At 58.0% G+C, this 47,927-nt stretch carries 43 protein-coding genes, 11 tRNA genes and 1 rRNA gene; 38 read left to right on the top strand and 17 right to left on the bottom strand.

Features of this window, described 5'->3' with window-relative positions; genetic code table 11:
* The first annotated feature begins 4 nt into the window (after positions 1 to 4).
* The 15 genes from rrf (at position 5) to O9H32_RS31635 (ending at position 3,928) form a co-directional block, all read left to right on the top strand.
* Positions 5 to 121 (top strand): 5S ribosomal RNA (rrf, locus tag O9H32_RS31705).
* Positions 122 to 158: 37 nt separating this feature from the next.
* Positions 159 to 235: transfer RNA gene (locus tag O9H32_RS31700), tRNA-Ile, on the top strand.
* Positions 236 to 248: 13 nt separating this feature from the next.
* A tRNA-Glu gene (locus tag O9H32_RS31695) sits at positions 249 to 323 on the top strand.
* Positions 324 to 331: 8 nt separating this feature from the next.
* Positions 332 to 407 (top strand) — tRNA-Val (locus tag O9H32_RS31690).
* Positions 408 to 413: 6 nt separating this feature from the next.
* A tRNA-Met gene (locus O9H32_RS31685) sits at positions 414 to 490 on the top strand.
* A gap of 18 nt (positions 491 to 508) precedes the next feature.
* A tRNA-Trp gene (locus tag O9H32_RS31680) sits at positions 509 to 582 on the top strand.
* Between the two features lie 7 nt (positions 583 to 589).
* Positions 590 to 664: transfer RNA gene (locus tag O9H32_RS31675), tRNA-Gln, on the top strand.
* A 7-nt stretch (positions 665 to 671) separates the two neighbouring features.
* Positions 672 to 744 (top strand) — tRNA-Lys (locus O9H32_RS31670).
* Between the two features lie 30 nt (positions 745 to 774).
* Positions 775 to 858, top strand: a tRNA-Leu gene (locus O9H32_RS31665).
* 7 nt (positions 859 to 865) lie between these two features.
* Positions 866 to 940 (top strand) — tRNA-Gly (locus O9H32_RS31660).
* Positions 941 to 951: 11 nt separating this feature from the next.
* Positions 952 to 1,025 (top strand) — tRNA-Arg (locus O9H32_RS31655).
* A gap of 15 nt (positions 1,026 to 1,040) precedes the next feature.
* A tRNA-Pro gene (locus O9H32_RS31650) sits at positions 1,041 to 1,117 on the top strand.
* Positions 1,118 to 1,684: 567 nt separating this feature from the next.
* A complete protein-coding gene (locus O9H32_RS31645) occupies positions 1,685 to 1,879 on the top strand; it encodes a helix-turn-helix domain-containing protein (RefSeq protein WP_269870081.1) in 195 nt (64 codons plus the stop codon).
* A 24-nt stretch (positions 1,880 to 1,903) separates the two neighbouring features.
* Positions 1,904 to 3,712: a ribonuclease J1 gene (rnjA, locus tag O9H32_RS31640; RefSeq protein ID WP_269870082.1), complete on the top strand. Its 1,809-nt coding sequence runs from the start codon at positions 1,904 to 1,906 to the stop codon at positions 3,710 to 3,712.
* Positions 3,713 to 3,796: 84 nt separating this feature from the next.
* Complete coding sequence (locus tag O9H32_RS31635) at positions 3,797 to 3,928, top strand: hypothetical protein (protein ID WP_269870080.1); 132 nt, start codon at positions 3,797 to 3,799, stop codon at positions 3,926 to 3,928.
* Here the strand turns inward: O9H32_RS31635 and O9H32_RS31630 are convergent.
* Entirely contained in the window at positions 3,920 to 4,111 is a 192-nt protein-coding gene (locus O9H32_RS31630) for a hypothetical protein (protein ID WP_269870079.1), read from the bottom strand. The two genes, O9H32_RS31635 and O9H32_RS31630, sit on opposite strands and share 9 nt — an antisense overlap.
* A 175-nt stretch (positions 4,112 to 4,286) precedes the next feature.
* Between O9H32_RS31630 and O9H32_RS31625 the strand changes: the two genes are divergently transcribed.
* From O9H32_RS31625 to O9H32_RS31610, 4 genes are all read left to right on the top strand, one after another.
* Positions 4,287 to 5,102: a LytR/AlgR family response regulator transcription factor gene (locus O9H32_RS31625; protein WP_269870078.1), complete on the top strand. Its 816-nt coding sequence runs from the start codon at positions 4,287 to 4,289 to the stop codon at positions 5,100 to 5,102.
* A 15-nt stretch (positions 5,103 to 5,117) separates the two neighbouring features.
* A complete protein-coding gene (locus tag O9H32_RS31620; protein ID WP_269870077.1) occupies positions 5,118 to 5,990 on the top strand; it encodes a response regulator in 873 nt (290 codons plus the stop codon).
* On the top strand, positions 5,987 to 7,771 hold the full coding sequence (locus O9H32_RS31615; RefSeq protein ID WP_269870076.1) for an ATP-binding protein: 1,785 nt from the start codon (positions 5,987 to 5,989) through the stop codon (positions 7,769 to 7,771). Before O9H32_RS31620 ends, O9H32_RS31615 begins: the two co-directional genes overlap by 4 nt.
* Positions 7,772 to 7,922: 151 nt before the next feature.
* The gene (locus O9H32_RS31610) at positions 7,923 to 9,065 is read left to right on the top strand and encodes a DUF4303 domain-containing protein (protein WP_269870075.1); all 1,143 of its coding nucleotides are present in this window, start codon (positions 7,923 to 7,925) and stop codon (positions 9,063 to 9,065) included.
* A gap of 96 nt (positions 9,066 to 9,161) precedes the next feature.
* On the opposite strand, the gene O9H32_RS31605 is transcribed toward O9H32_RS31610, so the two are convergent.
* From O9H32_RS31605 to O9H32_RS31585, 5 genes are all read right to left on the bottom strand, one after another.
* Positions 9,162 to 10,262, bottom strand: coding sequence for a GGDEF domain-containing protein (locus tag O9H32_RS31605; RefSeq protein WP_269870074.1), 1,101 nt, complete (start codon positions 10,260 to 10,262; stop codon positions 9,162 to 9,164).
* A gap of 133 nt (positions 10,263 to 10,395) precedes the next feature.
* Complete coding sequence (locus tag O9H32_RS31600; protein ID WP_269870073.1) at positions 10,396 to 10,698, bottom strand: hypothetical protein; 303 nt, start codon at positions 10,696 to 10,698, stop codon at positions 10,396 to 10,398.
* 265 nt (positions 10,699 to 10,963) lie between these two features.
* Complete coding sequence (locus tag O9H32_RS31595; RefSeq protein ID WP_269870072.1) at positions 10,964 to 11,539, bottom strand: GNAT family N-acetyltransferase; 576 nt, start codon at positions 11,537 to 11,539, stop codon at positions 10,964 to 10,966.
* A gap of 93 nt (positions 11,540 to 11,632) precedes the next feature.
* Positions 11,633 to 12,598: a peptide-methionine (S)-S-oxide reductase MsrA gene (msrA, locus tag O9H32_RS31590; protein ID WP_269870071.1), complete on the bottom strand. Its 966-nt coding sequence runs from the start codon at positions 12,596 to 12,598 to the stop codon at positions 11,633 to 11,635.
* A gap of 128 nt (positions 12,599 to 12,726) precedes the next feature.
* Positions 12,727 to 13,059 carry a DUF1904 family protein gene (locus O9H32_RS31585; RefSeq protein ID WP_269870070.1) on the bottom strand — a complete coding sequence of 111 codons (333 nt, stop codon included), beginning with the start codon at positions 13,057 to 13,059 and terminating at the stop codon, positions 12,727 to 12,729.
* Positions 13,060 to 13,476: 417 nt separating this feature from the next.
* Here O9H32_RS31585 and O9H32_RS31580 point away from each other — a divergent pair, with 417 nt between their 5' ends.
* Positions 13,477 to 16,011, top strand: coding sequence for a bifunctional diguanylate cyclase/phosphodiesterase (locus O9H32_RS31580; RefSeq protein ID WP_269870069.1), 2,535 nt, complete (start codon positions 13,477 to 13,479; stop codon positions 16,009 to 16,011).
* 129 nt (positions 16,012 to 16,140) lie between these two features.
* Here O9H32_RS31580 and O9H32_RS31575 read toward each other — a convergent pair whose 3' ends face one another.
* Positions 16,141 to 16,692 carry a histidine phosphatase family protein gene (locus O9H32_RS31575; RefSeq protein WP_269870068.1) on the bottom strand — a complete coding sequence of 184 codons (552 nt, stop codon included), beginning with the start codon at positions 16,690 to 16,692 and terminating at the stop codon, positions 16,141 to 16,143.
* 87 nt (positions 16,693 to 16,779) lie between these two features.
* On the opposite strand from O9H32_RS31575, the gene O9H32_RS31570 reads away from it, so the two are divergent.
* On the top strand, positions 16,780 to 17,406 hold the full coding sequence (locus tag O9H32_RS31570) for an NUDIX hydrolase (protein WP_269870067.1): 627 nt from the start codon (positions 16,780 to 16,782) through the stop codon (positions 17,404 to 17,406).
* Positions 17,407 to 17,541: 135 nt separating this feature from the next.
* On the opposite strand, the gene O9H32_RS31565 is transcribed toward O9H32_RS31570, so the two are convergent.
* Together O9H32_RS31565 and O9H32_RS31560 are read right to left on the bottom strand one after the other, a co-directional pair.
* On the bottom strand, positions 17,542 to 18,048 hold the full coding sequence (locus O9H32_RS31565) for a hypothetical protein (RefSeq protein WP_269870066.1): 507 nt from the start codon (positions 18,046 to 18,048) through the stop codon (positions 17,542 to 17,544).
* A gap of 159 nt (positions 18,049 to 18,207) precedes the next feature.
* Entirely contained in the window at positions 18,208 to 19,779 is a 1,572-nt protein-coding gene (locus O9H32_RS31560) for an FAD-dependent oxidoreductase (protein ID WP_269870065.1), read from the bottom strand.
* 277 nt (positions 19,780 to 20,056) lie between these two features.
* Here O9H32_RS31560 and O9H32_RS31555 point away from each other — a divergent pair, with 277 nt between their 5' ends.
* Positions 20,057 to 20,257 (top strand): copper ion binding protein, encoded by a 201-nt coding sequence (locus O9H32_RS31555; RefSeq protein ID WP_269870064.1) that lies wholly within the window; start codon positions 20,057 to 20,059, stop codon positions 20,255 to 20,257.
* A gap of 115 nt (positions 20,258 to 20,372) precedes the next feature.
* Entirely contained in the window at positions 20,373 to 20,504 is a 132-nt protein-coding gene (locus O9H32_RS31550) for a hypothetical protein (protein WP_269870063.1), read from the top strand.
* Positions 20,505 to 20,553: 49 nt separating this feature from the next.
* On the opposite strand, the gene O9H32_RS31545 is transcribed toward O9H32_RS31550, so the two are convergent.
* The gene (locus tag O9H32_RS31545; protein WP_269870062.1) at positions 20,554 to 21,021 is read right to left on the bottom strand and encodes a MarR family winged helix-turn-helix transcriptional regulator; all 468 of its coding nucleotides are present in this window, start codon (positions 21,019 to 21,021) and stop codon (positions 20,554 to 20,556) included.
* A gap of 179 nt (positions 21,022 to 21,200) precedes the next feature.
* On the opposite strand from O9H32_RS31545, the gene O9H32_RS31540 reads away from it, so the two are divergent.
* Both O9H32_RS31540 and O9H32_RS31535 read left to right on the top strand, forming a co-directional pair.
* Entirely contained in the window at positions 21,201 to 22,577 is a 1,377-nt protein-coding gene (locus tag O9H32_RS31540) for an MFS transporter (RefSeq protein ID WP_269870061.1), read from the top strand.
* Positions 22,578 to 22,878: 301 nt separating this feature from the next.
* The gene (locus O9H32_RS31535; RefSeq protein ID WP_269870060.1) at positions 22,879 to 23,460 is read left to right on the top strand and encodes a type 1 glutamine amidotransferase family protein; all 582 of its coding nucleotides are present in this window, start codon (positions 22,879 to 22,881) and stop codon (positions 23,458 to 23,460) included.
* A 54-nt stretch (positions 23,461 to 23,514) separates the two neighbouring features.
* On the opposite strand, the gene O9H32_RS31530 is transcribed toward O9H32_RS31535, so the two are convergent.
* Both O9H32_RS31530 and O9H32_RS31525 read right to left on the bottom strand, forming a co-directional pair.
* A complete protein-coding gene (locus O9H32_RS31530) occupies positions 23,515 to 26,094 on the bottom strand; it encodes a rhamnogalacturonan lyase (protein ID WP_269870059.1) in 2,580 nt (859 codons plus the stop codon).
* 383 nt (positions 26,095 to 26,477) lie between these two features.
* Complete coding sequence (locus O9H32_RS31525; RefSeq protein WP_269870058.1) at positions 26,478 to 27,506, bottom strand: RluA family pseudouridine synthase; 1,029 nt, start codon at positions 27,504 to 27,506, stop codon at positions 26,478 to 26,480.
* A gap of 151 nt (positions 27,507 to 27,657) precedes the next feature.
* Here O9H32_RS31525 and O9H32_RS31520 point away from each other — a divergent pair, with 151 nt between their 5' ends.
* From O9H32_RS31520 to O9H32_RS31490, 7 genes are all read left to right on the top strand, one after another.
* Positions 27,658 to 28,086 (top strand): cell wall hydrolase, encoded by a 429-nt coding sequence (locus O9H32_RS31520; protein ID WP_269870057.1) that lies wholly within the window; start codon positions 27,658 to 27,660, stop codon positions 28,084 to 28,086.
* Positions 28,087 to 28,386: 300 nt separating this feature from the next.
* A complete protein-coding gene (locus O9H32_RS31515) occupies positions 28,387 to 28,617 on the top strand; it encodes a hypothetical protein (protein WP_269870056.1) in 231 nt (76 codons plus the stop codon).
* 227 nt (positions 28,618 to 28,844) lie between these two features.
* Positions 28,845 to 30,482, top strand: coding sequence for an esterase/lipase family protein (locus O9H32_RS31510; RefSeq protein WP_269870055.1), 1,638 nt, complete (start codon positions 28,845 to 28,847; stop codon positions 30,480 to 30,482).
* 548 nt (positions 30,483 to 31,030) lie between these two features.
* The gene (locus O9H32_RS31505) at positions 31,031 to 31,726 is read left to right on the top strand and encodes a GntR family transcriptional regulator (protein WP_269870054.1); all 696 of its coding nucleotides are present in this window, start codon (positions 31,031 to 31,033) and stop codon (positions 31,724 to 31,726) included.
* Positions 31,727 to 31,742: 16 nt separating this feature from the next.
* Positions 31,743 to 32,816, top strand: coding sequence for a mannonate dehydratase (gene uxuA, locus O9H32_RS31500; RefSeq protein WP_269870053.1), 1,074 nt, complete (start codon positions 31,743 to 31,745; stop codon positions 32,814 to 32,816).
* Position 32,817: 1 nt separating this feature from the next.
* Positions 32,818 to 33,666 carry an SDR family oxidoreductase gene (locus O9H32_RS31495; protein ID WP_269870052.1) on the top strand — a complete coding sequence of 283 codons (849 nt, stop codon included), beginning with the start codon at positions 32,818 to 32,820 and terminating at the stop codon, positions 33,664 to 33,666.
* Positions 33,667 to 33,670: 4 nt separating this feature from the next.
* Entirely contained in the window at positions 33,671 to 34,468 is a 798-nt protein-coding gene (locus O9H32_RS31490) for a Nif3-like dinuclear metal center hexameric protein (RefSeq protein WP_269870051.1), read from the top strand.
* Positions 34,469 to 34,769: 301 nt separating this feature from the next.
* On the opposite strand, the gene O9H32_RS31485 is transcribed toward O9H32_RS31490, so the two are convergent.
* Entirely contained in the window at positions 34,770 to 35,690 is a 921-nt protein-coding gene (locus O9H32_RS31485) for a helix-turn-helix domain-containing protein (RefSeq protein WP_269870050.1), read from the bottom strand.
* 218 nt (positions 35,691 to 35,908) lie between these two features.
* On the opposite strand from O9H32_RS31485, the gene O9H32_RS31480 reads away from it, so the two are divergent.
* From O9H32_RS31480 to O9H32_RS31470, 3 genes are all read left to right on the top strand, one after another.
* Entirely contained in the window at positions 35,909 to 38,068 is a 2,160-nt protein-coding gene (locus O9H32_RS31480; RefSeq protein WP_269870049.1) for a glycoside hydrolase family 52 protein, read from the top strand.
* Complete coding sequence (locus O9H32_RS31475; RefSeq protein WP_269870048.1) at positions 38,065 to 40,146, top strand: alpha-glucuronidase family glycosyl hydrolase; 2,082 nt, start codon at positions 38,065 to 38,067, stop codon at positions 40,144 to 40,146. The genes O9H32_RS31480 and O9H32_RS31475 overlap by 4 nt, the downstream gene beginning before the upstream one ends.
* 237 nt (positions 40,147 to 40,383) lie before the next feature.
* Positions 40,384 to 42,147, top strand: coding sequence for a B12-binding domain-containing radical SAM protein (locus O9H32_RS31470; RefSeq protein WP_269870047.1), 1,764 nt, complete (start codon positions 40,384 to 40,386; stop codon positions 42,145 to 42,147).
* A gap of 176 nt (positions 42,148 to 42,323) precedes the next feature.
* Here the strand turns inward: O9H32_RS31470 and O9H32_RS31465 are convergent, their stop codons facing one another.
* From O9H32_RS31465 to O9H32_RS31450, 4 genes are all read right to left on the bottom strand, one after another.
* Entirely contained in the window at positions 42,324 to 43,289 is a 966-nt protein-coding gene (locus O9H32_RS31465; protein ID WP_269870046.1) for a type I phosphomannose isomerase catalytic subunit, read from the bottom strand.
* A gap of 326 nt (positions 43,290 to 43,615) precedes the next feature.
* Positions 43,616 to 44,194 (bottom strand): class I SAM-dependent methyltransferase, encoded by a 579-nt coding sequence (locus tag O9H32_RS31460; RefSeq protein WP_269870045.1) that lies wholly within the window; start codon positions 44,192 to 44,194, stop codon positions 43,616 to 43,618.
* Positions 44,195 to 44,211: 17 nt separating this feature from the next.
* Entirely contained in the window at positions 44,212 to 44,874 is a 663-nt protein-coding gene (locus tag O9H32_RS31455) for a hypothetical protein (protein ID WP_269870044.1), read from the bottom strand.
* 81 nt (positions 44,875 to 44,955) lie between these two features.
* Entirely contained in the window at positions 44,956 to 45,912 is a 957-nt protein-coding gene (locus O9H32_RS31450) for a TIGR01212 family radical SAM protein (protein WP_269870043.1), read from the bottom strand.
* A 195-nt stretch (positions 45,913 to 46,107) separates the two neighbouring features.
* On the opposite strand from O9H32_RS31450, the gene O9H32_RS31445 reads away from it, so the two are divergent.
* From O9H32_RS31445 to trmB, 3 genes are all read left to right on the top strand, one after another.
* The gene (locus O9H32_RS31445; RefSeq protein ID WP_269870042.1) at positions 46,108 to 46,632 is read left to right on the top strand and encodes a WGxxGxxG family protein; all 525 of its coding nucleotides are present in this window, start codon (positions 46,108 to 46,110) and stop codon (positions 46,630 to 46,632) included.
* A 37-nt stretch (positions 46,633 to 46,669) separates the two neighbouring features.
* Complete coding sequence (locus O9H32_RS31440; protein WP_269870041.1) at positions 46,670 to 46,876, top strand: hypothetical protein; 207 nt, start codon at positions 46,670 to 46,672, stop codon at positions 46,874 to 46,876.
* Positions 46,877 to 46,999: 123 nt separating this feature from the next.
* The gene (gene trmB, locus O9H32_RS31435) at positions 47,000 to 47,758 is read left to right on the top strand and encodes a tRNA (guanosine(46)-N7)-methyltransferase TrmB (RefSeq protein WP_269870040.1); all 759 of its coding nucleotides are present in this window, start codon (positions 47,000 to 47,002) and stop codon (positions 47,756 to 47,758) included.
* Positions 47,759 to 47,927: the final 169 nt, after the last annotated feature.

Below are 47,927 nucleotides of genomic sequence, written 5' to 3'. Positions count from 1 at the left end.
ACCGTTTGGTGATGATGGCGGAAGGGAACCACGCGTACCCATCCCGAACACGAACGTTAAGCCTTCCAGCGTCGATGGTACTTGGACCGCAGGGTCCTGGGAGAGTAGAACGTCGCCAAGCGGTATCCCTTTGATGGGATTGTATCTATATTACGTAAGGGCCCTTAGCTCAGCTGGTTAGAGCGCACCCCTGATAAGGGTGAGGTCGGTGGTTCGAGTCCACTAGGGCCCACCAAACTTTTGTTTTCGGCCCGTTGGTCAAGGGGTTAAGACACCTCCCTTTCACGGAGGTAACAGGGGTTCGAATCCCCTACGGGTCACCATTTGTCTTGAACGCTTAGCTCAGCTGGGAGAGCATTACCTTGACAGGGTAAGGGTCGGCGGTTCGATCCCGTCAGCGTTCACCATACTACCGCGGGGTGGAGCAGCCCGGTAGCTCGTCGGGCTCATAACCCGAAGGCCGCAGGTTCAAATCCTGCCCCCGCAACCAATCTCTATATGGCATCTTAGGGGCATAGTTTAAAGGTAGAACAAAGGTCTCCAAAACCTTTGGTGTGGGTTCGATTCCTGCTGCCCCTGCCAATTTCGGTGGGGATTAGCCAAGCGGTAAGGCAACGGACTTTGACTCCGTCATGCCTAGGTTCGAATCCTAGATCCCCAGCCATTTGCATGAGCCATTAGCTCAGTTGGTAGAGCACCTGACTTTTAATCAGGGTGTCGTAGGTTCGAGTCCTACATGGCTCACTTTTTATGTTATACTTGATATACTCATATGCGTTCGTGGCGGAATTGGCAGACGCGCTAGATTCAGGTTCTAGTGGGGTAACAGCCGTGGAGGTTCGAGTCCTCTCGAGCGCATCATGTTGCGGAAGTGGCTCAGCGGTAGAGCATCGCCTTGCCAAGGCGAGGGTCGCGGGTTCGATTCCCGTCTTCTGCTCCATTCTTTATCTTGTTCCCTTAGCTCAGCTGGATAGAGCGTTTGACTACGAATCAAAAGGTCGGGAGTTCGAATCTCTCAGGGAACGTATTATTTTATCTATCGGGACGTAGCTCAGCTTGGTAGAGCACCTGGTTTGGGACCAGGGGGTCGCATGTTCAAATCGTGTCGTCCCGACCATTCTTGAATAGGATCGGTTAGATCCATGCTGCCTGACCAGGAATATACGAATATCAAAACGTGCTCTAGCGATAGAGCACGTTTTTTTGATTAGGCCCTGCCGGGTCTAGAGCGATTCGAATCAACCGTATTCTGGTGAAGGAGAAGTAGTGGGGACCAAGCTTTTATTTGTAAGCGCTTTTGGGATTTGCTTTTTCGAATCCAGCTTCAATTGTGTTCCAAGTAAGAATAGAATACCTCACAAAAAGAGCTTGGAAGAATGGGGTGCCTCGGAATGAGTGAGGAAAAAAGGGGAAGAATGATACTATACTGGCATAAGTTGCCTATAGGCACGGAAATGGGAAGTATCGATATGGGGAATCTGCAGATAGAAAGCGGCTGTCCCGAGCGAAATCGATTTTCCGGATCGTTTCCCTTTTAATTATAATATAACCGAGTATAACGTTTTTTAAATCGTATATTCCCATTTATTCAGGAGCCTGTTGGATTTACTTTGACGTTGTCCAATTAAACCCATATAATGAGATGGTGAATGGAAGAGGTACGTACGAAAGGGTGCTCCCCCCGATGGATCAGGAACACGAAATTATGACGGTTGCCCAGGTAGCCAAATACCTACAGATCAGTGAAATTACCACATATAAGCTGGTGAATGAAGGAGCCATCCCCGGATTCAAGATCGGTAGACACTGGAGAGTGAAGAAAGAGGACCTGCAGGAAGTCATTGAGAAATTGAAGCGAGGCGAACGGCTCTCATACTAAATAGAGCAGGTGAAAGGATTGCACATGGACGAGATCAGCGTAAAGACTCAAAATGCAGAAGAACGAGGAACACCGAAACATAACGTAAAGATCATCGCGCTTGGCGGGCTTGGCGAAATCGGGAAGAACATGTATGTCATCGAATACGGCGACGAAATTGTTGTCGTGGATGCAGGTGTAAAATTCCCGAGAAGCGATCTGCCCGGAGTCGATTATGTCATTCCGAATATCGAATATTTGGTACAGCACAAGGAAAAGATTAAAGGGATCTTTTTGACGCACGGCCATGAGGACCATATCGGTGGACTGCCGTTCGTACTTCGGGAGCTGCGCGTTCCAGTCTACGGGGCCCCGCTGACGATCGGATTGGTTAGAGCAAAGCTTGAGGAACATAAGCTGGACAAGCAGGTACAGCTTATCGTAGTAAAGGAAGAAACGGAGATTCAGCTCGAGAAGCTGAAGGTAAACTTCTTCCATACGAACCATAGTATACCCGATTCGCTTGGAGTAGCTGTGGATACGCCGGAGGGCATCATCGTCCATACCGGTGACTTCAAGTTCGATATGACACCGGTCGGGCACCGGGCTAACATCTTCAAAATGTCGGAGCTCGGCAGCCAAGGGGTACTAGCTCTGCTGGCTGATAGCACAAACAGCGAGAAGCCTGGCTATACGCCTTCCGAGAAATCTGTCGGTACAGCGGTATACGACACCTTCCGCACCTGCGAGGGACGCATTCTGTTCGCGACGTTCGCATCGAACGTTCACCGTCTGCAGCAGGTAGTGGAAGCGGCGGAGGCCACCGGCCGAAAGATTGCGATTCAGGGCCGGAGCATGGAACGCGTATTCCGTATTGCTCAAGAGCTGGGCTATATCCGGATTCCACAAGGGATGCAAATTGACATTCAACAGCTGGACAAGTTCGAAGACCGCCGTATTGTCATTATTTGTACGGGCAGCCAGGGCGAACCGAATGCAGCCTTATCCCGTATCGCCAGCGGAGCTCACTCCAAGGTACAGATTCACCCGGGAGACACTGTTATTTTCTCCTCTTCTCCTATTCCGGGGAATACGCAGAATATTAACAAGAATATTGATTTGTTGTTCCGTGCAGGAGCAAACGTCATTTATGGTTCCGTCATAGATATCCACGCTTCGGGACATGGCTGTCAAGAGGACCTGAAGCTGATGCTCAACTTGATCAAGCCGAAATTCCTTGTACCGATTCACGGAGAATACCGGATGCTGCTGAAGCATGCCCAGCTGGCCGAAGAAGTGGGTATTTCACAGGATCGATCGTTTGTACTCGACATCGGCGAAGTACTGCATTTGAACCGCAGACAGGCTCGGAAGGGACGCAAAGTGCCGTCCGGCGAAATGCTTGTCAGCGGTAACAAAGTGGGCCAAGTGAGAGGCGATATTCTGGCTGACCGCCGGCATATGTCGAACAACGGGGTTATTCTGGTCCTGATGGTCGTCAACGAAGACTGGACGGCGGTTCTCTCCGGACCGGAGCTCATCTCCCGCGGGTTCGTCTTCGTGAAGGAAGCCAGTGAGATTATCCAGAGAGCCACCGCCTTGACCCGCCGGGCCGTATCGCGTCTCATTAAACAGGGTGTGAACACGGAGGAAGGCTGGAAGTCGCGAATTACAGAGGTACTGTCTTCGCATCTGGAGAAGACTATGCAGCGGACGCCGCTGATCGTTCCGATCCTCACCCACCTGGAACGCCAGGACAAGGGACCGAGCCGGAAGCCGTCGAGGCCGAGAAGAAAGCGGGCAACGATTACGCCAGCTCCTCAAGAGCAGCCGACGGGGACGCCGCAGAAGTAGCCGAACGAGACCAAGATCACTTCTTGGTCTCTTTTTGCTATGCCAGAAGCGGGGGCCTCATCATCGGCGCTAGCTCTGTGCAGAATGGAACGTAAGCAAGGAAAGCTGGCTTACAGTCCAATCGGCTTTGAAACCAAGGCAGAGTTGCAGGAATACTGGGAAAATAAAAAAGAACCTCTTTCCCGCAGGATTGAGGTTGTTGATTCCTTAGGCTAATAAATCATTCTTAATGGTGAGCAGTTGAATCGCGACGCTCACTTCCAGTTCAGTTAATTTGCTGAATGCGGCAATTTGGGCTACGTCGCCCGTCGACAAGTGCGGATGGTTGACCAAGACATCGTAGACGATTCGTTCGGCAGCGGAGATATCTCCGTGCTGCATCCTGCTCACTTTTTTCATTGCCTTCACCTTCTTGTTGTAGAAAATACGCTTGCTTACTATTAGATTACCCCTCAAGAATCCAACTGAAACGTAAGTGCAACCAAATGATGGAAGAACAAAATCTCTTCCGCAAAACTGACATTTTTCTGGTATACTATTCACGGTTGATAGACGCAGAGAGGAACACAGGCAGATGGATCAATACAAATATCGCGTTGTGATCGCAGATATGGACCGGGCTAACCGGGAAGCGATCGAGAGGCACATCAAGTCAAGGCATCCGGATCTGTACGTGATCAGATCCGTCAGCTCGGGTAACCGGCTGGTTGAGATATGCGACCGTCATCAGCCGGAAATCGTGATCCTGAACGTGAAGCTGAAGGCCAAGGACGGCCTCTCCGCCGCCAAAGAAGTCATCTCCCGCGGGCATTCCCCCGAATGGATCGGTATGGCGGGTCAGGAGCATCTTCCCGTCCTGCTGGGTAACCACGAACTGAAATTCGCCGATTATCTTATGGTTCCTTGGAACAGCGAACGGTTATCAAAATCATTAGGGGAAGCGGTTGCACGCTGTGGTACGGCCGCTGGGAGGCCCTTTCTGTTGGAAGGGGGAGGCTTCGTCAATACGGTCAAGAGCTACTATAAGGCAAAGCCTATCGAAATCCCCGAGCGTGTACTCGTCTTCGCACAGAAGAAGGACAAGTACGTGACCCGCTTGTTCCTGTCGAACGGCAAAGTGCACCACATTAACTCCACATTGAAAGATATCCAGAGCCAGTGCACCCTCGGCGTATTCAAGGCGCACAAAAGTTTTCTCGTCAACATCAAGTATATTGAATATGTCGTAGCGAGTCCGCAGATCTCGGGTAATTATGATATTCACCTGGTCAAAAACCATTATGGGTTGTCCATCCCGCTGTCGAAGAAAATGTACCCGAACTTTGTGCGGGCCAAGGAATTCTCGAATACACTCATGAGCCGGATTCTGCTCGACGGCATTACGCACTAGAAGGAGCGAATAACCTTGCATATTAGCGAAGAAAGTACCGGGAAGAACGGAAGGCCGTCTATTCTGGTTGTGGACGACGAGCGGAGCAACCTGGAGATTCTTAGAGTCTTTCTCACCTCGCTTGGGTATCAGGTGATGCTCGCCGACTACCCTCTCGATGCGGTACGGATCGTTCATCACGACAAGCCGGACTTGATCCTGCTGGATGTGATGATGCCGGATATCGACGGATTCGCTCTATCGAGGGTGCTCCGTGAATTCGGGATTCCGATTCTGTTCATATCGGCCAAATCGCAGAAGGAAGATATCCTGAAAGGGTTGTCCTCCGGAGGCTCGGACTATATTACCAAGCCGTTCGATCTCGATATTCTCTCCCGCAAGATTGCCCTGCATTTGGGTTCGGCACAGCAGCTGCGGGAACTGCAGCGGGAGAATCACCAGCTAAAACAGAAGATGTACGTGGATCCCGCCACAGGCTTATTCAACCGGTTGTATCTGGAAGGCGTGCTGGATGCATTGAACGAAAAATACAACGCGGTGATTACCGTAAGGATCCGTGGTCTGGAAGACGGCATGCATTCTACGAAGGAGGACGGAGGAAGCCGAGTCCTGAAAGAGATTGCCGGGCTCTGTGCCGTTCTGGTCCAAAAGCATCAGGGCATTCTGTTCCGCCTTGGGGAGGATACCTGCTGCGGGGTGCTTCGTACGAGCCGTCAGGGCTGTCAAGGGCTGGCTTCGCGGGTTCAGGAAGAGATCGATCAGTACAACAAGGAACACCGTCTTCCGGACGGGAAGCCCGTGGAAGCCGACGTCGAGGCGGTCTTGGTCCCCTATGCTTCCATGAAAACCTTCCTCCTGAAAGGAGAAATGGGGGAAGGGGGCATATGAGAACGGGGCAGCTGCACAATGTCATCGAGATGACCAAGCTGATTCACTCCCGCTTTGATATCGCAGAAATCCTGCAGGTCCTCGTCAATACGCTGGCTGCGGAGATCACTCAGGCCGATCTGGTCAGTTTCTTTGTGAGGGAAGGTACGGGGTACCGGGGGCTCAAGTGCAATATCCTGCCCGATGTCGTCATCCAGCAGTACATCGATCCGCAGGAGGATCAATTCGTTCGACGAATTCTGGAGACCCGCTCGACGGATTATATCAAGAATGTGGCCCTGGATGACCGTATAGACAGTTTGAAAAAGAAGACGTTCCATATACAGTCCATTTTGGGTATCCCTCTGATACTCGATGACGAGGTCTGGGGCATGGCGTTTGCCCATGACTTTGGGCGGCCCATGAATATTACACGTGAACAGATCGAGCTGGCCGAGGCTTTCGTAAGCATGGCGGGCGTGGCGATCCGCAATCATTATATGTTCGAGCAGAAGCAGCGGTGGATCCAACAGCAGCAGAACTTGCTCGATCTCTCCAGCCGTCTGTCGGTATCTACCACCATCGGACAGATTATGCAGGTTTGTGCCGAGGGGGTGCTGCAGGCCGGCTGTGCTTCCGGTTTGTTCGTCCATAGGTATGAAGAGGAGTCGCAAACCTTCAAGCCGCTCTATCACCGAAAGGGTGGGAGCGGGGAGGAGGATTTGTTCTGGACCGACATCGAGGAGGATGTATTCCAGGTAACACTCCGCCGGGAGGGGATCCCCTGCTTCGAGCGGTATGTGCCCTGCAGTGATGCGGCCCCACGGGTGCAGGGCTATACGCTCAATGCCGCGTTCTGTGAGAGATATGGGATTGGCAGTCTCATGCATCTTCCCCTGATCACCAAGGACCGCATGATTGGAATGCTAACCTTATTCGCAAAAGAAATACCGGTCTGTACGCCGGAAGAAACCGAGGTCTGCAAGCTGATCTCTGAATTGACGGCTGCGGCGCTGTACAATGTTATGCATACGGCTCACCTGGATCAGGCGGTCAGACTCAGTACCTCGGAGCTGCTTCAGGCGAACATGAAGCTCGAAGAATTGGTCCGGGAGCTACGCAGCGCCGATGAGATCAAGAATGGGTTCATCTCTTCCTTATCCCACGAGCTTCGCACCCCGATCACTTCAATCAAGGGTACCATCGACATCCTGCTTCGCGATATTCTTGGTCACGTCAATAAAGATCAGCGGCAGCTGCTTCAGATGGCCTCGAGCTCGGTGACCCATCTGCTCGAACAGATTAATGACCTGCTCGACTTGGCTAAGCTGGGCAGCGGCAAGCTGGATTTGACCTGGAGTCCCGCCGTATTCGGCGAGGTCGTGGAGGAAGCGGTATCCATGCTCGAGCCGTTGTTTCTCAAGAAGGAGCAGAAGGTCAACGTATCCGGAGCGAAGGGCATTCAGTTGAAGCTGGACCGTCTGCGCATACGGCAAGTGCTGATCAATCTGCTGTCGAACGCGAATAAATTTACGCCCCCTTACGGCTTGATTGAAGTTACTTTCCATGCGGATGAACAGATGCTGACGGTGGCTGTCCGGGATAATGGAATCGGCATCCCTAAGTCGAAGCAGCCTCACATTTTCACCAAATTTTTTCAGGTGGACAACGGGGCGCATGGCACCGGGATCGGGCTGTCTTTTTCGAAGGAGCTGGTAGAGCTCCATGGCGGCTGTTTGACGTTCGAGAGTGAAGAAGGAAGCGGCAGCACCTTTCGGATGACATTACCGCTTAACGGCTGAGAAGGAGCATTCTATTTTTCGACACGGGCTTACATTATCCTAGCGAAATCGCCTTTTGTTCCGAGCTTCTTCCCAATCTTACCGGAAGGGATATGATGGGGGAAACAACCATTAGGCTGCCTCCATCAGGAAGGCTGCAGGAGGACTGCACGTGAACAGGCACGAAATCTCCACATGCCGTATCATCAAAGGAAAACGTACAAGGCAGGATCACCGCTACCTGGTAGTGACTCATTCCAGAGAAGTCTATATCTCGGGGGAAGTGCCGAAAGGGCACCAGGCGATCGGCAGAAAAGCCTTCGAAACGGCTTTAACCGATGCTTATTCCGAGCATATCCGCCGCTTTGCCCATACGTCTCAGAACCGTAATGTATATGCGCTGTCCGTGTACAGCGACGACCGCCATACCTTCCAGCTCTGCTTCAACACGCTTGAAGGTCTGGAGCGGACGATAACGGAAAGCCCGCATTACTCCAAGTATACGCAGGAGCAAAAGCGGGATCTCAAATATTCTCTTGGGGATTTTGCCTTCAGCTACGCTTCATTCACCGGGCCGTTTGCTTCGCAGTATGCCGCCTATCATGATGTGGTGAAGGCGGAAGCCGTGTCCGGCGGCTTCGATGCAGTGGAAGTCTATAGAGGCAGCCCCGACCACGTCCGCTATGTCTACGCGGCAGAATTATTCGGGGGCGGGCAGTATATTACAGCGCTGCAGGTAACGAAGCGGCTGACCGCGCAATCGGTATGGCTGCTGCAGACCACGCCGGATTTTGTCGCTTTTGCAAGCAGCGGCAGCGAATATGTCGACTATAGTGTGGCGATGCGGCAGACTATCGAAACACAGCGGTTCTACTCGGTATTCCCAGAGATGCGGATTCATGACGAAGTATTCCAGGCTGCGGTCCAGAAGATAAGCAGATGTTCGTACAGTGAACAGGTGTCGTTCTGGTATGAATGCGTACGGGAGAACCGGGACCGTAATCCGGAGGGGCTGCTCACCTCCACGGTACGCACGGATTATCAAGCGGTGGAAGCACTGGCAGACAGCGGTGCGGATATTGTGCCAGAGATCCTGAGGCAGCTTCGCGAATCCGTGCAGAGGGCGGATGAAGAGAAAGCGGCTTTCTTGTGCGAAGTACTGCTGGAGTTCGACAGCTTCGGCAGAGAGGCACCGGGGGAGATGGAGGCTGTGCTGGCTTATGTCCCCTCCGGTAATACCGTACTGCGTGCCCTATTGACAGAGACCAGGCATGAAATCCTCAGACGCATGAAAGGCGCCGGCACGAAGCGCTAGCCGGCAGGGATGGAAGACAGCAAAGAAACCATGAGCCCTGCTGCTCATGGTTTCTTTGTGCGCTGCTAGCCGGCAGGGGAACCTCCTTCATCTGCACTACCGGGTTATCGTCCGGTTCTTGCCTGCTTTTTTGGCTTCGTAGAGTGCAGCATCGGCTTGACGGAACACTTCGGTTCGGGTCTCGCCGGGCACATATTCGTGAAGACCTACGGAAAGGGTGACCGGAAGGCCATCCATCTCCGGAATCGGGGACACGGCTACCGCTGCGCGCACGGCTTCCACCTTCTCGTAAGCGGCGAGCGGCGATTGCGCCATCAGGAGAAGAACGAATTCTTCTCCGCCGTATCGTGCCGCAAAGTCCTCCGGACCCAGCCGCTCTTTTAGGATACCGGCTGCGTGCTTCAATGCGATGTCCCCTACCCAGTGGCCGTACGTATCGTTCACCTTTTTGAAATTATCGATATCCAGGACGGCCAGCTGAAAGACGCTGCCTTCCTGCTCGGCCTGACGGATGAGCGACTCGATCTTTTCGTGATAGGTCTTGTGATTAAATAAGCCGGTAAGGGCATCGATTCTGGAAATATGATCCATGAGCATGTTCTGAACCCGGAGCTCCTGCTCCGATTGGATGACGCTCTGCAGATGGAGGAGGATCTCGGTTCCTCTCCGGATAATGGCAAGTCCCGTCAGAACGGCAGCAATCAAGAGGCCTGTGATCATGATAATAGACGTATACTGGGCGATCTCGCCTTGAGGCAGCAGGAAGAGATGCACAGCAAAGTATAATCCTGTGACTAGGGCAGAGCCTATCATAAAGCTGCGTTTCAAGTACAGCATTGTAGCCAGCACAGGGAAGATCATGACGGCGGGGGCCGCATGAATCTTGACGCTGATGAACTGGATGAGTACGATGGCAGCGGCATGAACCACCGTCAAGATGGCGATCTCGGTGTAACGGCTCCGCATCGCATGAAAGCACTCAGCGGCAGCGCCCAGAAGGGCGAGAATCAGATCGGGATACAAGACATAGCGATGAAAGTAATCAGGCAGCGGATAATCGGCCTGTACCGCCCGGACCATCATAAAGTTCAGCAGTTGGCACAAGAAGATGACTGCGAGAGTGATCCAGAAGATCGTAAGGATCGTCCGGTTCCAGCGGTGCGATCCGGGTTCCTTCCACGCGGGTTGTTCCGCCATGAGAGCCTCCCTATAGGACTGACGTCCGTACTCCGTCATGAGACGCAGCAGGTAATCGTGTTGTTCCTTAAGCGCTTAAGGTTAAGATGCGTACCAAGAACAGGAATTACTCCTGCCCGGATTCGAAGACAAGCTACAGCAGGCGAAAGCGCTGCAACTGTTCCGTCAGTCCCGCCGCCAACAGAATCTCCCGCTGTTTGGGGCCGATCAAGTCGAAATGCGGGTAGGGAGGGCGATGGTGAATATAATTAGGATCCAGGCCGTGGGCAAGGCACCAGGCCGACAGCCGCCCGAGGTCCGTACAGCCGACCTTGGTTACCGTGGTAATGCCCGGAAAACGAGGGTCCAGCCAGTAATGGGTCAGGTAGGCGATATCACCGCGGGAGACGGCTTCCTTCCAACGGGTGAGCTCTGCACGGGTGATGCCGAAAGCCATAAGTGAACGTCCCTTCTCACGAACGAGTGGTTGTTTGGGTTCATTATAGCAGGAGCGGGCGTGGAATTCACGCGGCGGGTGGGGAGAAGAACAATGGGGAGAGTAGGGAGGGGAAGAGCGATGGTGAGGAGAAGGGAGAAGAAGAGAAGAAAGGAAGAGGAGAATAAGGATTTGGTAAACGGCTCGCGGTGCGGTCTGGAGGTGCAGGCAAACGGAAAGAGAGCAGGAACCCGGAAAGGGGTCCCTGCTCTCTTCTGCGGAAATTCTAGGAAGGGCCGGCCTCGGCAACTGCGGGGCCGGCGGGCGGCCATTCACTGCCCAGCATGCTGTACACCGCAAGATCGATATAGAGGCCGTACAGCCGCTGGGCCCCGCGGGCGATTCCTTCCTGCGTGAAGCCGAGTCGCTCGGGTACCGCCCGGCTGCGGCGGTTCTCGGTGCCGGCACGGATCTCGACGCGGTGCAGACCGAGGCTGCGGAATGAATAATCGACCATTCCTCTGCAGGCACGGGTCATAATGCCCCGGCCTTGGTGGGATTCCGCCAGCCAATAGCCGATCGCCGCCGACCGGTTCAGCGTGCTCAGCCCGTGATGGTCGATCACGCCGCAGAGGCTGCCAGCCACGACAATGCCGGCGGTGATGCCATCGCCCTGGGCCCATCGCTGACGGGCATGCTCTATGAAAGTCCGGGTATCTTCTACGGTCTGTGTGCCGTCGATCCATGGCATCCACTGCCGCAGGTAGCGTCGGTTGGCATCCGTGAGCAGGAACAGTTCTTCCGCATCTCCGGATTCGAGTACCTTCAGTTCCACTTCTCCGTCAATCCGATAATTGAACATGCGAGCGCCCCCTTCCGTGATCTCTTGTACAAGCCGGCAGCAGATAGGGCTGATGTGTCCATCAGGAGCGGGAAAAGCCGCGATCTCCCGAACCTAAGCTTCGAAGAGAGAACGGTAGGCTCCGTATCCTTCCTTCTCGAGGTCTTCCTTCGGTACGAAGCGCAGTGCGGCAGAGTTGATGCAGTAACGCAGGCCGCCGGTCTCTCGCGGGCCGTCATTGAATACGTGCCCAAGATGAATATCGGCCTTGCTGCTCCGCACTTCCGTCCGCACCATGAAGTGGCTGTAATCCGCCTTCTCCGTCACCCCGGCCGCCCTGACAGGCTGGGTGAAGCTTGGCCAGCCGCAGCCCGAGTCGAATTTGTCACGGGAGCTGAAGAGGGGCTCGCCGGAGATGATATCCACATACAGGCCTTCGCCTTTATGGTTCCAATATTCGTTCTGGAACGGAGGCTCTGTTCCATTCTCCTGTGTGACCTTCCACTGCATGGGCGTTAACTTTTGGCGCAGCTCTTCTTGGTCTTCGACCGAATTCCAGTGGGTCCGGATAAAATCGACACGCCCTGACGCTTTGCTGTAAGCATTGTAGCGCTGCGGGTTCGTCTTATAGAAGCCTTGGTGGTAATCTTCGGCCGGGTAGAACACGGAAGCCGGGAGGATCGGCGTCACAATCGGGGCATCGAACCTGCCGCTGGCTGCGAGGCGCGCCTTGGACGCTTCCGCTGTCTCGCGCTGCTCCTCGGAGTGGTAGAAGATTGCTGTCTGGTAGGAGGTGCCGCGGTCGGCGAATTGGCCGCCGGGATCTGTCGGGTCGATCTGCTGCCAGTAGATGTCCAGAAGCTGCTCATAAGGATAGATATCGGGCTCAAACGTAATCTGGACGGCTTCCAAATGTCCGGTGGTTTCTGAGCAGACCTCCTGGTAGGTCGGATTCTCCGTATGTCCGCCGGTATAACCGGAGACTACGCTGTGTATGCCGGGCTGTTCATCGAATGGCTTGACCATGCACCAGAAGCAGCCTCCGGCAAATGTCGCAAGCTCGGTACGATTGTCACTCATGGGATCACCTCTTGGTATAGGAATAAATGGGGATGCCTTTTACAGGTTGTTCTCCCATTATAACGCAGGGTCCACCGCGAACCAAAACTACCGGCCGGGACCTCCGGGCAGAGGGGCTTCGCAGCCTTCTACCGGGAGCACGGCACACCGTTGATGTAATAGTCTTCTTCCCGGTATGCGGTAAAGGCCGTCTCCACTTCGGGATAGCCGAGCGAGAGCAGATGCCGGGTCACTGTCTGCGCGAAGAGATCCCGTACAGCGGGACCCCGCTCGAACCAGCCGACTTCGACGAAGGGGAAGGAGGGGACGATCTGGCCTCCGGCGACAGCAGTGGTATGCAGGCACTCGAGCGTGAAATTGTCGGTCCCGCAGCCGCACAGGACGGCGAGTTCCTCGAGCAGCGGGATGCTTACAGTGCAGAGGCGTTCGGCGGGAACACCCCGGATGAGCAGATGGGGCATAGGATCATCCTCCATAAAGATATTAGGAATGGAGCAGGGTTAAAGCAGTATTGCAGTAAACAAGCGGATTTCACTGCCGGGCAGGGCCCCGAAGGGGTGATAGGTGGGTACCCGATTGGAGCAAAGTGCAACCGCTTACGGCAGGTCCGGTCCCCTCTGCCCCCCATCGTCCGCGGCACGGCGCTACATATTTCCAACATCGGCAGGCTACCCTACATCTGATGGGAAACTGCCTGCCGGAAAGTAGAGCAGCCAGGCTTCCATACCCTGATCTGCTGGGGGCTCCCCGAAGGATCTCGGCCGGGTAGAGCAAACACAGAACAAGGATGGCAATGGAAGGGCGCATGGAAGCCCGCCGGTTCCTACAGACCCGGCGCATCTTCGCAGTCAGGCAGGAAAGTGAGGCGCGGGACGCTGATGTCTATTCGTTCCAAATTATCCATGGTGTTCTCTGTGACGGTGGCCGCCATTCTTATCATACATAATATCTTGTCGTATTTCACCGTAAAGGACCTGCTGCGCGAAGACTTGACCCACCAGCACGAGATCCTCTCGAAGCAGCTCAGTCTGTCGATCGAACAGGCGGAATATGCGGCACGGGTGGTGGAAAACTTGGTTGGCGTGCAGATCCGGGCTGCTTCCGTAGCCGCTCTTCATGCGCTGCCTGCGGATTACCGGGAAGTATCCAACGAGCGTCTCACGGAATTGAGCAGGAAAGTCGGCGTCTCCCATATTACGCTGTTGGCGCGCACCGAAGGGGACATTGTTGGCGTAAAGTCGTCCGATCCGCTGGAGATCAACCTAAGCACCAAGGACTGGGGCTATTGGTATACAGCTCTCGAGCAGCTGTTCGACAAGCATCAGGTGACGATTGCGGAGGGCCAGAAGCTCGCGAACTATTGGAGCGGGCCCGCGGAGGTGTCTTCTTCGGACCCCAGTCATGTAGACAAGTGGGGCTATTATTATGACGGCACTACCAATTATATCATTAATCCCTACGTGAGGGATGAAGGGATCGCCTCCTTCCGGCAGGCCGTCGGTCCGGATCAATTCATCCGGGAACAACTCAAGGATAGCGGCTTTACGCTGGAGATTACAGGAATCAATCCCCGCACCTTCGGTCAGCCTCCGATCTATACGGAGAATAACGGACGCAAATTCATCGAGCTGGCCGACCGGGCTATCCGGTTCGGTACTTACGAATATAAGGATGAAGGCCGCGACCTGCAAGGGGTACATGAGGCCATGGGTACAGGCAAGCAGGTAAGCTTCGTAACCCAAGCCCAAAGCAGGAATGTATTCAAAAGTTATATCCCTGTCCTGGATGTGCCTGACCCGTTCGTTATAGCGATAGTTACGGATGACCAGATGATCGAAGAAGTAGTCCAGCGGCAGCTGCTTCACGATACCTGGCTGTCTGCAGTGGTGCTTGTGGTCGTGGCTGTCGGAAGCTATGTGCTGTGCGGTTATCTGATTCGTCCGCTGAACGTCATTGTGCGGAAGGTGAACGAGATCGCCGAGGGGAATTTCGAAACGCAGGTGCGGGTTAACCGCAAGGACGAGCTCGGTCTGTTGGCCGGCAGGGTTAATGCGATGGCTGATAGTTTGGCCTCGTATACCCGTGAGCTGCATGGAAAAAACCTGGAAATTGCACACCAGGCCTCCCACGATCCTTTGACCGGAATGAAGAACCGGTTCGCTTTCAATTCCGAGATCGGGCATTGCCTTGCTGGCCTACGGGATCGTGGTGGAAATGTGACCTTGGTATTCATCGACTTGGACCGCTTCAAGGAAGTGAACGATATGTTCGGACACTCCCTTGGGGACCGGCTGCTGACGGCAGCTGCGGAACGCATGGAAGCGGCTCTCGGGAATCAGGGCAGCGTATACCGTATGGGCGGGGATGAGTTCATCCTCCTGCTGCCGGGTATGTCCTCGGATGACGCTTCGGTACTGATGAAGCGTATGATGAAGGTGCTGTCTATGCCTTATCTCTATGAAGGCAATGAACTTCTGCTCACGCCGAGCATCGGCATGAGCTCTTATCCGCAGGATGGAGATACACCGGATCTTCTCGTCCGCTCTGCCGATGCGGCGATGTACCGGTCCAAGCAGGGCGGAGGCAACGACATCCAGCGGTTCTCCTCCGAGATGAAGGTGGAGGTTCAGCGCCGCGTTCAATTGGAGATCGGCATCCGCCGCGCGCTGGAGCGGGGGGAATTCTTCCTGCTGTATCAGCCGCTGATGGATATGCGAACAGGCCGAATCCAGGGGCACGAGGCTCTTATGCGGTGGACGCATGCGGATCTGGGTATTATCGCGCCGGCGGAGTTCATTCCCATTGCCGAGGAAACCGGGCTTATCGTACCGATCGGACAATGGGCTATGCGTGAAGCTTGTCTTCAGAACAGGCAGTGGCAGGAGGAGGGCTGTGCGGGACTAGGCATCTCCGTGAATTTGTCCGCAAGACAGTTCCAGCAGCAGAATCTGGTGGCCGACATCCGCACTATAATTCATGAAACGGGTATCGATCCTGGCCTGTTGACGCTCGAGATTACCGAGAATCTTGCCATGAACAAGGAAGAGTTCATGATCGCCAGGCTGCGTGCCCTCCAAGAGATCGGTGTACGTATAGCTATCGATGATTTCGGTACAGGCTATTCGTCTTTGCTTTATCTCAAAAAGTTCCCGGTCGATATTCTGAAAATCGACCGGTCTTTCGTCAGCGATATGCTGACCGATGAAGACGACGCGGAAATTGTGCGGACTATTATGGCGATGGCCCATAACCTGAAGCTGCTGGTGACTGCCGAAGGAGTGGAGACGGAGGGGCAGCTCCGTTATTTGAAAGAGCTCGGCTGCGATGTGGCGCAGGGCTATCTGATCTCCCGCCCGCAGCATCCCGCCGACTGTATTGCGTTAGTCAAGCAGTTTAACCAAGGGCAAGGCTGATATCCTCTTCCTCTTGGGCCGGCTGAGGACGATCAAAAAATGGGCCGCTTTCCGATCCCGGGGAGCGGCCCATGGCCGTTCCCCGGGATCGGAGAAAGCGGATTGCCGGTTACTTCGGCCTCCGTCGTCTTAAGGCAGCCAGGCCCGTGTCACTTCGGATGGATCCGCGTCCCCGTCCTGGAAGCGGACCCGGTATACATCGGGGTTGGTGAGCTTCTCCCACTGCTCATACCCGAAGGTGCTGTCGTAAGAGCGGAGGAGCAAGGCGAGCAGATTGCCGTGAGTGACGAGAGCGGCCGTACGGCCGGGACGCAAGCGAAGATCCCGGACCGCGGCTAACGCTCTTGCCGCAGCCGCGCGGCTCGATTCCCCGCCTTCGTAGCAAAGCTCAGGCTCCTCGAACGTGCGGCGGAGCATGTGGCGCCACTCCGGTCGGTCCCCCGAGCAGAGCACCCGCTCCACCAGGCGCGGATCGGTAGTGATGTCAAGACCGAGCCTTGCAGCCAGGGGGCTCACTGTAGCTAAGGCGCGCCGGTAGGGACTGGAGACCAGGAATTCGATTCCTGCCTCCCCAAGGCCGTGCGATAGGGCCTCGGCCTGCTGCCGGCCTAACGGAGTCAATTCGGCCTCGGGCTCCTGGCCGGACGCTTGGGAGTGGCGGATCAGGTAGATCGTATGCAAGGCGGCGGCCTCCTTAAACATGATAGAAGTAAAGGGAACCCTGAGGTATAATGTCTTCATTATCCCTACTTACAGAGGAGGAAGAAGATGGAACCCCAGTGGTTGACATGGGCCAAGCAGATACAGTCGATTGCCCAGGCGGGCCTCGCCTATTCCAAGGATGTGTATGATCTGGAACGCTTCGAAATGCTGCGGGAGCTGGCAGTTGATATAGTCGAGCGGCATACGGGGGCAGGCGCAGAACCGATCCGTCTGGCCTTCGCGAGCGAAGAGGGTTACGCGACCCCGAAGGTAGATGTGCGCGGCGTCGTCTTCCGGGAGGGCCGCATTCTCCTGGTCCGGGAGAAGCTGGACGGCGCCTGGTCGCTGCCCGGTGGGTGGGCGGATATCGGATTGTCTCCCGCCGAGATTGCCGTCAAGGAGATCAGGGAAGAGGCTGGATACGAGACCGAAACGGTCCGTCTGCTGGCCGTCTTGGACAAGAAGTTCCATGAGCATCCCCCGGATCTGTGGCACATCTACAAAATTTTTATCCTCTGCCGTATCGTAGGGGGCGAAGGTCTCGGAAGCGAGGGCAGCATCGAAACCTCTGACGTAGGCTTCTTCGGTCCGGATGAGCTGCCGGAGCTTTCTATAGGCCGGAACACGAAGGCTCAGATTCTCACGATGTTCGAGTACCTGCACGATCCGCAGAAAGCGGTTATTCTCAATTAATGAGGCATCGTTTCATGAGAGTTATACCAAAGCAACCCAGCGTTCGCCTCGGCGGAAGCTGGGTTGCTGCGTATCGGACACACGGAGACGGCAGGTTTATGGGGGAGGCGTCTGGCAGGAAGGATGCTTCCTGGCCTAATGCTTCACCTCATGCACCAGGGTGACGGACGTACGGCGGTCTTCCTCCATGTCCTTGCTAACGGTAAAATGAATGCTGAGGAGCTCTTTCTTACCGGCGATTATGTACATTGAATCGTCCAAGAATTGCGTCGATTCCTTATAGCCGGATCCCCGGAAGTAATCTTCCACCGCTTGTTTGGCCTCCTGGAAAGGTTGTTCGATGTCGTAAGCCACAGTATAGATCTCCCCCCCGTCTTTTCCTTCCGACTTCATCGAAGCTTGAATGACGGCCTTGCCGGGAATTGGGATATCCTTAGGAAACCCTTCCGGGAGTTGATTCTCGCCGGCCAAGGTGACGGTACCTTGATCCGTGGTGATGGTGGAGACCTCCTTTCCTCCGTCTATAGTTACATGTCCTCCGTCCGCTATAGGAAGGGTAACCCGGTCGTCCGCGGTACAGCCGGAGGCCAGCAGTGCGGCTCCCACCAAAGTCAAAGCTAGCGTCAATGCATTCTTTCTCATGGCAGATTGCTCCTATCCGAATGTTTCTTCATGTAAGTCTTCTTCCATCCATGATAGAGAGGCATTCGTCATATGACCAGTGTTCAAGGTCATCGCTTCGTCATGTGACCGGAACGGGGAGCAGGACGGCCCTGGCCGCCGGCCGGCGGCTGGAGGGCCTCAGACCGCGCCGATCTTCGGCCAGGCGAGCTCGACGCCGTAGCTTGTCAGCAGCGTCTGGAAAGCTTCCAGCTTGGCGGCATCGCTGCGCACCTGGTGCGGCTCGGCAGCCTGATCCAAGCAGAAGGCGGCGAGTGCGCCGGCGGCTTCCCCGATGTTCCACTCCACCGGGTGGAGGCGGTAGCAGCCGTTGGTAATGTGCGTCGTGCCGATATTCTTGCAGGCGGGCAGCAGGTTGTGGACGCGGACCGGCAGCAGGCTGCCGAGCGGAATCTGGAACGGCAGGGACGAGATGTCCAGATAATTCCTGCCGGCCGTGCTGGGGTGAAGGTCGATGCGGTAGCAGCCGATGCCGACGCTGTCGGCGAAGGGGACCGCGCCCTGGTCTCCGCGCACCGCTGCGCTGACATGCTGCTCCAGTACCGTGAACTGGGCTCGGATCCGCCGGGATTCGCGGATATACGGCGCCTGGGCCAAGCCGTCCGCCGTCCCGGTCACGTCGGGGCGCAGCCTGAGTCCGGGGTAGCCTGCCTTGCCGTCCGGCCGCGGAGCCTCGGTCTGCAGCCAATACAGCAGGGACAAGCTGAGCTGCCGGGCTCCTTCGAGATGCCGCTGCGCTTCGTGTGGAGGCACGTCGTAGATCCGTCCGAGCCAGTAGTCGTTCTGGGCCCAGTTGATGATGCTGATGTCGCCGGGATACGTTCCCTGCAGGAAATTGGCCCGGTCGATGATGCGGCGATAGATGAAGAGGGGATACTTATCGGTGCCCCAGAATAAAGTTTCTTCATTCGGTTCGAGTGTCACCGGATTCGGGGATACCCAGCTCAGCTGTTGATCCGGCCAGAAGTCGGCCCGGTACTTCCGCCAGAAGGAGTAATCCTTCGGCTTATCGATCACATGGTTCTCCCCTTCGAGGTAGTCCATGGCGAGGCACCAGGTGAACGCCTGGATATCGTGGGGATCGGCAGGCCCCTCCAGCGCGTGCGGCTCATTCGTATCGGCCCGGGACTCCGCACCGGTGACGTACTCGACACCGGCCAGCGGGAGCAGATCGCCGCACTCCGTGGCGTCGAGGAAGTAAGGCGCCCGGATGGTCAGCCTGCGGCCGTAGGCCTCCTGCACGGTAACGGAGCGCACGGTATCGCCGTCCGTCTCCGCGCTTACAGGGCGGCTGCGAAGAAGCAGGGTGAGCCTGCCGCTGTGGATGAAGGGCGCGATCATCGCCTGCAGCACTTCGAGCATGGCGCGGGGTTCGGCGCAGAGCCGGCTGACCCCGCCGTTGCCCGGGTTCAAATAGTAGGCGGCTTGGGCCTGGGCTGTTACAGGGAAGTGACGCTTATAATAGGCGCGTACGCCTTGACGGAACTCACGGTAGCTGCGCGTGCAGCCGAATTGTTCGATCCAGCGGTGCTCGTCAGGGGGCACAGCCTGGCTGGTAAGCTGTCCGCCAATCCAGTCGGTCTCTTCGGTTAGGATGACCTGTCTGCCCATCCGGCAGGCGGAGAGGGCCGCGGCATACCCGCCGACTCCCCCGCCGATAATGGCGATGTCCGTTTCGATTTCGCGATGCATAGTAACGCCTCCTTGTATGAGTAGATGGAAAGTGGAGCAGCGCTTCCATACCTATAGACTCTTGGGTATTCCAAAATGTTACAAAATGCGATGAAATCAAGTGATCATCTCTATTGACATAGGGTAGGGGGGTATTGTATGTTGATTTCAACAAGCCAACCCGCTTCAGGGATAGAAGGCGAATGCAGCAGGACTGAGAAGCCGCGTCCGCTTGTGTTCCAGGATCAGGTTGGGTACGATAACATACAAGAAGAACAAACCTAGGGGAGGGTGTCGTATGGAGAGTGTAAAGTTGAAAGTGGAGGGCATGTCTTGCGATCATTGTGTCCGTGCTGTCGAAGGGGCCGTGAAGGAAGCCGGAGGCTCGGCGAAGGTCGATCTGGCCTCGAAGACGGTAACCGTCGATTACGAGCAGGGCAAGGTAACGCTTCAAGCGATTAAGGACGCCATCGAGGACCAGGGGTACGACGTGGTATAAAGCAGGGAAGGCAAGTAAGAAGCATAAGAAAGCGAGCGATAAGCATAGAAGGCCGGACAGCCCGTGAGCGGCTGTGTCCGGCCTTCTATGCGTTTGCTTATATGGGGGAAAAAAGATGAACCGCCCTCCGATCCGCCCGGAGCCCAGATGCCATCCGTCTGGCGGGGAATGCCGGGCCGGCGTCCAGAAGCTGAAGGGCGGGCTTCCTCCCGACTGGAGCGGCGTACTGTTCCAAGTCAAGTCATGACGGGTAACGCCTCCCTTCAATAGAGCAGGGACTTGTGAACAGCCGGCTGCTAGCTTCGGCCTTTTTTCTGCTCTTCGAAGGAGGTGTTGTAATTGCCGAGATAGAGGGAAATGTCCGTTACGGCCTCATCCAATCCTTGAAGCCGCTGCGGATCGAGCTTCGCAAAGATCGCCTCCGCATGATCTGCGAAGCCGCTCCTCCAAGTCAACAGCTGCTGCATTCCCTCCGGCGTCAGGCTCACATACGTGATCCTCCGATCCTCCTCGGAGCGCAGCCGCTGCGTCCAGCCCTTCTCCTCCAGCCGGTCGATCAGGTTGGAAGCCGCTCCGATCGTGATGCCGAGGTATTCGGCGATACAGTTGATTTTCATGCTGGTCTCGTGCTCCAGCTTAAAGATGACCGATACGGCGGAAGGCGGAACTTCCGCTTCCGTACTCAGCAGACAGAGCGTCTGCTTCAGATTCCGGTTGAGTTCAAGAAGGCTGCGCCATAAGGCGTTGATCGTGTTGGACGGCATAGCGGACCACCTTTAACAATTCATACTCCAATTTTACTACAGGACTCCGGAAAGAAAAAGCAATGGAAAACGGGAAGAAAAGGGATTGACAAGGAGGAAGGCGTCATATATATTTCTAAGAATATTATTATTATAATACTATTATGAAAGAAGTAAAACCCTTGAAGGAGGAATCCCCCATGAATTCCGCGCCATCCGCTTCACTGCGGGAATCGTTGGTCATTCCCTTATGGAGCTTGACCGTCCTGCTGGTGGTGATGAATACCACCATGTTCAATGTGGCGCTGCCGACGGTAGCCTCCGATCTGGGCCTAAGCCCCACGAACGCTTCCTGGATCGTCACGGGCTATTCGATTCTCTTCGCCATCGCCTCGATCACTTACAGCCGGTTGTCCGACTTCATTGCTATCCGGACGCTGCTCGCCATAGGCTTGTTCCTGCTGGGCGCCGGATCCGTCATCGGCCTGTTCTCGCACCACTTCTACGGCGTGCTGATCGCAAGGCTCCTGCAGGCGGCGGGAGCAGCCGCTGCCCCGGGGCTCGGCGTCGTCCTCGTGACGAAGTACATTCCCGTGGAGCGGCGCGGCAAATCGATGTCCACGATCATCTCCGCGGCCTCCTTCGGCTTCGGGCTCGGTCCCATCGTCGGCGGCACGCTGTCGCAGTACTTCGGCTGGAACATGCTGTTTATCGTCACCGCCATGGTACTTCTGCTTCTTCCGGTGTTCTACCGCAGCCTGCCCGTGCAGCCACCTGCACCGGTACGCTTCGACGGGATAGGCGCTTTGCTCATTGGCCTGGGAGTGACCGGCCTGCTGCTCTTTCTGACGAGCCGCCAGTGGCTGACGCTCGCCGTCGGGGCCGTCTCGCTGGCCGGCTTCTGGTGGAGGATCCATCGGACACCGGATCCGTTCGTCCAACCGGCCCTGCTGCGCAACCGCAGCTATACGAGCCTGTTATTCATGGGCTTTATTGCTTATGTCCTTAACTTCTCGTCGCTCTTCCTCATGCCGATGATGCTCTCGCGCCTGTTCGGCACAGGCTCCACGGTGACAGGCTTCCTGATCTTCCCCGGCGCGATCCTGACCGCCCTGCTGTCGCCGCGCATCGGCAGGTGGATCGACCGGGCAGGGAATACGCCGGTGATCGCCGCCGGCCATGCCGGCCTGATCCTTGCGGCAGCCGGATTCGCGCTGTTCTCTGCCCAATCCGTCTATGCCATCGCCGGAGCCTATATGGTGCTGAGCGTCTCCGTCTCCGCGATCGGGTCGAGCGTATCCAACGAGATGTCCCGGATCCTCGCCCCAAGTGAGGTCGGGTCGGGGATGGGCCTGTCGCAGCTCACGCAGTTCTTCGGCGGAGCCTTGGGTGTGGCCCTGACCAGCACTGTGCTGGCTTGGCAGGCCGGTAAGCCGGCGTCCGGCGTCTACGCGGGGCTGTACTGGGTCATGGCGGCCGCAGCGGTCGTCTCGGCGGTGCTCTGCTTCCGATACGTGAAGCGCCGCCGCACCAGCGGTACGGTGTCTGTGGATGCGGTGGAACCGGCGCGCGGATAAGATTGGCCTAAGCAGCCTTGCCCCTCTCAGCTGGAGAGGGGCAAGGCTGTTCCTTGTGGGGGCGGAGCCATAGGAAAGAGCGGCGTATGCAGCCGTTGGCCCTGGGCCTGTGTGGTCGGCGCTATACCTGGTTCCGCGCGGAGAGAGCCTGTGCCCGGCGGCGGTTGTCCTCCAGTACAGGCTTCGGCAGCGCAACAGAGCATGATGCTGAGGGGGGCGAGAACTCTGCTGACAGCCTGTTGTCAGGGTTGGGGTGATACAATCGCTATAGAAACCAAGTACGATTCGAGGAGGCAGTTCCATGAAAGAAGTGCTGTTGATGATTACGGACGGGTTCGCGGACTGGGAAGCAGCCTATGTGACGGCAGAGCTGAACCAGCCGGGTACGGGCTTCCGCGTAAGAACCATTGCTATCGATCTCGAGCCCAAAGTATCGATGGGCGGCCTTCGCGTGTTACCCGACTACAGTGTAAAGGAGTATCTTCCGGAGGCTAAGCCGGCGATGCTGATCATCTCCGGTGGAACCGGATGGGGAGAGGACAAACACGTGCAGCTCAAGGAGCTCGTGGCTTACTGTACCCGTGAGGATATTCCGGTGGCTGCGATCTGCGATGCAACGACCTTCCTTGCCAGGCACGGATTCTTGGATCACACCGGGCACACGGGCAATACGCTGCCTTTTCTCAAAGAAGGGGCGCCGAGTTACCGCGGGGAGGCTTTCTATACCGATGCCCAGTCCGTGAGCGACGGGAACCTGATTACGGCGAACGGGTCGGGGGCCTTGGAGTTCTCGGCCCACATTCTGGAGAAGCTGGGCGTGCTCGAAGGAGAAAAGCTGCAGGAGTGGTACACGGTGCTAAAGAAGGGCTATTTCCCGGCATAGACAGGAAAAAAGCCGCCTTGGTTATGATCAAGGCGGCTTTCCTGCAGATTCGGATTACTTCTTGTCTTGGTCCCACGTGCGGATGAACAGCTTTGCGTGATAGGACAGATTCTTGTCGGCCCGGGCGGAGAGGGTATCCTTCTTGCCCCTCTTCTCAAGCTGATCCAGGAATTTGTCGATACTCTTGACCGCATCCTTCACGGAGCCCCGCTCCCACTCCCGCTGCGCCTGCTTCAGCCTGTCTTCGAGCCGGGAAGCGAGAGATCCACCTAGCTCGCCGGATGCCCGGTATTCCTGGGTGAGACCGCTCAGTACGGTGAGCAGTCCCGGTGTCCAGTAGGAAGGCACCGGCACCTTCTTGAAGTCCGTATCCGACGCAAAATAATAGCTCGTGTACGACGGCTGGTTGTAGCCGGTGTTCTGGCGGGCGACTTCGGCCCGGTACTGCGGATCGTGCATCAGCGTGTAGAGCTTGCGGTTCGTCACTTCCGTGCTCAGGTAGATGCGGATCGCTGAGCTGTCGGCAGTGCGGACGAGCAGCTCTTCCCGCCAGTCCCCAAAGATATCGGCGACAAGGCCGGGGTTGCCCTTAGTATAGTTATTCGTCCGGGTGCCTTCCGCCGTCAGCAGCCGGCCCTTCTTCCAATCGTCGATGGACGGCGTGGCGTCAATGGCCCCGTTCACGATCTGGGTCGTCATATCGGCCGCCCATTTGATATTCATGTTGGTGCCGGGTGCGGTCGTGTCGATCTTCTCGCCTTGGGCCGTCCACAGCCCGACAGCCCAAGTCTCGAGTCCGCGGCGTGCGGGGTCGACGTCGCCAGTCATGCCGCGGCCGGTGTCTTTGCCCGTGTAGCCGCCGTAGATGACTTGGCCTGTCTTCGCGTCACGCAGGGAGTAGCCGTACGGCGCATAGGTGGCGCCTTCGTGCACCATATAGATCTCCTGGCCGGGGCGGTCCGGATCGATATCCGTCACATGAAGCGCATCTCCGTGACCGAGTCTTGCCGTGGTGCCCGGTGTCGCGCTGCCCGCCGGCATCGTATCCATGGAGCTGTAAAGCAGCTTGCCGTCGTTGTCGATCGTCGCGGAGCCGTAGACGATCTCCTGAGCGCCGTCACCGTCCACATCCGCTGCGGTCAAGGTATGGGCGCCTTGGGTAGTCAGCGTGCCATACTCCGGATCCCGGCCATTACGGCCGTGCGGGCCGTCATTGAACGGGTTGGTCATCGGTACCCAGCCGCTGTCCACGTTCCAATACTCCTTCAGCTTCTTGCCGTCCCAACTGTAGGACTTGAGCGTGGAGCGGGTATAGTAGCCTCGTGCGAACACGGCATAGGGCTTCTTGCCGTCGAGGTACGCGACGCCGGCCAGGAAGCGGTCGACCCGGTTGCCAGGCTCGATCCGGCCCATCGCATAATCGCCCCACATCAGCCCGTCGTCTCCCCGGTCCGGTGTATATGGAATGGTCTGCAGCTCGTCCCCCGTAGCGCCGTTGAATACGGATAGATATTCGGGACCGCTCAGAATGAAGCCCTCGAACGCTCTCAGGTTGTTGCGGGCGCTGCGGCTCGGCGCATACACGTCCATGAAGTAATCCGTCAGGCTCTGCGCGTCGGCGCGGGACAGCGGATACGTATACTTCTTCTCGATGCCGAAGCATTCCTCTAGCGTGGCGGGCCAGTTGCCGGCGACCACTTCCTCGTGCTTATGCCAGTTCATGAACATGTTCACGACATGCTCGTAGTAGCCCTGCTTGCTCAGGCGGTAATCGTCCGTGTTGCGGTAGCCGGCCCGGAGGTCTTCCTTCGGCATCGTGATATAGGTGGACGAAGTCACGGTACCCTGCGCATCGTACTTGTGGATCTGGGTGCCCGGAGCGGTCTTGAACATCATCTCCGCCTTGCCGTCGCCGTCAAAGTCATACACCATGAAGTCGGTATAATGCGCTCCTGCACGGATGTTCACCCCGAGGTCGATCCGGTACAGCAGCGTGCCGTCGAACCGGTAGCAGTCGATATACGTCTGGCCGGTGTAGCCGACCTGGGACACGTCCTTGGAGTTGCTCGGATCCCATTTTACAAAAAATTCATACTGCCCGTCCCCGTCCACATCGCCGACGCTCATATCGTTCGCCGAGTAGGTATAGGCTTCCCCTGCAGGAGTCACGCCGTCCGCGGGCTTATTCAGCTTGAGATCGTAGTAGGCGCCGGCCCACGGGGCGGCGGTGTCGCTGCGGTCGATTTCTTTGCCGTTCACCACGGCGGCGACCTCATAGCGGGAAGCGGCTGTGCCTGCCGCATCCAGATAGTTCGTGCTATCCGTCACGGTGGCTACCTTCTTGCCGTCACGGTAGACGTTGAATGCAGCGCCGGTCAGGCCGGTTGCCGAAGCGCCCGTCACTTCTCCTGCACGCAGCCTCCAGCTGAGGAATACGCCTTGGGAGGTGGAAGCAGCGACGAGTCCGCGGTCGAGATATTCCAGCTGGACGCCGCTGCCCTTGATGGACGCTGGAGGGCGGTGCTGCTCTAGGCCGGCGGCGGAAGCGCCGGTAACGCTGGTCAGCAGCAGAGGCACAGCGGCTGTAAGGGCCAGCATTCTACGGGTCAGCAGGGTTTTGTTCTTCGGAGACATGAAAGGTCACCATCCTTATAGGGTAATAGAGCATACATTCATGAGTGCGCTTACAACGATGACTCTGCCGTCCTCCCTTCTTCCTTCAGGTGCGGGTCCGGTGTTGAAATTCCTTTTCATTATAGGGGAACGGTGCTTGAAGCCACAGGCAAAAATCAGTCATGTTTCGTTTAAAATTCAGAGGTTTTGGCTTGGGCGACAGCGAGTCGGGGAAGGAAGACACAAGATAAACGGCTTCGCCGTCTCATAAGGGACGATGCGCGTTTATGAGATATGTAAGATTACAGAATCGAGCCCTGGTGAGATATAAACTCTTATATATGCACAAAAAGAGTCAGGCGTGGGATGCCTGACTCTGATAGGGACAGCCGCCGCGGGGCTGCCTAGGCTCTGGGTCCGGCGCTTCTCAGCGGACTGAGAAACGCCTTCGGAATGTCGGTTTCGAAACGCATGAGGTCTCCTGTCACGGGATGGACGAAGGCCAGCACCCGCGCATGAAGCCCAAGGCGGTTCAGCACTCTGGATTTTGAACCGTATTTCTTGTCGCTGGCAACCGGATGGCCGATATCCTGCATGTGTACGCGGATCTGGTTCTTGCGTCCGGTCTCCAGGTTCACTTCCAGCAGAGAGAAGTCCCTGGAGGTCTGCAGGACTTTATAATGGGTGACGGCCAGTTGGCCGTCGTTCGGGTAGGGGCTGGAGTACATCTTGAGCGTGCTGCTCTCCTTCAGCCAGGACTTGATGGTGCCTTCCGGTTTCTTCACGCTGCCGTCGACCAAGGCGACGTAGGTGCGTTCCTTCACCATATCCTGCCAGGCATTCTGCAGCGTCTGCTGCACTTCCTCGCTCTTGGCGAACAGCATGACCCCCGAAGTGTCCCGGTCGAGCCGATGGACGACGAAGATGCGGCCCCTGGGGTTGCCGACGCGCACGTGGGCCATGAGCTGGCGGTAGGCGGTCAATTCGCTTTCCTGCGCGGACGCGATGGACAGCAGGCCCGCCTCCTTGTGCACGACGATCAGGTCCTTGTCCTCATGCAGGATGGACAGGCCGATCAGCGGCGGAGCCTCGGCGGTCCGCTCCTTGTGGATGCTCACCGTCTGCCCGGTCTGAAGGGGGTGGTTGTACAGCGTCACGGTCTGGTCGTTCACCGACACCTGCCCCCGGGCCAGCAGGGATTTGACGCTGTTGCGGCCCATCTTCAAGGTGGAGAGCAGGAAGCTCAGCAGCTCCCCCGGTTCTTTGACCGTGTAGGTCCGTCCCGGGGCGGTCTGCGGCGCCGGGGCTCCTCCGGCGGGTGGGCGCTGGGGACGTCCGGCGGCTTTGCCCGGCGGACGTGCCGGTTTGGCGCTGCGCTGTGGTGAGCTGCCCGGGCGGCTTGTCCCGCGGGAAGGCGTGTGTTTTCTGATCACTACTTTCACTCCGTTCTTTCATTCGATGCTGCCCTTACTATACCATGATTCGCGGTATTCCGTGAAACCGGCGTTATTCGCGGGGGGCGGAATTATTTCCCTGCCTGCTTAATATGCTAGGGAGAACGCTACATCGAATGAGGTGAGAACCATGGCGGTGGTAAAGGCCAGGGAACAAGACATCGATCTGCTGGCAAGGCTGCTTCGGGCGGAAGCGGAGGGCGAGGGGGAGCCGGGCATGATGATGGTGGGCAATGTGGGCATCAACCGGATCCGCTCGAACTGCTCGGACTTCAAGGGACTCCGCACAATCGAACAGATGGTATATCAGCCGCATGCGTTTGAGGCGACGCTGCATGGCTATTTTTATCAGAAGCCAAGGGATAGGGAGCGGCGATTGGCACGCCGGGCGGTGAACGGCGAGAGGCTGTGGCCGTCGAAGTTCAGCCTGTGGTATTGGCGGCCTCCGGTCGACTGTCCGCCCACCTGGTACGGCCAACCCCACGTAGGGCGGTATAAGAAGCACTGCTACTACGAGCCGAAGGCCGGGATTTGCGATGCGATCTACAATACGTATTGAGATCTGACGGAAGAAGCCCAGGGGAGAGAGGAGCCGGCGCGGCTCCTCTTTGTGCTGCGGCCGGATGTGCAGGACACGTATTCACCGCCGCCTTCAGGAAGCACGTTCCTTCCTGCACGTATCGATTCGGGCAGGGGCATCCGCATGATTTAGACAAAAATGGGAAATGCTACGTTATGAAGCTGCATATCGTGGAGAGGGGAATCTTTAACGGTACGTTTATGTTCCTCTAATCTTGCCTTAATCTTCGTACCGTAAGCTAAGGACAAGAAATATGAAGCGAAGGGAAGTAAGGCCGGCATGATTCTGTATCAAATGGCCAAGCGGCTCGCGGAGCGCAAACGGTTGAAGCAAACGATTGAACGGTCCGAAGGCACAGTGGCAGAGGAACTGCAGACTCAGAAGGACCAGGTGGATGAGCAGCTCATGACCCAGGCGAGCGTCTGGACCGAGGAGGGGCAGGATGAATTCATGCTGACCGAGCTGCCGCCCGAAAGCGAATGGAATGACATGCAGCAGGCATGGACTTAAGTGAAGAGCAAGGCCACTAAGGCCATGAGATGAGGACGGAGCGGTGAACCCGGAGCGGGGGGAGCCGCTCCGTTTTTGTGTGCAGAGGGGCGGACATAGGGGTCCCTTGCCTCTGTTTCTTTACAAAAAGTTAAGCCTCGCCGCCATATACAGCACGAATATATCTCGGATATACTCATAAAGGAATGAATTACATAATTAAGTAATTATTGAGAGGAGATGTATTCATGTTTCGTCGTCCTGCCCAACGTGTCGCCACGCTCCTGATCACCGCTGCCGTCCTCGCTGTCCCTGCCGCCGCGGGTGCAGCCGCACCCGCTCCAATCCTCCATAACGATAACCCAAGCGCCAATGCGGGGGATTGGTACACAGGGGCTGTTCCTCCTGGAGCATCGGCGGACAAGCCGGTCATTCTATTCGTCCAGGGTCTTCACTCCAATTACTCCACTTGGCTGGGGGCGGATCGCTACTATGAAGCCGCTTACAATGCAGGCTACCGCACAGCGTTCGTCCAGCTCCAGGATGCGGACGGACCCGGTGGCAGCATGTGGACTAACGGAGCGAAGCTGGCGGAGGTCATCCGCAAGGTGGCCGAGCATTACGGAGTATCGAAGATTAATATCATCGCCCACTCCAAAGGCGGGATCGATACGCAGACGGCCCTCGTGCATTACGGCGCCGCTCCTTATGTGAACGTCGTACACCAGCTGTCAACTCCGAACAAGGGCTCCGAGCTGGCCGACCTCGCCTACAGTTCTTGGGCATCCTGGCTGGCGGATATTCTGGGCAAGAACGACGATGCGGTGTATTCGCTGCAAACCTCGTATATGGCGAACTTCCGCGCCCAGACGGATGGCAGGGCGGAGAACAAAGCGACGGTTACCTACACGTCCGGCGGTATGGGGGATGACGGCTGGTTCACCGGCTATTGGTTCGCGCATGCGATTCTGCCGGGCGAGGATGACGGGGCCGTCTCGCTGGACTCGGCCTTCGGCCTGCCGAACGGCATCCGCAGCTTCAGCAAGGACATCTCGCACAGCGCGATGGCCAAGGCGTCCGAGACGTGGTCGCTGGTACGCCCCAAACTCAGCGCGGGCAGCGGGGTAAGAGCCATGGCGGCCTCCCCGCAGGGTTCTGCGTCTGCAGCCGGCTTGCCGGTAGGCCCAAGACTCGGCGGGTCTGCCGCTTCGGCGGACGAAGCCGGGGGCTTCATCTTCCGCGGCGGCGAGGTCGCCGGCACAGCCACAGCTTCATTTCCGCTGGAGAGCGGGCTGAAGGCGGTGTCCCTGGAGGTGCTGACCTCCAAGGCGGACACGTCCCTCGTACTGCGTTCGCCGTCAGGTAGAAGCTATGCTCCGGCTGCGGTCCCGGCGTCCGCAGATGCGGAGACGGAGGCTGTATTCAACGGCGCCGTCCGGCACGCCTTCAAGGTGGAGAAGCCGGAAGCGGGCGTATGGACACTGGAGGCTGCCGGACAGAATGATGCCTATTTTGCAGCGGCCCGCCTGGAGGAAGGAACTAAGGCGAAGACACGTGTGACGGCTCCGAAGAAAGTGTACCGTCAAGGCGAACGTGCCCAGCTGGGGGTCGATCTCGGCACCCGGGTGCAGGGCTCCTTGAAGCGGGCGGAGCTGCATGCCGCAGGCAAAGGCACAGCCGCACAGCGGGAGCAGCGGCAGGAAGGGCTGGGAGCGACGGACGGCCTGAAGGACGGCAAGCTGTCCCTTGCATTTGAAGCCCCGCAGGAGCCGGGGGTATATAACCTGTCCCTGGATGTGGAGGGCACCAATGAACGCGGCGAGAAGGTGACCCGGTCCGTGATCTATAACTTTGCGGTGACCGATGCGTCCGGCAAGCTGAAGTAGCACCGGGGCCGCATCAGTCTGACCGCGTGACGAGCAGATGAAGCATCCGCAAGGAGATGCACCCTTTCATGAGTTCGAGGAAGCCGGCCCGCCCGGCTTCCTCTTTGTTGTATGCTTATACGGCTGGATCAAGCCGTTCGGCAGATGCAGGAAGGCCTGGAGCGGCAGGGGAGGTAAGCCGGGAGCTCCATAGCTGCGAGGTTCCATTATTTGAAACCGTTTCCTTGAATTCTCCAGGGGGTCGGCTATAATGTAGAAAAAATGGGCATTCAGGGAGCGCAGGATATAGTACGAAACTGGAGGCAGTGGAGCCGGAGCGGGGCGTTGAAGTGGATTGTGTCCTATGCGGTTGTAAGGCGGAATGCCTTCTGGTTGTTGTTCTGCAGCCGGGGGGCTTTTGGCATATCTGAGGTGAAAGAAGATGGTGTTAAATTTATACTTGTATACAAGTTGATGAGCGTTTACAATAGCCCTATTAGGTATCTTGTATACAAGTTGTGGAGCAGCTGCAAATGCTCTAAACGCTAAGAAGAAGGGAGGGGGTACCCATGACCGAAATAACCTCGGAAGTCTCGGCCCAGCGCAAATCGCAGGGGGTGTATGAAGCCATTCGTGACGACATCGTGTCCCTGCGGCTGGCGCCCGGGAGTATGATCTATGAGAACGAGCTGGTCGAAGAGCTCGGCGTCAGCCGCACGCCGATCCGTGAGGCGATCCGTCTTCTGGTCAGCGAAGGGCTGCTGGAGGTGCTGCCGCAGAGGGGGACCCGGATCGCCCGGATCTCAGTGCGGAAGGTTACCGAGGCAAGATTCATCCGCGAGCAGCTCGAGCTTGGCGCGTTCCGGCTGGCGGCACGGCTGTGGGATCTGGGGGAACACGGGGGCGTCAAGGCGGAAGCGGAGAGGCTGCTGGAGAAGCAGTGGGCGGCTGCCGAAGCCGGGGATGCGCCGCTGTTCCTGCAGCTCGACGAAGCGTTCCACCAGGCAGTGATCGGCGTTACCAATAATGCAACGCTGCTGCAGATGATCTACCAGATGCGGGGACACCTCAACCGGCTGCGCTGTCTGGCCCTGAGGCAGTACCATTACATGCCGCAGATGATCGAAGAGCATCTGGGTTTGTTGGAAGCCGTCGAGCAGGGCGATGAGGCGCTTGTGACCGAGCGGCTTGAGCTTCACCTGGGCAAGCTGGATGTCGAGCTCCCCGAGCTGCGGAGCGCATATCCGGACTATTTTCAGGAATAAGGGGGGGACTTGGACGATGAGAATGGTGTTCCGATGGTACGGGGAGGGCAATGATACGGTTTCCCTGAAGCAGATCAAGCAGATTCCCGGTGTCGAAGGCATCGTATGGGCGCTGCATGATGTGCCGGTCGGCGAAGAGTGGCCGATGGACAAAATCGAGGCATACAAGAGGCAGGCGGACGCGTACGGACTTCATCTGGAAGTCGTCGAGAGCGTCAACGTCCACGAGGACATCAAGCTGGGCCTGCCCACGCGGGATGTGTATATAGACAGTTACATAAGAACCATCGGGAAGCTGGCGAAGGTCGGCGTCAAGACGATCTGCTACAATTTCATGCCGGTCTTCGATTGGATCCGTACCGATCTGTTCAAGGCGCATGAAGACGGATCGACGGCCCTTTTCTACGAAAAGGCCAAGGTAGAAGAGATGAATCCTCAGGAGCTCGTGAGCAAAATCGCGCTGAACCCCGACTTCACGATGCCCGGATGGGAGCCGGAGAGGCTGCGCAGGCTGGCCCCGCTCTTCGACGCCTACAAAGAGGTGACAGAGGAGGATCTGTGGAACAACCTCCACTACTTCCTGGAGCGGGTGATCCCCGTGGCGGAGCAGCATGACATCCGGATGGCGATTCACCCCGACGATCCGCCGTGGCCGATCTTCGGACTGCCGAGGATCATGACCGGCCGGGAGAGTTTCCGAAGGCTGCTGAGGTTGGTGGACAGCCCATCCAACGGGCTTACGCTGTGCAGCGGCTCGCTGGGAGCCAATCCGTCCAATGATATCCCGGCCATGGTCAGGGAATTCGCCGACCGGATTCCGTTCGCACACATCCGCAATGTGAAAGTGTACGAGAACGGAGATTTTATCGAAACATCGCACCGCGCCAGCGACGGCACCGTGGATATCGTAGACATTGTCAGAGCTTATCATGAGAACGGATTCACCGGCTATGCAAGACCGGATCACGGCCGCCATATCTGGGATGAGCAGTGCCGTCCGGGCTACGGGCTGTACGACCGGGCGATGGGCATCATGTATTTGTGGGGCGTATGGGACGCGCTGGAACGCGGCCGAAAGGAGAGTGCCTGAGATGATACCGATCCATACGAATCTGCAGGGAAAAGTGGCCGTCGTAACGGGCGGCAGCGGGGTATTGTGCTCCGCGATGGCTGAAGAACTGGGCCGGCATGGGGTCAAAGTGGCCATCCTGAACCGTACCGCGGAGAAGGGGGAGGCGGTCGCGCAGCGGATCCGCGAGGCAGGGGGCGAGGCGCTTGCCGTGGCCTGCGACGTGCTGAGCACCGAGAGTGTGAAGCAGGCGGCGGACGTCATTAGCGCCGAGCTCGGGACGTGCGATATCCTGATCAATGGCGCCGGCGGCAACCATCCGAAGGGCAGCACGACCAACGAGACGCTGAAACCGGACGATTTGCTTAACAAGGAGATTACGACTTTCTTCGACTTGACGGATGAGGGCTTCGGCTTCGTGTTCAACCTGAACTTTCTGGGGACGCTGATTCCGACGCAGGTGTTTGCGAAGCAGATGATGAACAAGCCCGGGACTGTGGTCATCAACATCTCTTCGATGAGCGCACCGAGTCCGATGACGAAGGTACCGGCCTATAGTGCGGCGAAGGCGGCGATCAACAACTTCACCCAGTGGCTCGCCGTGCATATGGCCGGCGTCGGCATCCGGGTCAACGCGATCGCGCCGGGCTTCTTCCTCACGGAGCAGAACCGCAGGCTCCTGACGAACGAGGACGGTTCGCTCACCGAGCGTTCCCACAAGATCATCACGCACACCCCGATGCGCCGGTTCGGCAGGCCGGACGACCTGATCGGCACGCTGGTCTGGCTGGCCGACGACAGCATGTCCGGGTTCGTGACCGGCATCACGGTGCCCGTGGACGGCGGGTTCATGGCCTACTCGGGGGTATAAGTCTATGAGCAGCCTGACGATAAGAGAGGTTATCCGTACACTGGAAGAGCCTGTCGGCTTGCTGGAATCGACCGTCGACACCTTGAAGTCCGGGAGTCCGGACCAGCGGGTCACCGGAATCGTGACGGCCTTCATGCCCACGCAGCGCGTCCTGGAGCAGGCCGTGGCGTTAGGAGCCAACCTGGTCATCACCCACGAGGGGGCCTATTACAGCCACCACGATCCGACCGGGATCCTGGAGGAGGACCCGGTGTACCTGGAGAAGCGTCGGTGGATCGAGGCGTCGGGCCTGGCCATCTACCGCTTTCACGACTACTGGCACCGCTACCGGCCCGACGGGATTATGACCGGTCTGCTCCTGAGCTTGGACTGGGAGCAGTACGTTGCCGAGGATCAGCCAGCAGCTTCAATTGTCGAGGTTCCGGCCATGACAGTCAGGGAGGCAGCCGCATATGTCAAAAGCCGTCTCGGCCTGTCCTTTGTCCGGGTCAGCGGCGAGCTGTCCATGACATGCAGACGCATCGGCCTGCTGGCCGGCTATCGGGGCGGAGGGGGCAGCGCCATCCCGCTGTTCAGGAACGGGCAGGTCGACCTCATCATTGCCGGCGAAGGTCCGGAATGGGAGACGCCCGAGTACGTCCGGGATGCCGTCCACCAGGGCAGACCGAAGGGGCTCATTATGCTCGGCCATGCGGAGAGCGAGGAGCCCGGCATGAGGTATTTGGCGGAGGAGCTGAAGAGCCGGTTCCCGGGAGTGCAGGTCCATTATTTGTCGGATCAAGCGGTGTTCCAGGTGGTGTGAGGACAACAACCGGATGACTTCCTGTGACATACGAGGCCATGGAAGCGTGCCGATCTGTACGGGAGGAGCATTAGCGGCAGGAGCTGTGGGAGCACGGCTAAAAGCGGATGCGGCAAACGTGAGGTCGTTGTCTGCTGACTCCGTGTCAGCGTGCAGCATGCGGCAGTGTACCGAAGAACCGTGCCCGCCCGCCTTCGCAAACCGCAGCGGGCGGAGCTCGCCTGCCCCTTTGCTGCCTGAGCCCAGACTGGCGTTCCCCACGCACCAAGGCGCTCCAGCCAAGCTTGGAGCGCCTCTTTTGTTATGTCGCTTCCTGCTCTCCTTGGGCGTGCAGCCTTCTGTACTCGCTCGGGGAGCTCCCCGTCCACCGCTTGAACTGGCGGCTGAAGTGGGCGATGTCCTTATACCCGAGCACGGAGGAGATCTGCTCGATGGAGAGAAGGGAGTTCGACAGGAGCATCTTCGCTTCCTGGAGCACGAGCTCCGACAGATACATCCGGGGGGCGGTCCCGTACACCTGCCGGAAGACGCGGGAGCAGTGGGACGTGCTGATCCCGAGCTCCGCAGCGATGTCGTCGATGCCATAGTGGCGCTCGAGCGGGATGCCCTGCTTGAAGTGCTGGCTGGCCAGTCCCTGCAGGCGGCTGCGGATCTGATGGGCGAGCTCGACCTTCACGTACGAGCCGGAGAGCGTATCGGCTTCCTGGGATACCGCTTCCCACAAGGCGCCGAACAGATCGAAGATCGCCGAATGCAGCCGCATCCGCTGGGCCATCGTCGCCGTGCCGGCCAGGCGGGTGATCGCGATCAGGCGGGCGAGCATAGGCTCGACCTGCCGGGTCAGCGCACTGTCCCGGAGGAACAGTGTCTGCTGCAGCCGGCCCAGCATGGACAAGAAGACCGGATCGTCGATGCTGAAGTGGATGCAGAAATACGTGAAGAGCTCACTGTTCGCGCTCCGGCTGGAATGCGCCTGCCCGGGACGAATCACCAGGAGATCCCCTGCATGTTGATGGAGCGGGACGCCCTCTACCTTCATAAGCTGCTCTCCTTCGAGGAGATAATTGATCTCGAATTGGGGATGCTCGTGCATCGGATAATCCCAGCTTCCGCTCACCTGGCGCAGGTGAATCCCGAACAGGTTGATCGTGGTATTGACATCGGGAAGAAGGACTTCTTCGAGGATGTGCCCGAGAGAGGGCGGAGGATACGAGCCGGCCATCGTTGTAAGCTCCTTTGCAGTATGCGGTATTTGCCATAGCGTGTGGTGTATGCGCTTACCATGCTTTCCATACAGTATAGCACGCCAGCTTGATTTGGGTAAATTACTGCGCGATTTGACAATGGTTCCGCCGAAGACGGCTGTGCTAGGATGAACGTAATCGTCCAGATCCGGCGAACCGGCGCAAGATCCGGCCATATTGAGGGAGGAACATAGCGATGTCGAATGCCAACCTGTTTTTTAACGCACAACATGCGCCGATCGGCGCTTTTGCCAGCTTTACCTTAGGATTTCGCGGCAAGAAGGGAGGGCTGGGCCTGGAGCTCGGCAAGCCAGCCGATGAGAATATCTATATCGGATTCCAGTCCCGAGGCGGGGAATATTACGAGGCGCTGCCCTTCTATGAAGAGGTAGAGGATGCAAGTGCCCGCTATGACGTCGAGAAGGCGGGAGAAAAGGGTAAAGTGACCGGCATTGTTTCTTTCGAGGAGAGCTCGGTCAAGAGGGAGTTCAAGACCGGCACGGATACATGGCAGGCGGGCGATCTGAAGTTCCGCGTATACTCGCCGGTCCGCTCCCTGCCTGAGCCGGGGAAGGCGGACCCTGTACTCCTGAAGGAAGCGATCGTGCCTGCCGTCTTCGCCGAGCTGACGCTCGACAATACGCAGGGCACCACCGCACGCCGCGGCTTTTTCGGCTATGAGGGAAGCGACCCCTACAGCGCGATGCGCCGTCTCGACGAGCCGGTGCAGGGCGGGCTCACCGGGGTCGGACAGGGCCGTTCCACGGCGATTGTCACCCGGGACGAAGGGGTGGTCAGCGCGCTCGGCTTCTCGCTGGAGCGCATTCTCGAGACCACGCTGCCGCACAATTACGCTTTCGGGCTCGGCGGAACCGGCGCACTGCTCATGGAGGTGCCCCCCGGGGAGAAGCGCACCTACCGCTTCGCGGTCTGCTTCTACCGCGGCGGACTAGTGACGTCGGGGATCGACGCGTCCTACTACTATACGCGTTACTTCCACTCTATTGAGGAAGTAGCCGGGTATGCGCTGGACCGGTTCCCCGAGCTGACGGCCTCCTGCGCCGCCGCCGATGATTGGATCGGAGCGGAGCAGCTGTCCGGCGATCAGCGGTTCATGCTCGACCATGCGATCCACAGCTACTACGGCAGCACCCAGCTGCTGGATGCCGCGGGCGAAGCGATCTGGGTCGTCAACGAGGGCGAGTACCGGATGATGAACACGCTGGATCTAACGGCGGACCAGCTGTATTACGAGCTTATCATGAATCCTTGGACGGTGCGCAACGAGCTCGAGCTGTTCGTGAAACGGTACAGCTACGAGGACAAGGTGCGCTTCCCGGGCGACAAGGCGGAATATCCGGGCGGCCTTACGTTCACTCACGATATGGGTGTGGCCAACGTGTTCTCCCGCCCGCAGTATTCCGCTTACGAGCTGGCCGGCATCAGCGACTGCTTCTCCTACATGAGCCACGAGGAGCTCGTCAACTGGCTGGTCTGCGCGCTCGTCTATATCGAGCAGACGCAGGACCGCGAGTTCACGTCGAAGCAGCTTCCGGTGATTAAGCAGTGCTTCGAGAGCATGCTGAACCGGGACCATCCCGAAGCGGAGAAGAGGAACGGCTTGATGGGACTCGACAGCACCCGCACGCAGGGCGGCGCGGAGATCTCGACCTATGACAGCCTGGACGTGTCGCTCGGCCAGTCGCGCAATAACATCTACCTGGCCGGCAAGTGCTGGGCGGTCTATGTAGGCCTCGAGAAGCTGTTCGCCAGCGAAGGGCTTGGCGAGCTCTCCCGGGAATCCGGGCTGCAGGCGGAGCGCTGCGCTTCGACGATCGCCGCCCAGCTGACGGAGCAGGGCTATATTCCGGCCGTCATCGGCGAGAATAACGACTCCCGGATCATTCCGGCGATCGAAGGCCTGGTGTTCCCGTACTTCACGGGCTGCGGGGAAGCGCTGGATCCGGAGGGCCGCTTCGGGCCCTACATCCAGGCGCTCACGAAGCACCTGGAGACCGTGCTCGCGCCGGGCGTCTGCCTGTTCGAGGACGGGGCTTGGAAGCTGTCGTCGACGAGCAACAACTCCTGGCTCAGCAAGATTTACCTGTGCCAGTTCATTGCGAGAACGATCCTCGGCGTCTCCTGGGATGAGCGCGGGGCGGAGGCCGACGCGGCACACGTGAATTGGCTGCTCCATCCGCAGCTGTCCTACTGGTGCTGGAGCGACCAGATTCTGTCCGGCGAGATTATCGGCAGCAAATATTATCCGCGCGGCGTCACGGCCATTCTATGGCTGTTCGAACATAAAGGCAACCGGCTGATCCCATTGACCGCAGCAGAGGGAGTAGGACAATGAACGCAAACGGTACCGGAGGGCAGGCTGCGGGATATGACGCGTGGCTAGGAACCCAAGCGGCAGCGGGGAATCAGGGCATCGATCAAGCCGGGGCATGGTTCGGCACGGTCACCGTGACGGATCAGCATGAAGTGACCGGAACGGCTTCTGCGGAATGGTGCAGAGCTGTAGAGGGCCTGTACGGCATCAATCCGTCCGTCCTGCAGGCAGGCGGGGAGGGGACGTCCGGCGGCGTGCTGCTCGGCACGTTCGGCAGCAGCGCCCAGCTGGACGAAGCCTTCGGCCCGGCCGCGGCTTCCGTGACGGGGCCCGAAGGCTTCGCCATCCGGGCCGACCGGGAGCGGCGCCGGATCGCCGTAGGCGCCAAGACGCCTGCCGGCGTGCTCTACGGCGTGTTCCACCTGCTGCGGCTCCTCCGCACCGGGGCATCGCCGGAGGAGTTGAATGTGGCGGAGAATCCGGCGGGCGGGCTCCGGATGATCAACCAGTGGGACAACATGGACGGCAGTATCGAACGCGGCTATGCCGGCAGGTCCATTTTCTATGATAACAACCGGATCACGGAGAACCTCGACCGTATCCGCGATTATGCCCGGCTGCTGGCTTCGACGGGAATCAATGCGATCACGGTCAACAACGTGAACGTGCACCGGCACGAAACGAAGCTGCTCACGCAGGAGTACCTGCCGGATGTCGCCAAGCTGGCGGCGGTCTTCCGCGCTTACGCGATCAAGCTGTTCCTGAGCATCAACTATGCGAGCCCGCTGGAGATCGGCGGACTGTCCACTGCGGATCCGCTCGACCCCGGCGTGCGCGCCTGGTGGAGGAGCACGGCGGCCGACGTGTACGCCGCCATTCCGGACTTCGGCGGCTTCCTGGTCAAAGCCGACTCCGAGAACCGTCCCGGCCCGTTCACGTACGGACGCGATCATGCCGACGGATCTAACATGCTGGCGGAGGCCCTGCAGCCTTATGGCGGCATCATGATCTGGCGCTGTTTCGTGTATAACTGCAAGCAGGATTGGCGCGACCGCCAGACGGACCGGGCCCGGGCGGCTTACGACCACTTCAAGCCGCTGGACGGACGGTTCCTGGACAATGTCATCCTGCAGATCAAGAACGGCCCGATGGACTTCCAGGTGCGGGAGCCCGTATCCCCGCTCTTCGGCGGGCTTGCGGCGACCAATCAGGTCATTGAATTCCAGATTACCCAGGAATACACGGGGCAGCAGCGCCATCTCTGCTACCTGGTGCCGCAGTGGAAGGAAGTGCTCGATTTCGATACCTATGCGCTGGGTGAGGGTTCCACAGTGAGGCGGATCGTGGACGGCACGCTGTTCGGCAGCCGCCACAGCGGCTTCGCGGCCGTCTCTAATATCGGCGGCGACGCGAACTGGACCGGGCACCTGCTGGCGCAGGCGAACCTGTACGGCTTCGGCCGGCTGGCCTGGAACCCCGGGCTGTCCGCCGAGGACATTGCCGGGGAATGGATCCGGCTTACGTTCGGCTCCGATGAGCGGGTGGTCCGCACCGTGATGGGCATGCTTATGGATTCCTGGAGCATCTATGAATCGTATACGGCGCCGCTCGGCGTAGGCTGGATGGTCAATCCGGATCACCATTACGGGCCGAATGTGGACGGCTACGAGTATTCGAAGTGGGGTACGTATCATTTTGCCGACTGCCATGGGATCGGTGTAGACCGCACCGTGGCCTCGGGAACAGGGTATACCGCGCAGTACAAGGGAAGCCATGCTGCGGTCTACGAATCGCTGGCCGACTGCCCGGACGAGCTGCTGCTGTTCTTCCACCATGTGCCATATACGCACAAGCTGCATTCAGGCAGAACCGTCATTCAGCATATTTACGATACGCATTTTGAAGGTGTGGAGCGGGCGGACCACCTGAAAGAAGCTTGGGCAGGCCTCGCCGGGGCCATCCCGGAGGGACTGCACGCGCAGGTGGCCGAGCGTCTCTCGCATCAGGCGGAGCATGCCCGGGAGTGGCGGGACATCATCAATACGTACTTCTACCGCAAGAGCGGCATCGCGGACGAGCAGGGGCGCACGATCCATTAACAGCAGGCGTTGAAGAGCGGGACCGGCAGACAATGACGCTCCGCTAAGCAATACGGCGAACGTATAGACCGGAGTTTTGTTACCCTGCTGGAATCCCCGTAGGCAAGACACGAACGCATGGTGGATGGAGAGGATGGAGCCAGCTTCCCCTCCTACTCGATTTCGCCGGCGATTCGGTGTAGAATATAAAAATATATTGCCATCACAAACGGGAAGTAAGAGGTATCAGCCAAACTCATGAAATCGATCGTCTTATCGACGCTTAACGCGAAGTACATTCACACGTCGCTGGCCCTGCGCTATTTGAAATCGTTCAGCGAGAAGGATTTTCCGGGCATCCGCATTGCCGAGTACACGATTAAGGATCCTGCGATGAATATCGTCATGGACCTGTATCAGAAGCAGCCGGATGTGGTGGGCTTCTCCTGTTATATATGGAATATCGAAGAGACGATCGTCGTCGTCTCGATGCTCAAGAAGATTATGCCGGAGGTCACGATCGTGCTCGGCGGCCCGGAGGTTTCTTACGACACCGAGTACTGGATGAACCGGATTCCGGAAGTGGACTTTATCGTGGTCGGCGAAGGGGAAGAGACCTTCCATCACCTGCTGACGGAGCTGTCGGAGAGCCGGGCCTTCTACAGCGTATTCGGCACGGCGTACCGGAAGGAAGGGAGGGTGATCGTCAACCCTCCCCGTCCGAAGCTGGCCTTGGATGCGATCCCCACGCCGCACCGCTTCCCGGAGGACGTGCCGACCTTGGCCAACCGCGTCGTCTATTTTGAAACGAGCCGGGGCTGTCCGTTCTCATGCCAATTCTGTCTCTCCTCCATCGAGGTAGGCGTCCGGTACTTCGATATCGAGCGGACGAAGAGCGACCTGCTGTACTTGATCGATTCGGGGGCGAAGCTGATCAAGTTCGTGGACCGCACGTTCAATATCAAGCGGGACTATGCCCTGGATATGTTCCAATTCCTCATCGAGAATCACCGCGGCTGCGTCTTTCAATTCGAGATTACAGCGGATATCATGCGTCCCGAGGTGCTGGACTATCTCGCTGAGCATGCGCCGCCAGGCATCTTCCGCTTCGAGATCGGCGTCCAGTCGACGAACGACCTGACGAACTCCCTCGTCAAGCGCCGCCAGAACTTCTCGAAGCTGACGCGGACGGTGACCAAGGTTAAGGAGAGCGGACTCATCGACCAGCATCTCGACCTCATCGCCGGACTGCCTGAAGAGGACTACGATTCGTTCCGCAAAACGTTCAATGACGTGTTCGACCTTGGCCCCGAAGAGCTGCAGCTTGGCTTCCTAAAGATGCTGCGGGGGACGGGCATGCGGCACGATGCGGAGAAATACGGCTACATCTATATGGATCATGCCCCGTATGAGATTCTCGGCAACGATATCCTGCCGTTCTCCGATCTCGTCCGGATCAAGCGGGTGGAGGATGTTCTGGAGAAATACTGGAATGCCCACCGGATGGATTACACGGTACGCTATCTGATCCGCCGCGAGTTCGCGTCTGCCTTCGATTTCTTCCAGGAGTTCGGAGACTACTGGGAGACGCGCGGCTGGCAAAAGATCGGCCACCAGCTCGAGGATCTCTTCACCAGGCTTCAAGCCTTCCTGAAGGACCGGGGGACGCGGGAGCAGCAAGTCATCGAAGGGCTGATGAAGCTCGACTATTACGGCAACCATAAGTACAAGCCGCGCAAAATCTGGTGGGAGTTCTCCCTGGACAAAGCGAGACAGGCAGAGCTGTACCGGCTGCTCGCCGAACGGCCGGGGTTGGTGTCCGGGACGTTCGCGGAGCTGCGGATCAGCGAGAAGGATCTGCACAAGCACGTTATGGTCGAAGTGCTTCCTTTCCGGCTGGAGACGTATCTGCAGACCGGAGAGACGGACACGGCCGAGCAGCTCCTCATCGTCTATTTCCCGCCGGATACATCGCAAGGCGTGCAGTACTTTACGATGGATATGCAGGAGACGCTAGCTTAGTAGATGCACACTTGATCGGGGACGGGGTTCTTAGCCCCATGAATGATCGGCCACCCCAACCATTCACTGCCTGTATGCTTTGGCATGTCAAATACCCCATCGCTTCCGCGCAATCGGCGGTTCGATGGGGTATTTGCTGTATGCTGCTCAGTCAGGGCAGGGAGGGCAGCCCTGTCCTAGGGCAGATAGCTGCGTAGAACGGTCAGCTGGCCTTCGAAGGAATAATCGCCGAGGTTGGCAGGAAGGAGGTAGCATTCGCCCGGTTTCAGCGAGAGCTCGCCGTCAGCCCAGCGAAGCTTGCCTGTCCCTTCGCATACGATATGAATGACGAAGCTCTCCGGCGTGGTCTGCAGGCTCCATGAGCCATCGACCCGGCCTTTTTCCGTTACGAAGAAAGGAGACTTCGCCAAAGTCAGCCATTCGCCGGAGGAAGCGAGGTCGGTCTTCATATAGGTGGAGCCGGCATTCTCATAAGCGATGACATTCAGGGAATCTTCGATATGCAGCTCGCGCGGATTGCCGTCCAATCCGAGGCGGTCATAATCGTACAAACGGTAGGTGCTGTCGGAGTTCTGCTGGATTTCGGCCACGAGGACACCTGCGCCGAGAGCGTGGACCGTACCGGAAGGAATATAGAAGGAGTCGCCGGCTTCGACGGTAATTTCATTGAGGGCATCCATGATTCGGTGTTCTTCGATGGCCGCTGCGAGGGATTCGCGGGTAACGCCGTCTTTCAGGCCGTAGATGATTTTGGCGCCGGGTTTCGCATCCAGGATGTACCACATTTCGGTTTTGCCGAGCTCGCCTTCGGGCAGCCGGTCATAGTGATCGTTCGGGTGCACTTGGACGGACAAGTCATCCTGGCAGTCGAGCAGTTTGATCAGCAGCGGGAAGCGTCCGTTTTTCTCCGAGAAGCCTTTGCTTCCGAACAAGGTTGCGCCGTATTGCTCGCGGATCTCATCGAGACCGAGGCCGGCAAGCTCGCCGTTGACTACTTTGGTCGTACCGTTCGGATGATCGCCGATCATCCAGCCTTCGCCGATCGGGCCGTCCGGCAGCTGGTGTCCGAACTGCTCTAAGGCGCGGCCGCCCCATACGCGTTCTTTGAATTCAGGTTGACATTGCAGCGGATATGGCTTCATTTATTCCACTCTCCTGGTCTATTGGGTGATGTCCTGCCGTGAAGATGAGGCAGGCCCCCATGTTTTTCTAATCTGCATTATATCAACCCCTGCCGGGGTTGGCTATAGGATAGAAGCCGTAATGATAGAGGCGGGCGATTCCTGCCCGTATGGCAGACCCGCCAGGAAGGCTTCTGGATACCCCAAGATAAACGGCTTCGCCGTCCTTTCAAAGGACGATGCGCGTTTATAAAAACTATAAGATGACAGGATTGAATTTCTTATAATTCCAAAAGAACCGTATCCCCGGTGTGGTCATGACCACACCGGGGATACGGTTCTACTGGCTAGTTGCGTTTCTCGATGGCAATGACATAGGGAGGGGTGTTCACCTGATTGATGAAGCGGTATTGCAGAACCTGATACTCCCGCTGGGGCAGCGCGGCGGCCCAGCGTTCCACAGCCTCGGCCTCTTCAAGGCCGCCGGGATGCCCTGTATACAGCACGGCGGTGATGATCCCGCCGCGGCGCAACAGCCGGGCCGCGGCCGCCAGTGCCTCGAGCGTAGTCTCGGGCAGCGTCACGGTCGCATGATCGTCTCCGGGCAGGTAGCCGAGGTTGAACATGGCGGCCGCGAGTCCGTCCGTCATCTCGGGCAGCGCCTGGTCCATCTCGCCGTGGCTCCGCAGGTGGAGATGCACCCGCTGTTCCAGCTCCGGCAGTTCCTTGCGCAGCCGCTGTGCCGTCTGTTCGATGGCACGCGGCTGGATATCGAAAGCGTGGACGGAGCCTTCGGAACCGACGAGCCGGGCCAGGAAGACCGTATCATTGCCGTTGCCCGCGGTGGCATCGACGGCCGTATCGCGAGGGCGTACCCGCTCCTCCACGAGCTTATGGGCAAAACTAAGTATCGAAAGAAATCCCAAACCAGGCAAGCCTCCTTCTAGTTGGCGGTGGGGGGCTCCATCAGCTCCCCGGTCGGCACCTCGATCACCGCATCGCCGGTAGGCGCCGTCGCACCGGGGCCGGAGGCAGGCTGATCGGTCTGCCCCGGCGAGGGCGGTGCCGCCGGCTGCTTCGGCGGGGCCGGCGGCGTGGGGGCTACGACCGGCGCCTTGGGCGCGGCCGGCTGCTTCGTCCCGCCGCTGCTGCTCTTGCTGCCCGCAGCACCCGAGCCGCTGCCGACACCTGAGCTGGTGCCAGCACCCGCGCCGGTACCGGAGCTGGTGCCGGCACCAGCTCCGCGCCCCGCGCCCGCTCCGCTGCCCGAGCTTCCCTTGCCTTCAGCCTTGCCGGTGGCGGCTTCACCACCGCCCGAGCTGCTGCCGGCGTCTGACCCGTTCCCGGTAGCAGGGCTCCCGCCCGTTACGCCTTCGGTACCGCCATTCGCCGCTGTTCCTGTACCGCTGCTTTCCCCGCCTCTTGCGCCTGAAGCCGCCGTTCCGCCTGTCCCGGCGGGCTCCGAAGCGTTACTGCCGCCCGTCTCCCCAGTCTGCGGGGCGGCCGGCGGCGTCTCTTCCGCGGAGGGGGCCTTCGGCGACTGACCTTTGCTGCAGGCAGGCGCTGCCAGCAGGGCGGCCGCGAGCAGCCAATGCATCGTTTTCATCCTGTTTCCTCCTCCGCGTGTCCGGTCTAGTTTACAAGACTGTCCTTACGGACAGCTTTCGGACAGCTTTCCCCCGGCATGTTACCCTGCCGGATGCCATTTCTTGCCCTGCCATGTATTGCGCCGGCGGAGTTCCTCATCGAAGCTGTTGAGCACTTCCCATTTCTTGAGGCTCCACATCGGGCCGATGAGCAGATCGCGGGGCGCATCGCCGGTTAACCGGTGTACGATCATTTCAGGCGGCAGTAGTTCGAGCGTATCGACCACAAGGTTCACATACTCGTCCTTCTCCAGGAAGCGGAGCAGGCCGGCATCATACTGTTTCACCATCGGCGTCTTGCGCATGAGATGCAGCAGATGAATCTTGATGCCCTGCACATCCATGGCGGCTACGGCACGGCCGGTGTCCAGCATCATCTCGTGCGTTTCCTGCGGAAGGCCGTAGATGATATGAGCACATACCCGGATGCCGCGGGCCCGCAGCTTCGCGACGGCCTCCAGGTAACAATCGGTATCGTGGGCCCGGTTGATGAGCGTAGAGGTGGATTCATGCACGGTCTGCAGGCCCATCTCCACCCAGAGGTAGGTCCGCTCGTTCAATTCGGCCAAATAATCCACGACATCGTCCGGCAGACAATCGGGCCGAGTCGCTATAGACAGACCGACCACGCCAGGCTGGGCTAGAATCGCTTCATAATATTCCCGAAGCTCCTGGGCGGGAGCGTAAGTGTTCGTATAGGCTTGGAAGTATCCGATATACTTCGCTTCGGGCCATTTGAGATGCTGCAGATCACGGATCTTATTAAACTGCGTCACCAGATCGTCGCGGCGGGAGCCCGCAAAGTCGCCGGATCCCCGGGCGCTGCAGAAGGTGCAGCCGCCTGTTGCAATCTTGCCGTCGCGGTTCGGACAGGTAAAGCCGGCATCAAGCATCACTTTAAAAACCTTGGTGCCGAAGTTTTCGCGCATTTCATAATTCCATGTATGAAAACGTTTGTCTCCCCAAATCCGTTCGGGGGGCGTTATCGTTCTTTCCATAAAGAATACTCCTTTGCAGGCCGGGGCCATCCTGATCGTTCTCTTCTTATTCTACCGAAAAATGGCCGTAAAAGCGAACCTTCCCTTGACAACATACACCTGTAGCCCCGCCGGATAAGAAGATAGCGGGGGGCCCATGCTATGGTGGCAAGGCGGCAACACCAATCCAGCTTGAGAAGGGAGATTACACATCACATGAACAAGTTCGGTAAAACGGTGGTTGCACTGGCGTTGACGGCGTCGATCGGGTTTAGCGCAGAAGCTCTGGCGTCGACTACGACGGGCACAGGTACGGGTACAACGTCGACTTACGGTACGGGTACAACGGGCACTGGCACGGGTACCGGCATGTCGTCGACCTATGGTACCGGTACGACGGGTACGGGAACTACGGGTACCGGTACGACTGGAACGTACGGTACGGGCACAGGTACTTCCGGAGCCTACGGCACAGGTACGGGTACGGGCACCACTACCGGGACGACAACCGGCACGGGGAACAATCACCGCGGCGGTCTGCTGGACCGGATGAATACGAATACCAACGCCAACGACCGTACGGGCTATGGCTACGGCGGTAACTACGGTACGAACTCGTACCGTGCGAAGGCGGCAGACACCAAAGATAATGATATGGACTGGGGCTGGCTCGGTCTGCTGGGTCTTCTCGGCCTTGCCGGCATGCGCAACAAGAATCAGAACCAGCAGCAACAGCGCTAAGCAGCACCTTTTCAGACCCTAGGTGAGGTGAACCGCCATGAACAACTCCCGGATACCGAACGGCGAGCAGCGGATCATGGTTGAGCTTTCCGTCAAGGAAGCCATGGCCCTGGCATCGGGCGTTCATTTTCATGCCCAGCCGCAGATCGCGGCGGATGCCCGCAAGAGAGTGCGTTCCAAGCTGGAGACTTACCTCCTTCCCAAGGCCGATACACTTGCTTATCATCAGCTGATTGAAGTCTAGCCGTCCGCCTTGTACGGGTGAAGACCGTTCCCTCTGCCGCCCTGCGGTACGGACCGGTCTTTTCATTCTTCCATATAGAGAGTATAATCGAGCCATATCAAGAGCATCTGGAGGAGCAGTTCAATGCGGTTAAGAGGACGTAAGGGAATCAAGGAAGCACTGGAAGCCCAGCCGGAGCTGGTAGTGTTGGAGCCGGAAGCCTATAAAGGAAGATGGTCCGAGGTGTTCGGCAACGACCGGCCGATTCACGTGGAGTTCGGGATGGGCAAGGGGCGGTTTATCTCCCAGCTCAGCGCCTTGAATCCCCATATCAATTACATAGGCGTAGATATGTATGACGAGCTGATCCGCCGGGGCAGCGAGAAGGCAAGAGAATCCCGTGAGGAGCATGGCGGCGACCTCAGCAACCTGAGGCTCGTCCGATTCAATATAGAGCATATCGAGAAGATGTTCGAGCCTGGAGAAATCGAGCGCATTTATCTCAATTTCAGCGATCCTTGGCCGAAGAAGCGCCATGCCAGACGGCGTCTCACCCATGCGGGGTTTGTCGGCAAGTATCAAGTGATCCTGAACGATCTGGGGGAAATCCATTTCAAGACGGATTCACGGTCATTATTCGAATTCTCGCTGAACTCCTTCTCGGATATGGGGCTCCGGCTGCGCAATATATCTCTTGATCTTCATGCGGACGAGCTCCGGACCGACCTCGTGATGACAGAATACGAGACGAAATTCTCCGGCAAAGGGATGCCGATCTTCCGTTTGGAGGCCGTGATTGGCAGCCGCGCGCTGGAGATGCATCTGGAGAAGCTGCAGCAGCGGGACCGGGAAGAAGCGGAAGCCCTGTCGCAGGAAGAGCCTGAAGAAGATACCGAAGCGTAAGCCTTCCGGGCACGCGGCTGTCATACGAAGACCCCCAACCTGGCCGGGAGGCCACTGAAAAAGTCCGTCCTATAAAAAAGCACAGCACTTCAAGAAAATTGAAGTGGCTGTGCTTTTTTTGACGTATAATTGAGTCATCACGAAAAGTGGGTGAGACGGATGATCCAAC

The organism is Paenibacillus caseinilyticus (genome assembly GCF_027533645.1).
Lineage (GTDB): Bacteria > Bacillota > Bacilli > Paenibacillales > NBRC-103111 > Paenibacillus_G > Paenibacillus_G caseinilyticus.
Note: the sequence above shows the minus strand (reverse complement) of the source record. Positions and strands in the feature narration are given on the sequence as shown.

Excerpts from the sequence above, each read along its gene's own strand:
- O9H32_RS31645 (WP_269870081.1), top strand. The coding sequence starts at position 1,685 with ATGGATCAGGAACACGAAATTATGACGGTTGCCCAGGTAGCCAAATAC.
- rnjA (WP_269870082.1), top strand. The coding sequence starts at position 1,904 with ATGGACGAGATCAGCGTAAAGACTCAAAATGCAGAAGAACGAGGAACA.
- O9H32_RS31635 (WP_269870080.1), top strand. The coding sequence starts at position 3,797 with ATGGAACGTAAGCAAGGAAAGCTGGCTTACAGTCCAATCGGCTTTGAA.
- O9H32_RS31630 (WP_269870079.1), bottom strand. The coding sequence starts at position 4,111 with ATGAAAAAAGTGAGCAGGATGCAGCACGGAGATATCTCCGCTGCCGAA.
- O9H32_RS31625 (WP_269870078.1), top strand. The coding sequence starts at position 4,287 with ATGGATCAATACAAATATCGCGTTGTGATCGCAGATATGGACCGGGCT.
- O9H32_RS31615 (WP_269870076.1), top strand. The coding sequence starts at position 5,987 with ATGAGAACGGGGCAGCTGCACAATGTCATCGAGATGACCAAGCTGATT.
- O9H32_RS31605 (WP_269870074.1), bottom strand. The coding sequence starts at position 10,262 with ATGGCGGAACAACCCGCGTGGAAGGAACCCGGATCGCACCGCTGGAAC.
- O9H32_RS31600 (WP_269870073.1), bottom strand. The coding sequence starts at position 10,698 with ATGGCTTTCGGCATCACCCGTGCAGAGCTCACCCGTTGGAAGGAAGCC.
- O9H32_RS31595 (WP_269870072.1), bottom strand. The coding sequence starts at position 11,539 with ATGTTCAATTATCGGATTGACGGAGAAGTGGAACTGAAGGTACTCGAA.
- msrA (WP_269870071.1), bottom strand. The coding sequence starts at position 12,598 with ATGAGTGACAATCGTACCGAGCTTGCGACATTTGCCGGAGGCTGCTTC.
- O9H32_RS31585 (WP_269870070.1), bottom strand. The coding sequence starts at position 13,059 with ATGCCCCATCTGCTCATCCGGGGTGTTCCCGCCGAACGCCTCTGCACT.
- O9H32_RS31580 (WP_269870069.1), top strand. The coding sequence starts at position 13,477 with ATGTCTATTCGTTCCAAATTATCCATGGTGTTCTCTGTGACGGTGGCC.
- O9H32_RS31570 (WP_269870067.1), top strand. The coding sequence starts at position 16,780 with ATGGAACCCCAGTGGTTGACATGGGCCAAGCAGATACAGTCGATTGCC.
- O9H32_RS31565 (WP_269870066.1), bottom strand. The coding sequence starts at position 18,048 with ATGAGAAAGAATGCATTGACGCTAGCTTTGACTTTGGTGGGAGCCGCA.
- O9H32_RS31560 (WP_269870065.1), bottom strand. The coding sequence starts at position 19,779 with ATGCATCGCGAAATCGAAACGGACATCGCCATTATCGGCGGGGGAGTC.
- O9H32_RS31555 (WP_269870064.1), top strand. The coding sequence starts at position 20,057 with ATGGAGAGTGTAAAGTTGAAAGTGGAGGGCATGTCTTGCGATCATTGT.
- O9H32_RS31550 (WP_269870063.1), top strand. The coding sequence starts at position 20,373 with ATGAACCGCCCTCCGATCCGCCCGGAGCCCAGATGCCATCCGTCTGGC.
- O9H32_RS31545 (WP_269870062.1), bottom strand. The coding sequence starts at position 21,021 with ATGCCGTCCAACACGATCAACGCCTTATGGCGCAGCCTTCTTGAACTC.
- O9H32_RS31540 (WP_269870061.1), top strand. The coding sequence starts at position 21,201 with ATGAATTCCGCGCCATCCGCTTCACTGCGGGAATCGTTGGTCATTCCC.
- O9H32_RS31535 (WP_269870060.1), top strand. The coding sequence starts at position 22,879 with ATGAAAGAAGTGCTGTTGATGATTACGGACGGGTTCGCGGACTGGGAA.
- O9H32_RS31530 (WP_269870059.1), bottom strand. The coding sequence starts at position 26,094 with ATGTCTCCGAAGAACAAAACCCTGCTGACCCGTAGAATGCTGGCCCTT.
- O9H32_RS31520 (WP_269870057.1), top strand. The coding sequence starts at position 27,658 with ATGGCGGTGGTAAAGGCCAGGGAACAAGACATCGATCTGCTGGCAAGG.
- O9H32_RS31515 (WP_269870056.1), top strand. The coding sequence starts at position 28,387 with ATGATTCTGTATCAAATGGCCAAGCGGCTCGCGGAGCGCAAACGGTTG.
- O9H32_RS31510 (WP_269870055.1), top strand. The coding sequence starts at position 28,845 with ATGTTTCGTCGTCCTGCCCAACGTGTCGCCACGCTCCTGATCACCGCT.
- O9H32_RS31505 (WP_269870054.1), top strand. The coding sequence starts at position 31,031 with ATGACCGAAATAACCTCGGAAGTCTCGGCCCAGCGCAAATCGCAGGGG.
- uxuA (WP_269870053.1), top strand. The coding sequence starts at position 31,743 with ATGAGAATGGTGTTCCGATGGTACGGGGAGGGCAATGATACGGTTTCC.
- O9H32_RS31495 (WP_269870052.1), top strand. The coding sequence starts at position 32,818 with ATGATACCGATCCATACGAATCTGCAGGGAAAAGTGGCCGTCGTAACG.
- O9H32_RS31490 (WP_269870051.1), top strand. The coding sequence starts at position 33,671 with ATGAGCAGCCTGACGATAAGAGAGGTTATCCGTACACTGGAAGAGCCT.
- O9H32_RS31485 (WP_269870050.1), bottom strand. The coding sequence starts at position 35,690 with ATGGCCGGCTCGTATCCTCCGCCCTCTCTCGGGCACATCCTCGAAGAA.
- O9H32_RS31480 (WP_269870049.1), top strand. The coding sequence starts at position 35,909 with ATGTCGAATGCCAACCTGTTTTTTAACGCACAACATGCGCCGATCGGC.
- O9H32_RS31475 (WP_269870048.1), top strand. The coding sequence starts at position 38,065 with ATGAACGCAAACGGTACCGGAGGGCAGGCTGCGGGATATGACGCGTGG.
- O9H32_RS31470 (WP_269870047.1), top strand. The coding sequence starts at position 40,384 with ATGAAATCGATCGTCTTATCGACGCTTAACGCGAAGTACATTCACACG.
- O9H32_RS31465 (WP_269870046.1), bottom strand. The coding sequence starts at position 43,289 with ATGAAGCCATATCCGCTGCAATGTCAACCTGAATTCAAAGAACGCGTA.
- O9H32_RS31455 (WP_269870044.1), bottom strand. The coding sequence starts at position 44,874 with ATGAAAACGATGCATTGGCTGCTCGCGGCCGCCCTGCTGGCAGCGCCT.
- O9H32_RS31450 (WP_269870043.1), bottom strand. The coding sequence starts at position 45,912 with ATGGAAAGAACGATAACGCCCCCCGAACGGATTTGGGGAGACAAACGT.
- O9H32_RS31445 (WP_269870042.1), top strand. The coding sequence starts at position 46,108 with ATGAACAAGTTCGGTAAAACGGTGGTTGCACTGGCGTTGACGGCGTCG.
- O9H32_RS31440 (WP_269870041.1), top strand. The coding sequence starts at position 46,670 with ATGAACAACTCCCGGATACCGAACGGCGAGCAGCGGATCATGGTTGAG.
- trmB (WP_269870040.1), top strand. The coding sequence starts at position 47,000 with ATGCGGTTAAGAGGACGTAAGGGAATCAAGGAAGCACTGGAAGCCCAG.